Below are 57,671 nucleotides of genomic sequence, written 5' to 3'. Positions count from 1 at the left end.
ATGGTCTTGATCAGCGATAGCGCGATCTGGCGGGTGGCCTGGTCCTGGTTGGCGTAGCTGGTCGGGCCGGTCGGGGTCAGCGAGGCGAGCTGGTCGCCGCGCTTGATCGCTTCGTTCAGGTAGACCTGTTCCTTGCGGATGCGCCACAGCAGGGCCGCGGCTTCCATCTGGCGGGTCGCTTCGTTGATCTTGTTGCGCACGTCGGTCTGCTGGGCCGCCATCTGCGCGGTCAGCGGCGAGGTGATGGCGATCGGCCAGCGCGCATCGCTCAGGTTGGGCAGCGCGGTCATCTGCAGCTTGACTTCATTGGTCAGGCGGCTCAGGTAGGGCTCGAGTTCGGTCCGCTTGGCGGTATTCCAGGTCGAGAACGGCGTGGTGGTCGCCGGCAGCGAGCGCGGACGGGCCTTGGACAGGATGCGGGCGCGCAAAGCGGCATTGTCCGGCACTTCGAACACGGTCGACTTGCTGGTGATCGAGAAGGCGCGCGGGCTCGACCAGTCGGTCGAATTGGCCGGACGCACGCGCCAGGTGTAGTTGCCCAGCGCCAGGGCCCTGGTCGGCAGGTACCAGTTGCGGTCGACCGTCGCCTTCACCGGCGAGCCGCCCACTTTCGTGATTTCGATTTCATAGGCGGCCGGGCCGCTCGGGTAACGCGCCCAGGCGAAGCCGGGCGGATTCTGGGCCTGCACCTGGCCATTGGCCGGGGCCGGCTGGACGACGAGGGGATCGGTGGATTGCGCCCAGTCGGCACGCGCGCTGAACGAACACAGCAGCGACGCCAGTGCGACCGCGAGGACAAATCCCTTCCGATGAAATTTCATGTACGAGCTCCGAGAAAATTAACCAAGACTTACAAGAGATGACCCGTCGGCATGGCGCCGGGCGTATTCGGCAATGTGCGCTGTCGTGAACGACGGGCGCTTGTCTGTTCCGAATAATAGTACCCCACATCAATTGATGTGCGGCAAAATTTCCCTTAGAAATCAAAGATTTTTCACGCTCATCGCGAAAATCCAACGGGTGTACAGACGACTTTGTCAGGGTAATATTTTCAGGAATGCAAGTCTCGTTTTTTAACAGAGAAGACAGTTTGGAAACTGTGAAAGCAAAGCGTCAAACTTGTCTGTTATGCCACTGTTTAGAAACCAACAGTTAAGTTTTTCGCCATCGGTCAGTGCGCCGCTCCGTGTGCCGCTTCGGCCCGCAGGGCCCGCATGCGTTTCATGTACCGTAGACAATAAATACCGAACGCCAGCGGCGCCTGGTTCATGTAGCGCCGCCGCACCTCGAACTCTTCCTGGCGCGCCTTGATCTTGTTGGCCGAGGACACGCTGCCCGCATGGTCGCGGAAGATGGTCAGCGGGCGGTCGACGGTGGCCGGGCGCGCCACCTGGCCGAGCCGCAGCCACAGGTCGATGTCCATCGCGTACTTCAGCTTTTCGTCGAACATGCCGACCCGCCCGAAGGCGCTGCGGCGGATGAACACGGCCGGATGGGCCACCCATGCCCGCCCGGCGGCGAAGGAGCGGTAGGTAAACGGCACGACCGGGTTCGGCGGAATCAGTTCGCCGTCCTTCAGCACCTGCACGCTGCCGAACACCCAGTCCACCCGCTCGCTGGCGAAGCGCTCGGCCACGGTGGCCAGCACGTCGTCGCTGGCGTAGTAGTCGTCCGAGTGCAGGTGGGCCACGTATTCGCCGGTGGCCGCTTCGATGCCCTGGTTCATGGCCCGGCTGATGCCGCCGCCGACGTCGCGCAGCACGCGCTTGCGTCCCGGGTAGGCGGCGATCATGTCCAGCGTGCCGTCGGTGGAACCGCCGTCGACGAAGATGTGCTCGACGTCCTGGCAGGTCTGGCGCTGCACCGAGGCCAGGGTATCGGCCAGGGTGGCGGCGCTGTTCCAGGTGCAGGTGACGATCGAGAAGACAGGCTTGTTGGTCATATCATTCTGCATAGAAGTCCAGTATGCGAGGGATGGCGCGCGACACGTCCATCGGGAAGGAATCCGGGAGCGGCACCGTCACTGGCGCACGTCCCAGCAGCTCGACCAGCCGCTCCACCAGGCGCGGCATGGTTTCGGCCAGCTGCAGCTGGCCATCGTAGTATTGGTAGGCCGCCAGCTCGGGCGTGCCGCCGCGCGCCAGCGCCAGGCACTGCTTGCCCAGCGCCAGCGCTTCCAGCACCGTGGTGCCGCAGGGTTCTTCCCACACCGAGGGGATCACCAGCGCGTGGCTGCGCGCCGACATGCGGATCACCTCGTCGTAGCCCAGCCAGCCGAGGAAGCGCACCTGCGGCCCGGCGTGTTTCGCTTCGAGCGAAGCGCGCAGCGGACCGTCGCCGATGATGGTCACGCGCGCATGCGCCGGCAGCCAGCCCTGGACCTGGGCCAGGAATTCGCCGAAGCCCTTGCCGGCGTCGATGCGCCCCACCAGCAGCACCTCCCCTGCCTTCACCTCGTCGGGCGCGGCGGCGCGTTCGCGCAAGAATGGGTAGCGGATGAAGTTGTGGATCACGCGCGCGCGCGACAGGTCGGCGCCGGGCACGGCGCGCAGGAAGGCGCGGCGCAGGAAGTCGGACACGAAGATCGTCTTATGGCGCGCGAACGATTCCGCGGTCTCCGAACGGTAGCGCCGCACCGCCATCCCGGACACCGAGCGCCGCAGCGAATTCGGGGCCGGATGGATGCAGGCGGCGCAGTCGCGCGCGTCGAGCGTGGTGCAGACGTGCTCCTGCTTGAAACGCAGGTGAATCACGCATTCGCTGCCCTGGTCGTGGCGGGTCTGGACGAAGTTGATCCCTTGCGGGACGTAGCGCCCGGCCATCGGCAGGTGGCCGTGGTAATGCACGACGTCGTATTTGGCGGCTTCGCGCAGCAGCGCGCGCGCGATGGTGCGCGCGAACCAGGGCCGCTTGAGCGGGTTGAAAAAGCCCAGTTGCGATTCCTTCCAGCCCGGGCGGGAGAAATCGAAGCCCGGCAGCAGGCGGCCGTCGAAGCCGATCTCCTTCGCGCTGCCGGCATGGAAGCGGTCGCTGCGTCCCATGATGTCGACCGTATGCCCCTGCTCCAGCAAGGCGTTCGACAGGGTGACCACATGCTTGCCCAGGCCGCCGATCTGGGCGCCCGGCAAATCTTCGGAAACCATCAGGATCTTCAAACCGTTTTCCTCATCGACAACAGACCCTTCACACGCGTCCAGGCCAGGTCCTTGTCGTTCTTCTCGATCACGAACAGCATGCCCCAGGCGAACAGCAGCGCCATGGTCAGCAGCACCAGCAGGACCAGGTCGAGCGGCCCGCCGTCGAACAGGCGGTTGCCCAGGTCCGCGGCGACGGCGACCATGCCGACCCCGAACACGCTCGGCAGGTAGGCCTGGCGCGCCAGGTCGCCGAGCCGCGCCGGCACCGTGCGTCCATGCACGGCGACCAGGAAGGCGCAGGTCAGCAGGATCGACGCGATCAGGTGGCCCCAGGCGGCGCCGGCGATGCCCCAGCCGTCCACGCCCACGTACACCACGACCAGGCCGAACAGCGCGCGCGCCAGCGCGAACATGCCGGAAAAGCGCGGATGGCCCATGCCGTCGTTGACCAGGGACGGCAGGCTGGTGAGCGAATCGATGAACTGCGACAGCGCCATCACCGCCAGCACCACCTGGCCGGCGCGCGCGAATTGCGGGTTCATCCAGTAGTACAGGATCTGGTAGGAGAATACCGCCACCAATACCAGCACTGAAGCATTGATGAACACGACATAGCGGCTGGCCTTCAGGTAGAGCGTGCGCAGGCGTTCCAGCTCGCCGCGCGCGGCCAGCGCGCTGGCGGCCGGGAAGAACACCCCGGACAGGCGGTAGGTCAGGCTCAGGATGCGGTTCGCCAGCGTCGAGGCGACCGTGAAGTAGGCCAGGCCGGTCACGCCGACCAGGGCGCCGATGATCAGCTTGTCCGCGTAGGCATACGAGAGGGTGGCGAAGCGGGACAGGAAGGAATAGGCGGAAAAGCCCAGCAGTTCGCGGCGGATCGCGGCGCCCGGCTTGCGCCAGGCGAGCCGGGGCAGCAGGCGCCGGATGCAGCGCCACAGCACCACGCAGTTCACCAGGCTCGCCGCCACCCGCAGCAGGATCACTTCGAACAGGCCGTAGCCCAGCATCAGCACGGCCACCGTCAGCAGCGGAACGCCGGTCCCGAACAGCATCTCGATGCGGCTGGCGATGTCGTAGCGCATCAGCGCTTGCGGGATGCTGTTCAGGTAGCTCTGCAGCTGGCCGAGGAAGAAGCCGAGCGCCGCCAGCCTGAGCGTGGCGACCGCCTCCCCCACCAGGGCGGGCGGCACCGAGAACACGCGCGTCACCAGGAAGTGCGCGCCGAAGAACAGGCCGAGCCCGCCCAGCACGCCCAGCAGCGCGTACACGGACAGGCCGAAGAACACGGTCTCGTCGATGCGTTGCTGGTCCTTGTGCGCATTGAACTCGGCGATGAACTTGACCGAGCCGGCGGTGACGTTGATGTCGATGACGGCGAAATAGCCGACGATGGCCGTGACCAGCGAATACACGCCATAGCTGGCGTCGCCCAGGCCCTTGACCACCAGCGGCACGGTGCCCAGCGCCACCAGCGCCGGGATCACGGCGCCGAGCAGGTTCGAGAAGGCATTGCGAAGCAGGCTCAGATTCATCGTGGAACGGAGGCGTGCGCCGGCACCAGGTTGACGTGGCCGCGCTTGCGCTCGATTTCCGCCTGCACGGCAGAGCGCTCGCGGGATACCGCCATCGCCACGTAAGGCAGGGCCAGGCAGATCGCCAGCATCTGGGTCGTGCGCACCTGCGGGAACGGGGTGCCGACCAGCAGGTCGGGCAGCATGAAGGCCAGCCCGGCCGCGCCCGCGGTCGCCAGGCCCAGCAGTTCGGGCGGCGCGGTGCGCAGGGCCCGGCGCGTGAAGGCGCAGAAGGCCCAGATCGTCCCGCCCAGCAGGATCAGGCCCGGCAGGCCGGCCTTCAGGGCGATGTGCAGCACCCCGCTGTGCAGGAACAGGCCGCCGTCCTGGCCGGCCTGCCACGAGATGTGCTGGTAGCCCGTGTAGCGGCCCCAGGTGCCGATGCCGGTCAGCGGGTGCGAAATGAAATCGGCCAGCGCGAACTTCAGCTCCATCACGCGCTCGCTCTCGCTGCCGAAGCGCTTCGACTGCATGTCGAAGATCAGGCTGGACAGGCCATGGCCCGCGCCCTTGGTCTGGCCGAGGCGTTTGAAGGCCGCGTACAGCAGGCCCGCGCCGACCACCGGCGTGCCCAGCACCATCAGCTGGATGCGGCGCTGCATCGGGAAGCGCATCATGACGATCAGGCCGGCCAGCACGAAGCCGATCCAGGCGCTGCGGCGGTAGGACAGCACCACGCAGATCGCGGTCGCGCCCAGGGTCGCCCATTCGACCAGGCGCCAGAACGACGAGCGCTGGGTCTTCACGATCTGGAACAGGTTGACGGCGGCGATCGCGAAGGCGATGGTGCACAGCAGGCTGTCGTTGATGTCGAAGAAGGTCAGCTTGATCTTGATCGCGTTCATGTTGGCGTACACATTGTTCGGGTCGCCCTTGAACACGGCCCAGCGCACCAGGCCGAACATCGCCCGTCCCAGGCCGGCCAGCATGATGAAGCGCGACAGCTCCACCGCGTCCTCGCGGGTGCGGAAGGACAGCACCAGCAGCGAGACCAGCGGCGCCATCCAGATGATGTTCGAGAAGCCGGACACGGCCAGGATGTCGGCCAGCTTGACGTCCATGAACAGGCCGGCCGCCACATGGGCGCCCAGCAGCAGGAACCAGGCCAGGAACCAGGGCCGCAGGTTGCAGGGCGGGGTCGGATGGCGCTGGAAGTTGGCCGACACGCGGGCGCAGCACCAGAACGCGAACATCATCCAGAACAGCAGCGGGAACAGCAGCACGCCCGAGCCGCGGGTGTAGATGCCGGGCGTGCCCACGGTCGCCAGCGAGCCGTAGCTGGTCGAGTTCTTGAAGAAGAACACCAGCATGTAGGCGTAGGCCAGGTAGCGCGGCCGCACCATCCCGACGCCGGCGCCGACCACCGCCAGCACGCACAGCAGCGCGACGACGATGAAGGGCAGCGAGGTATAGACGTAAAGGATGAAGGTCTGCATCGAAGCGCGTTATCCGTGGTTGGGAGCCTCGCCCATCAGGCGGACGCGCGCCTGCGGATCGACGGCGCGGAGCATCTGGTTGACGAAGCGGTCCTGGACCTTCCAGGCGCCGGCCTCGTCGGTCCCGATGGTGGAGACGCGCACCAGCATGCCGTCCGGGATCCGGCCCGACAGGCCGTACATGAAGCGCTGCATCTTCTGGTCGAGGCCCGACTTGACGGCCTTGTCGCCGATCGTGATCCAGTAGGTGATCGGTTCGTTGCGCGCATTCTGGCGCGCCACCAGGCGCTTGACCGGGACCTTGCCGAAGCCGGTCGCCAGTTCGTCGCGCCGGTCCTTGACCATGTCGAAGCCCTGGGCCACGTAGCAGACCTCGGGCAGGTGCAGCTGCAGCTGCTTGCTCTGGTCGCCGCCGTAGGCGATCGACAGCATCACGCGCTGGCCCTGGCCGTTCACGTAGGTGCGCGACAGGGTCTGGTCGTAGAGCGCCGCGATCAGCTCCTTCTGGGTCGGATCGGGCGTCAGCGGCACCACGCTGGTGTCGACGGTCCAGCCGGCGAAGCTGGTCGGGATCATCGCTTCCAGGCTGAAATTGGTCCTGGCGTCGGCCACCTTCTGGGTCGGGGTCAGGGCGCCGGTCAGGGCCGTGGTGCCGGCCATCGCGATGCCGAGGATGACGCTTGCCATGAATTTGCGGTTCATGCCGGCTCCTTCGCGCGCAGCGGCGCGCCGACCGCCTCCCTGCGGCGGATGAACCACTGCAGGGCCGAGTCGATCGACAGGATCAGCACCAGCGCGGTGACGAACAGCACCATGCCGGCGAAGCCGTGCAGGAAGCCCTGCCCCGCCGCGTCGCCGTAGTAATAGGTGATCAGGGTCAGCACGATCACGCGGATCACGTTGGCCGAGAACGAGATCGGGATGATGAACAGGGCCAGGCCGATGTTGCGGAAGGCCGAGGGGTGGCGCATCAGGTTCAGGTAGAACAGGCCCAGCGCTTCCAGGGTCAGCAGGGTCTGCAGGCCGGCGCAGGCGTCCGCCACCAGCAGCTGGTACTGGCCGATCTGCAGGATCACGCCGGAACGGCTGATCGGGTAGCCGAAGGCGAACAGGATGTGCTCGGTGGCCCAGGACACGGCCATCTTCATCGGCATCGTCACCGCGGCCACGAATTCGCTCGGCAGCGGCACCATGAAGATCATGAAGAAGAAGGGAAACCACAGCACGCGCAGGGCGCGCCCGCCGCGCTTGACCAGCAGCACCGCCATCGTCACCAGGATGATCGACAGGACTTCCAGCATCAGGATCTTTTGCGAGCGGCCCAGCATGTGGGCCAGCAGGCCGGCAACGAGGATGGGCCAGCCGATCCAGCTGCTGCGCGGCGGCGTGGTGGCTTCCAGCACCTCGGGCCACTTGCGGTAGATCAGCCACAGCGCCAGGCCGAAGATGATCGGGCCGTGGCCCTGCTCTTCGCCGACCCAGGGGCCGGTGAACAGGTCGTAGAAGGTCGGCGCGAACAGCACTGCCAGGCCGAGCAGCACCGGCCACCATTCAGGCAGCGCTTCACGCAGGGAGCGCATCGAACGGATCGCCAGCGTGTTCACTTCAGAACTCCATCACCACCGAACCGAGGATCTCGCAGCCGGCGTCCACCAGTTGCTCGGCGGTGCGGCCGATGTGCGAGATGCGGGTGTAGTTCTTGCGCGTGACCAGCAGCGCGCCGCCGGCGCGGCTGGCGACCGCGATCGCGTCGACCCCGGCCTGGAACGGCGGCACGTCGTACAGCACCACGTCGTAGCGGCTCTCGAGCATGGTGTTCAGGTTGCGGAAGCCTTCGCGCGCCAGCAGCTCCTGCGGATTCGGGGGCAGCGTCCCGGCCGGCATCACCGACAGGTCGACGAAGGCCGGCACCCGTGCGATCACGTCGAGGTCGGCGCGCCCGGCCAGCAGGTCGGACAGGCCCTGGCGCGGCTTGAGCGCGAACGCGTCCTGCTGGCGCGGGGCGCGCAGGTTGGCGTCCACCAGCAGGGTCTGTTCGCCGAGCTGGGAAAACACGACCGCCAGGTTGGCGGCGAACAGCGCGGCGCCGTCATCCTGGTCGACGCCGACGATCGCCAGGGCCCGCCGTCCGCGCGCGAACCAGCGCAGCATCAGCTGGCTGCGGATCGCGCGCAGCGACTCGACCTGTGGAGAGAACGGCTCGTAGGCGGCGATCAGCTTGGGCGACAGGCCGGCCTGCCCTTTCTGCAGGTAGGGATAGGAGAACTGGCGCGCCAGCACTTGCTGGATGTCGTCCTCGCTGACCAGGCCGAGGCGGACGGCCGCTTCGCCGAAGCGGATCCCGGTTTCCTTCTGCATGCGCAGCACGCGTTCGGCATCTTCCGGATTGAGCTTGCCGGAATCGAGCAGGAGCGCGCCCATGCTCATTTCGGCGGCGTGGTCGGCATGGACGGCGGAGAGCATCGGTGAATTCATGGTCGGTCCTTGGGTCATATGCGCTTCGGTTCAGCCGCATCAATTCAGTCGCAACAAGCGGCGCGGCGCCAGGGAACGGATCCCGCCGAGACGGGCGCGCGGGGTTTTCCATTCGATGGTGCCGAGCACGGGGATGCCCAGCATGTCCTTGACGTCGCTCGGCGAACGCACCGGGCGGTTCAGCAGTTCCAGCAGCAGGGCCAGGCCGACGCCCAGCACGGTGCCGGCCAGGATGCCGATCAGGGTGTTCAGCAGCACGCGCGGGCCGGACGGCTCGGTCGGCGCGACGGCCGGGTTCAGCAGCGAAATGTCGGACTGCTCGGACTGGGCTTCGATGCGGGTCTGCGAGAAGCGCTGCGAAGCGGCGTCGAAGGCGCGCTGGGCGCTGTCGAGGTCCTTCAGCAGCACGCCGAGTTCGTCGCGGGCGCGGTTCAGCTGCAGCACCTTGGCTTTCTGGTCGGCCACCGCCTGGCGCAGCTCGGCTTCGCGCTGGCGGAACACCTGGGCGTTCGCGCCGACGCTGCGGGTGACGGTGCCGAGGGCGGCGTTCAGCTCGCCGCGCACCTTGCTCAGCTCGGCCTGGGCCGCCTGGTACTGCGGATGGTTCTTGCCATAGCGCGCCGCGGTGTCGGCGAACTTGCCCTCGGCTTGCGCCAGGTTGGCGCGCATCTGCTGGATCAGGGCGTTGTTGGCGACGTCCGGCGAGCTCATGCCCGAGCCGGCGGCCGCCTGGCGCGAATTGCCTTCCATCGCGGCGGTCTGGGCCTGGACCAGCTGGGCCGACAGTTCGTTCAGGCGCGACAGTTCGACGTCGACGCGGTTGTTGTCGAGGCTGACGATGCCCTTCTCCTGCTGGTATTTCGACAGGCGGGCCTGGGCCGCTTCGAGGTTGTCGCGCAGTTGCTTGGTCTGTTCATTGAAGTAGGACGAGGCCTTCTTGGCCGGCTGGGTCTTGAGCTGGACGGTGATCTTCTCGTACTCGTCGGCGAAGGCGTTGGCGACCGCCGCGGCGAAGGCCGGGTCGGCGCCCTTGAAGCTGATCTCGACCACCGAGGATTCGCGCGACGGCACGATCTCGAGCTTCTTCAGCAGCAGGTCGGCCAGCCAGTCGCGCACGGTGCCGCGGCCCTCGGTCGATTCATTGAACTGCTGGATCACGGCCGGGCTGCTGGCCAGGTGCAGCGCATCCACCACCCGCAACGCCACGTTCTTGCTGCTGATGATGTCGATCTGGGTCGCCATGTAGCCCGGCAGCAGCTGGCCCGGCATGGTCAGGCCGGTCAGCGGATCCACACCCTTGTAGTTCAACAAAACGGAAGCCGTCGCCTTGTAGGTCTTGCTCTGGATGAGGCTCCAACCCAGGGCCAGCGCGACCGTGACCAGCAGGGTCGACAGGATGATCTTCTTCCGTGCAAGCAAGATCAGCAGGAATTGATGGACGTTCATGGTGAACCTTTTTCAAAACGGGTGGAACAAAAACCCAAAAGCTGCAGTTACCCAAAAACTTCAAAAGCCAGACAACAACAAAAGAAATTCAGCAAACCACCTGCGTCTCGGGGCCTCGGGAAACCGTAGCGAGCAGGTCGCAGTTTGCGTCGAGAAGCGCAGCCGTACATCCGGTACGGCGAGCATCGCAGACGCAAAATGCGCCCGCGCAGCAGGTTTATCGAGCCCCCACCACAATCAGAACCAGGACTCTCGTACGGTGATGACGTCGTCGACCTGCACCAGGTCGTCGTTCTTCACATCCATCGTGTGCGCCACGCCGTTCGCATCCTTGCGGGTGACGCGCAGGCCGCGCTGGGTGCCGCGCGGGGTCAGGCCGCCGCCGGCCGACAGGGCCTGCTGCACGGTCATCGCGCGCTCGATGCGGAACGGACCCGGACGCTGCACTTCGCCGGTGATGTAGGCGCGCGGGGCGCGCTCGACGAAGATGATGTCGCCGCCGGCCACTTCGTAATCACGGTTCAGTTCGCCCTTGCGCACCATGTCGACGATGTCGATGGTTTCGCGGGTGGTGGCGCCGTTACGGGTGCGCACCAGGGTAACCAGGTCGCTGCCTTCGGCATTGGCGCCGCCGGCCATGGCCAGCAGGTCGAGCACCTTGCGCTTGCCTTCGACCGGATAGCGGCCCGGACGGTTGACCTGGCCCAGCACCGACACCTGCTGGCTGGCCAGCGTGGTGATCAGCAGGTTGACCTGGGCTTTCTTCAGGTAGCCGCCCTTCTCCAGCAGGCCGCCGATTTTCTTCTCGGCCTGCTGCGTGGTCAGGCCGCCGACCTGCACTTCGCCCAGCAGGGGGAAGGTCATGCTGCCGGATTCGGAGACGCGGGTCTCGGTAGCCAGGTCCGGGCTGCCGTAGACCGTCGCCTTGACCACGTCGCCCGGGCCGAGCACGACCTCGGCGGCGCTGGTAAAGCCGGCGGCGAGCGCCAGGGTTGCTGCGATCATCCACTTTACGAGTCGTTTCATTTTTGTTCCCTCTTGTCGATCAATGTTGAACGTGTCACTTCAGTCCGGCGACGCCACGGTCGAGCGCAGCCTTGTCGGTGTTGCCGTCGGCAGCCGGGGTCGCAGCGGCGCCTGCAGCGGGCGTGCCGCCATTCTGGTCGGCAACCGGCGCCGCATCGGTGCCGGCCACCGCACTGCTCGGGGCGCCGCCGGCCGGCAGCGTCGGCGCCGATTTCGGATCGGGCATCATCGATTTGTTCAGGTACTCGATCTTGGCAGTGGAACGCAGGCGCTGCAGCTCGGCCGACGCCATCTCCTTGTTTTTCTTGTTCGTCAGGAACTGCTCGATCTGCGGCGAGGCGACAGCCAGCGTCACCGGTGCATCCTTGACTTCGTTCACGGTGATGAACATCGCGCGCGGACCCTCCTTGACCACGAACAGCTGGCCTTTCGGCATGCCCAGCAGCTTGGCCGACAGCTGCGGCGGCACGTCGGCGGTGCTGCGGGTGATCTGGGTACGGCCGTACTTGACCTTGTGCGCATCCAGCCAGACGGCGATCTCTTCCAGCGACTTGGCGCTGTCGGCCGCGGTCCGTACTTCCGGCGTGAGGTCGTTGGCGCCGATCACGATTTCGCTCATGCTGAATTGCTTGCGGTTCGAAAAGAATTCCGGATGCTTGTTGAAGTAATCCTCCACCTCGGCCGAGGTCGGCTTGACCGGGTTGCCGATCTTTTTCTGCAGGTAGGCCTGGGCCACGATCAGCGACTTGGCGCGCTCGATCGCCTGCATGACCTTCGGATCGCGGTCCAGGTTTTCCTTGGCCGCTGCCTCCTGCAGCAGCTGGCGGTCGATCAGGACCTGCAGCAACTGCTTGCTGGCGGTGTCCTGCTGGGCTGCCGTGACGCCGGCGCGCTGCAGTTCTTCGTTGAGCTGCAGCACCGTGACTTCTTCGCCGTTGACGCTGGCGAGCGCCTGTCCCGGTTTCTTTTCCTTGGCCGCCTTGTCGCCGCACGCGCTCAAGGTTGCCGCAACCAGGATCAGCGCGGCGCACAGCACGCGCTTCGGAGTAGACGGGGTAGATGTCGTTTTCATGGCAGCCGGGTGGTATGTGTTCACGATAAGTTTCCTTGGGGTTGGGGGAACTCTTTTTTTGTGACGAAGGGTCGTACGCTTCAGTCTGCTACTGATGCATTCTGGGTGCCGCACGGTTGGGACTCTGTTCGTCGGCTAACACTCAGCCGTCCCCCTCGCATGCGGCGCCCGGATCAGGCCGCAGCCCGGTTTTCGCTTGCCGCCGTCAGTTCGACGAAGGCGGCGTAGGCCCGCTGCAAGCCTTCCGGCAGCGGGGTGCTGGCCTGCCAGCCGAGCTGCTTCAGCTTCGACACGTCGAGCAGCTTGCGCGGTGTGCCGTCCGGCTTGCTGGTGTCGAAGGCGATCCGGCCGCGGTAGCCGACGGTCTCGCCGACCAGGCGCGCCAGCTCGGCGATGGTGACGTCCTCGCCGGTGCCGACGTTGATGTGCGAATGCATCGGGTCGGTGTACCTGGCATAGGTGTCGTGGTCGAGGTTCATCACGTGGACGCACGCGGCTGCCATGTCGTCGACGTAGAGGAATTCGCGCATCGGCTTGCCGCTGCCCCAGATCACCACTTCCGGCGCGTTCGCCAGCTTGGCTTCGTGGAAGCGCCGCATCAGGGCCGGGATCACGTGGCTGTTTTCCGGGTGGTAGTTGTCGCCGGGACCGTAGAGATTGGTCGGCATCACGCTGCGGTAATCGGTGCCGTACTGGCGGTTGTAGCTTTCGCACAGCTTGATGCCGGCGATCTTGGCCATGGCATAGGGCTCGTTGGTCGGCTCCAGCATGCCGCTCATCAGATACTCTTCCTTGATCGGCTGCGGCGCCATGCGCGGGTAGATGCAGGACGAGCCCAGGAACAGCAGCTTCTGCACGCCGTTGACCCGCGCCTCGTGCACGACGTTGGCCTGCACCATCATGTTGTCGTAGATGAAGTCGGCGGGATAGGTATTGTTGGCGTGGATGCCGCCCACCTTGGCCGCGGCCAGGTAGACCTGGTCGATGCGCTCGGTACGGAAGAATTCGCGCACCTGGGCCTGGTCGGTCAGTTCCAGCTCCTTGTGGCTGCGGGTGACGATGTTGGTGTGGCCTTGCGCGCGCAGGATGCGCACGATGGCCGAGCCGACCAGGCCGTTATGGCCGGCGACGTAGATGCGGGGCTGAGTATTCAACGTTCACTCCATTGAAATTGCAACGTTGTAACCATGCGATGCCAGCAGCTTGTGGCGGCGCGCCGTCTCCAGGTCGCTCGCCACCATTTCCTGCACCATCGCTTCGAAGCTGGTGCGGGGCTCCCAGCCGAGGCGCTCGCGCGCCTTGCCCGGGTCCCCCAGCAGCGTGTCGACCTCGGTCGGGCGGAAATACTGGGGATCGATCGCGACGATCGGCTGCCCCGCCACGACCCCTGGCGCCTTGTCTCCGGTAACCGAGGCGATCACGCCGCGCTCGTACACGCCCTCCCCCTGCCAGGCGATCTCGATGCCCAGCTCGCGCGCGGCGAGTTCGACGAAATAGCGCACCGAGTACTGGCGCCCGGTGGCGATCACGTAGTCTTCCGGCGTGTCCTGCTGCAGCATCAGCCATTGCATCTCGACATAGTCGCGCGCATGGCCCCAGTCGCGCTGGGCGTCCAGGTTGCCGAGGAACAGCTGCTGCTCCAGGCCCTGGGCAATGTTGGACAGGCCGCGCGTGATCTTGCGCGTGACGAAGGTCTCGCCGCGGCGCGGGGATTCGTGGTTGAACAGGATGCCGTTGCAGGCATACATGCCATAGGCTTCGCGGTAGTTCACCGTGATCCAGTAGGCGTACAGCTTGGCCACCGCGTACGGGCTGCGCGGATAGAAGGGCGTGGTTTCGCGCTGCGGGGTTTCCTGCACCAGGCCGTACAGCTCGGAAGTCGAGGCCTGGTAGAAGCGGGTCTTCTTTTCCAGGCCCAGGAAGCGGATCGCTTCCAGCAGGCGCAGGGTGCCGATGCCGTCGACGTCGGCGGTGTACTCGGGCGACTCGAAGGACACCGCCACATGGCTCATCGCGCCCAGGTTGTAGACCTCGTCCGGCTGGACTTCGCACAGGATGCGGTTCAGGTTCGAGGTATCGGAAAGATCGCCGTAGTGCAGGAAGAAATGGCTGTTCTCGACGTGGGGATCCTGGTAGATGTGGTCGATGCGCCCTGTGTTGAACAGCGAGGCGCGCCGCTTGATCCCGTGAACCTCGTAGCCCTTCGAGAGCAGCAGTTCGGCGAGATACGAGCCGTCCTGTCCGGTCACTCCTGTGATCAGCGCTTTTTTCATGTTCTGGCTTGCCTTCCAGGTAGCAGGCCGCATCGGGTCTGCCCCTTAAAATATTGCAATCTCATCAATTATTCTACGCAGCCCAATCGGCCCCGCAAGCGACGATCCGATTGAAGCTGCCCCTTTAAGTCGTCCTTAAGAAGAAATCGCGACAAACCTGCTGCGCGGCCACAGCTTCGGCCTGCGATGCTCGCTGTACTCGCGTACAGCTGCGCTTCTCGGCCAAACCTGAGGCCGCTCGCTACGGTTTGTCACGATTTCTCATATTTAGAACGCGTTCTCCCTGGTCAGCACCACCTTGACCGTCTTCAGCACGATCCACAGGTCGAGCCACACCGACCAGTTGCGCAGGTAATCGAGGTCGTACTGGATGCGCGCTTCCATCTTGTCGAGCGTGGCGGTTTCGCCACGCAGGCCGTTCACCTGGGCCCAACCGGTAATGCCGGGCTTCACCTTGTGGCGCAGCATGTAGCCCTTGATCAGCTTGCGGTACTGCTCGTTGTGCGCGACCGCGTGCGGGCGCGGGCCGACGATGCTCATGCGTCCCTGCAACACGTTGATGAACTGCGGCAGCTCGTCCAGCGAGGTGCGGCGCAGGAAGCCGCCGATCTTCGTCACGCGGCCGTCGTTGCGCTGGGCCTGCACGACGGTGGCGCCGTTTTCCATCACCGACATCGAACGGAACTTGTAGACGATGATCTCCTCGCCATACAGGCCATAGCGGCGCTGGCGGAAGATCACCGGGCCGGGCGAACTCATCTTCACAGCGACGGCGACCACCAGCATCAGCGGCGCCAGCAGCAGCAGGATCAGCGACGCCAGCACCACGTCCGAGGCGCGCTTGATGGTGCTGTTCAGGCCCATGAACGGGGTCTCGCAGATCGCGATCACCGGCATGCCGCCGACGTTGTCGAAGCGCGCCTGCATCAGGTCGAAGATGTAGACGTCGGGCAGGAAATAGACCGAGGCCGTGGTGTCCTGCAGCTCGTCGATCAGCTTGCGGATCCGCGGCTGGGCCGAGATCGGCTGGCTGATGAAGATCATCTTGATGCCGTGCTCGCGCACGTACTGCACCAGTTCGCTGGTCTTGCCGAGCACCGGGTGGTGCATGGCGGCCGGATGGCGGTCCTCGGCGCGGTCGTCGAAGAAGCCGCGCACCGCCATGAACAGGTTCGGGTGCTTCTCGACCACGCCGGCGAACTTCAGCCCGACGTCGTTGGCGCCGACCACCACCACCGAGCGCACTTCCTTGCTCCTGCCGGGCGAATTCGCCAGGCGCGCCGCGATGTGGCTGGTCAGCAGGATCGTCGGGGTGGCGATCGCCCAGGCGGTCAGCACGCGCTCGTCGTAGAAGTAGCGCAGGCCGCTCGACGAGCCGAGGAACCACAGCACGGCGAGCGTCACGGCCCAGCCGAACACGGTGTCGCGCGCATACGCCCACATGCGCCCGCTGCGCCAGGTGCGGTAAGGATCGATGTGCTGGTACACGGCCGACGAGATGAAGAAGGCCAGCAGCATCAGCACCAGCATGTAGCCCGAGAACGGTTCGTGAAACAGCAGCGCCGACAGGTACAGGGTTCCCATGATGATCAGGGGATCGAGTACCCGCTGGAAAAACGATATCAGTGGTATGTCATTGACCGTCATAGGAACCCGATAAGACTGCGCCTCAGAACTGGGCGTTGGCCGTCAGCGTCACGCTGTTCGACTTGAAGCTGCCCGTGCCGAGGACCACGGAGCCGCTGCGCTCCTGGTGCGCCACCCCGGCCTGCACCTGGATCAGGGGGCGCGGTCTCCAGGTCGCGCGCAGGGCCGCCGTGCGGACCGAATCGCGCAGGTCGTCGGAACCCGCGAAGTCGCGCCGCGCGCTGTAGTTGCGGCGTTCGTAGATGGCGTCGGCGTTGACCGAGATCTTGGCCGTCGCGTCCCACTGGGCGCCGATGCTGGCGCCCTTGTTCAGGGTATAGCTGACCACCGTGCTCTCGAGCGGGGCGAAGTCGCGCCACACCGAGGCCTTGTAGGTCATCTTGCCGCGCGGCTGGTAGGTGGCGTTGATCTTGCCGGCCACGCCGCTGGTCCTGCCTTCGCCGAACGAGGCCTGGTCGCGGCGCGTGTAGCCGACCAGGGCGTCGAGCGTGGTCGAGCCGGTCGCCAGCCATTTCACGCGCGCCTTCAGCTCGTCCTGGGTGAAGCTGTCGTTGAAGGTGAACGGGCCGACCGGGCGCGGGAACGGATACTTGCCCTTCACGCGGCGCGCCACCAGGCCAACCGTGCTGCCGCTGCGCGGCAAGTAGTCGAGTTCGACCTCGGTGGCGTCCTCGGTGCGGTTGTTGAAGCGGTTGCTGAGCGCTTCGTAGGTGTACTTGTCGCGCTGGAAGGCGGTGCGCACCCGCCACGACGAATGGAAGCGCCAGGCGCCTTCCGCATACGTGCTGCGAGTGCGGCGCAGGTTGCGCTCGCTGCTGCTGAAATCGGTGTACGGCGCCAGCACCTGCTGCAAGGAATAGCCGACCTTGCCTTCCAGGTGATTGCCCAGCTGCCAGGCCCAGTTTGCCTGCAAGTCCTTGCCATCGTAGTCGAGCTGCTTGAAGTGGTCGAAGTTCGTCTTCGACAGCTTGGCCACGAGGGTGATGCGCTGGCGGCTGTACATCTTGTCGAAGATCAGGCCACCCTCGCGCGTCCACCACGAATCGCCGCGCGTGTTGTCAAAGGCGGGCGCGTTATCGGGAATGCGCAGCAGGTTGTCGTCGTGGCCGTAGGCGACGCCGCCGTACACATGCAGCGCATCGTTGGGACCGGCCCCGGCCGGGATGGTGGCAAATGCCGACAGGATCAGCAGAGCGAGGGGACGCACGCGGGAGTTCAACATGATTGTCTGTCTTCTTAAAGTTAAATGCGCTGGACGGATTTACCAGTACGACCAGTTGCCTGTCCGGACGACCCAGATTCCCAGCAAGCCATTGGTGACGGCATGCGCCAGGATCGGCGACCACAGCGTTCGGTGGCGCATGTACAGCAAGCTGTAGGCCGCGCCCGCGACGATGCCGGCCAGCCAGAGGTTATGCTCGAAGCCGAACAGCACGACGGTGACGATGAAACTTTTAAGACTGAGCCGGGATGGATCAGCCGACTCGAAATCGGAGGCGTCCACCCAGCGCATCAGGAAGGAACGCCAGAACAATTCTTCCATCACGGGCACGACCAAGGCCGCACCGGCAATGCGGATCGCCACCAGCAGCCAGTCGATCTGGCCCTGGCTGCGCGGGTCGAAGCCGGATGGGTTTCCGAAGATCATCCAGCCGGCGTCCAGGCTGATCCAGAGGACCAGCACCAGCACGCCGGTGGCGAGCGCGGTCAGCGCCGTGGCGGGGGACAGGCTGAACGGCCTGAGTTCGGCATAGTGGCGCCAGAACAGCGCCAGCAGCAGTGCGACGACTGCAATCTTGAGGGGGTACAGCCAGAGGAGCGAGGAGGCAGCGACGCCCATGCGTTCGAGGACGTCGCCGGCGACGATGAAGAACAGGTAGGCCGCGAACGGCAGGATGCGCAGCCAGGCCGCACGGCTGAACATTGGCGCATCTGCCTGGACCGTTGCCGCGGCGGGTGGAGCGATGCGGTCGTCATGTTCAGTCATGGTTCTCCATCAGCAGGCGCCTGGCCTGCACATCCTAGCGAGCCATGCTACTCCCCCCTGGCGCGCGCCTCCAGGCGCTCCCAGCGTTCCAGGGTTTCAAGCAGCAACTCCTCGATCTCCGCGAACCGTGCATTGATCCTGCGTGCATCGGCGGGATTGGTCTTGTAAAAATCTGGCGCGTTCAGCTGGGCCGTGATCGCCGATTGCTCGTCTTCAAGGCTGGCGATGAGTTGAGGAAGCTCCTCCAACTCTCGCTGTTCCTTGTAGCTCAACTTTACCTTCTTGACAGCTGCGTTCTGTGCGCTGGATGACATTTCGACCGCTTTGGCCGGACTGGACTTTGCAGCCTGGGCCGGCGCCGCTGCCGGCGCCCGGGCGGCGTCGTTTTTCACGCGTTCCCAGTCGCTGTAGCCACCGACGTATTCGCGCCACAGTCCCTGCCCTTCGGAAACGATCACCTCGGTCACGACGTTGTCGAGGAAGGTGCGGTCGTGGCTGACGAGGAAGACCGTGCCGCTGTATTCGGCCAGCAATTCTTCGAGGAGTTCCAGCGTGTCGATGTCGAGGTCGTTGGTCGGTTCGTCCAGCACCAGGCAGTTGGCCGGCTTGGCGAACAGGCGCGCCAGCAGCAGGCGGTTACGCTCGCCGCCGGACAGCGATTTCACGGGCGAACGCGCGCGCTCGGGCGCGAACAGGAAGTCGCCCAGGTAGCTCATCACGTGCTTGCGCTGGCCGTTCACCTCGACCCAGTCGCTGCCCGGCGAGATGGTGTCGGCCAGGCTCGCTTCCTCGTTCAGCTGGGCGCGCATCTGGTCGAAGTAGGCGACGTTCAGCTTGGTGCCGAGCTTCACGCGGCCGCTGTCGGCCGTTTCCTCGCCGAGGATAATCTTCAGCAAGGTGGTCTTGCCGGCGCCGTTCGGGCCGATCAGGCCGACCTTGTCGCCACGCAGCACGATGCCGGTGAAGTCTTCGATGATGACCTTGTCGCCGTAGTGCTTGGACACGTTTTCCAGTTCCGCCACGATCTTGCCCGAGCGCTCGCCGGCGCCGACGTCGAGCCTGACCTGGCCCTGCTGGTCGCGGCGCGCCGCGCGCTCCAGGCGCAGGGCTTCGAGGCGGCGCACGCGCCCTTCGTCGCGGGTGCGGCGCGCCTGCACGCCCTTGCGGATCCAGACTTCTTCCTGGGCCAGCACCTTGTCGAACTTGGCATTCTCGATCTCCTCGATCGCCAGCAGTTCCTTCTTGCGCTCCTGGTACTTGCTGAAGTTGCCCGGGAACGACAGCAGGCGGCCACGGTCGAGCTCGATGATGCGGGTGGCGACGTTGTCGAGGAAGCGCCGGTCGTGGGTGATGAACAGCACCGAGCCGCGGAATTCGCGCAGCAGGCCTTCGAGCCACTGGATCGAGGTGAAGTCGAGGTGGTTGGTCGGCTCGTCCAGCAGCAGCACGTCCGGAGCGGACACCAGCGCCACGGCCAGCGCGACGCGCTTCTGCATGCCGCCGGACAGCGTACCCATCTGCGCTTCGCCGTTCAGGCCGAGGCGGTTCAAGGTCGTCTCGACCTTGTTGCCGATATTCCAGGCGTCGGTGGCATCGAGCTTGACCTGCAACTCGTGCATGCGCTCCATCACCGCATCATCGTTGCCCTGCCCGAATTGCCCGGTCAGCGACTCGTACTCGGCCAGCATCGCCTTCTGCTCGCCCATGCCGCCGGCGACGGCGTCGAACACCGTCATGGCCGGATCGAAGGTCGGCTCCTGCTCGACGTAGGCGATCTTGAGGCCCTGCTGCATGACCAGCAGGCCATCGTCGAGTTTCGAGCGGCCGGAAATGATTTTCAGCAGCGAGGACTTGCCGGTGCCGTTGCGGCCGATGAGACCGACGCGCTCGCCGGCTTCGATGGAAAAGTCGGCATGGTCGAGCAGCGCCACGTGGCCGAAAGCCAGTTGCGCGGAGGTGAGGGAGATGACAGCCATGATCGTGTGCGGCAAAAAGGGAAAGGCGCATTGTACCGACTGGCGGGACAGCGCTGTGAAAACCTGGAAGAAAGGGAAGCGGCGGCGGGAGTGGTGTCGCCAGCAGGAATCGAACCTGCATCTAAGTCTTAGGAGGACCTTGTACTATCCATTGTACTATGGCGACACACTGCGCTGGGCAGACCGTTATTCTAACCTACAGATGACTCCTGAACAATCGTCTCAGGCGTGCGTCAGCGCTTTGAACTCCACCACCCACACCAGCGGATCCGCTTCCCAGCTCCCCGCCCCATTGATCCGCTCCCACACCGCGCGATAGGCCAGCACCGGATCATCCACCGTGCCGGGCACGATTCCCTCCGCCAGCGCATCCCCGGCACGGATCTCCTGCAGCCGCTCGATCCGCACCGCGGCGATCTGGAGCACGATCCGGCTCGCCGCGCGCGGCATGAACAGCGCGTTGCGCTTGTGCCAGGCCGGCGCCGCGCCGGCCTCCCGTCGCGCGTGCGGATCCGCACCGGGGCCGCCGTCGGCCTCGTAGCGCCAGCGCTGGCCCGAGGCAAGCGTCATGTCGGTGAAATACCATTCGTCGCGGCCCTTGCCGGCATTGAAACGGGTGTCCCAGCGCCCGAAGGCGAAGAAAGCCTCGCGCACCCACAGGCGCTCGCCGGGCTGGCCGAAGCGGTTGCGGGCCGCTTCCACAGGTCCGTGAATCGCGCGCCGGGTCTGGGTCTTGGCGCCGGCCAGCAGCGCGCGCACCATAGTCCCCGAGAACAGGATGCTGCGCCCGGCGGGCGCTGCGCTGGCGTTCAGGCCGGCACCTCGTCGGCCGCGCCGGTATTCTTTCCCGTGCTGGCCGCGGCGGCCGGCGCCAGCATGTTGCCGACCTTCTCGACCAGGGCGTTCATGGCGAAGGGCTTGGTCAGCAGTTCCATCTGCGCCGGCAGGGTTTCGTTGCGCATCACCGTGCTCTCGGCGTAGCCGGTCACCAGCAGCACCGGGATCTGCGGCCACAGCATCCGCACCTGGTCGGCCAGCTGGCGGCCGTTCATGCCGTTCGGCAGGCCGACATCGGTCACCAGCATGTCCGGGCGGCCGCCGCGGCCGCGCTCCTGCAGCTGGCGCAGGGCCTGCGGCGCGTCGGCCGCTTCCAGCACCGTGTAGCCCTGCAGGCGCAGGACTTCGGCCATCACGGTACGGATGTCGGCTTCGTCGTCGACCACCAGCACCATGCCCTTGCGGCTGGCGGCCGGCAGCGGGGCGTCGCCGGCCGGGGCCTGCGCGGACGGCGCTTCCGCGACCAGGCGCGGCAGCAGCAGGCGCACTTCTGTGCCCTGCCCCGGCGCCGAATCGATGCGGATCTGGCCGCCCGACTGGCGTGCGAAGCCGTACACCATCGACAGCCCGAGGCCCGTGCCCTGCCCCATCGGCTTGGTCGTGAAGAAGGGGTCGAAGGCGCGCGCCAGCACGTCCGGCGGCATGCCGGCGCCGCTGTCGCGCACCGTCACCATCACGTATTCGCCGGGCTTGAGGTCGCCGTAGCGGCCCGCCTGCAGCGGCGCGATGACCGCGTTCTCGGTCTCGATGACGATCACGCCGCCCTCCGGCATCGCGTCGCGCGCATTGTTGGCCAGGTTCAGCAGCGCGCTCTCGAGCTGGTTCGGGTCGCACAGCGTGGTCCACAGCGCCGCCTGCAGGCGCGTGCGCAGGGTGATCGACGGGCCCGCCGAACGCTTGACCAGGTCGTTCATCGACATCACCAGGGCGTTCACGCTGGTCGGCTTCGGGTCGAGCGCCTGGCGGCGCGAGAAGGCCAGCAGGCGGTGCGTCAGCGCGGCCGCGCGCTGGGTCACGCCGAGCGCGGCGTCGATACGCGCCGGCAAGTCCCCGGCCTGGCCCATGCGCAGGCGCAGCTTCATCAGTTCCAGGTGGCCGGCGACCCCGGCCAGCATGTTGTTGAAGTCGTGCGCCAGGCCGCCGGTCAGCTGGCCCACCGCTTCCATCTTCTGCGACTGGCGCAGCGCGTCCTCGGCCTGGCGCAGGGCGTCGGCCTGCTGTTTCTCGGCCGTGATGTCGCGCGCCACGCCGTACAGCAGCTGCCCTTCCGGCGAGATGGTCCACTGCACCCAGCGGTGCGAACCGTCCTTGTGCAGCACCCGGGTCTGGTAGCCGACCAGCGGCGTGCCTTCGGCCAGGATGCCCATGTGGAGCGCCACGTCGTCCCGGTCGTCCGGATGGACCATTTCCATGAACGGCCGGGTGGTCGCCTCTTCCGCGCTCCAGCCGAAGTGCTCGGTGAAGGCCGGATTGACGGTCAGGAAGCGCCCGGTCGCCAGCGAAGCCGCCGCCATCACGTCCGGCGAGATGCGCCACAGGCGGTCGCGGTCGACGGCGTGGGCGGCCACCTGGTGGCTCAGGCTTTCGTTTGCATGGCGCAGTCCGGTGATCGCCTGGACCTTGTCGGTGGTCTCGAACACCGTGCACAGGATCCCGGCCACGCTGCCGCTCTCGTCGCGCACCGGGCTGTACGAAAAGGTGTAATGATGCTGCGCCGGGTAGCCCAGGCGTTCGCTGGTCACCGGCAGGTCTTCGAAATAGCTGGCTTCACCCGCCCAGGCGCGCTCGGCGATCGGGCCGACCGTGTCCCAAGCCTCGGCCCAGACCTCGCGGAAGGGACGCCCGAGCGCGGTCTTCTTGCCCAGGATCGGCAGGTAGGCGTCGTTGTGGAAGCTGATGAACTCCGGACCCCAGCACAGATAGGTCGGGAACCTGGAATTCAGGGCAGTGCCCAGCGTCGTGCGCAGGGCCGCTGGCCAGTCCTGGATCGGTCCGAGCGGCGTGGCCGCCCAGTCGTGGGCGGCGACACGCTCTCCCATCAGGCCAGCGCCCATGAGGAAGCCGAAAGAGGAACTCACCGTACTGTCCGTATAAAAAATGCACTCATCCGGCTTATTTTAATGAGAAACAATTTCCGGGCGGCGCGCAATTGGCACAGTCCACCAATTGCATCCGTGCGGTAACTCTCTTTAACGCAATGCCAGGCGCCGCGCCGCCTCGGTCTGGCGCAGCACCGCGGCGCAGGCGGCGTCCAGCTCGCGGGCGGCGCCGGTGGCCGGCAGCGGGATGGTGGCCCGGGTTTCCAGCGCGGCGGCGGCGTCCAGCAGGCCGAGCGTGCGGCAGCCTTCGGCCAGGCGCCCGAGCTGGGCGCGCGCGGCATCCGCCTGGCCGGCACCGAGCAGGCGCTCGATGTCGGCGCCGGCGCCCGCCAGCTGGCGCTGCAGGCCACCCAGGTAGACCAGCAGGCGGGCGGCGTCGATGCCGAGCCGGCGCAGGGTGGCGTCGACGCTTTCATCCGGGCCCTCGCCGGTGCTGGACAGGCTCGCCAGGCAGGCGCGCACCTTGTCGCCGTCGAAAGGCTTGACGATGTAGCCGTCGGCGCCCAGGCCGATCGCCTGCTCCATGGTGGCGCCGTCGGCGGCGGCCGAGACCAGCACGAACGGCAGGCGGGCAAAGCGCTCGTCGGCCTTGACCCGCGCCAGCAGCTCCATGCCGGACAGGCGCGGCATGCGCAGGTCGCAGAACAGCATGGCCGGGCGGGTGCCGGCGTCGAGCTGGCGCCAGGCTTCCTCGCCGTCCTCGGCTTCCAGCACGTCATAGCTGCCGGCGCTGTCGATCATGTGCATCAGCATCATGCGCGACACCACATCATCGTCGACCACCAGGACTTTCAATCGCGCCTCCGCCATGTAACATTGTTATGAAGCAAATTATACATAGCGCCCGGGCGCGCACGATTCAGGCTGTGGTTTCGTCGAAACGGGCCAACAGGCCCAGCAGATACGGCAGGCGGGCCCGCACCTGCTCCAGGCGGCCATCGTCGGCTTCGCGCTCGAGTTCGGCGCACAGCTGGTGCAGTTCGTCTTCGCCCAGGTAGCCGGCGCTGCCGCGCATGCCGTGCAGCAGGCGGCCGCAGGCTTCCCGGTCGCCGCTTTCCAGGGCCGCGTCGAGTTCGCTGCGCCGGCGCGGCAGGTCGGCGGCGAAGGCGGCGCGCATGCGGCCCTGCAAATCGCTGGCGCGGCGGCCGAAATGGGCGGCCGCGCCCGTCGGCGGTGCCGGCGACGGGCCCGCCAGCGGCGGCTCCGTCGACACGCCGAACATGGCGTCCAGGTCGGCGGTGCTGGGCTGGGCCGGCGCCATCGGCTGCAGCTCGACGCCGCGCTGCAGCTGGCGCTCGATCGCGCGGCTCAGGTGGAAGTGCAGCTGGACGTCGTCGATGGGCTTGGCCAGGAAGGCGTCCATGCCGCAGGCCAGGTAGCGCGTGCGGTCTTCCTCGCTGGCGTTGGCGGTCAGGGCGACGATCATCAGCTGCTGGTCCAGCACCGGCGCGTCGAGCGGGCCGCCGGCACGGATCAGGCGGGTGGCGGTGGCGCCGTCCATCTCCGGCATGCGGCCATCCATCAGGATCAGGTCGTAGCGGGTGCGCGCGCAGGCCGCCACCGCCAGCTTGCCGTTCTCGACCACGTCGACCTGGTGGCCCAGCTCTTCCAGCATCATGCGCACGATGATCTGGTTGGTCGGGTAATCCTCGGCGCACAGCACGCGCAGGCGGTGGGTGTGCGGCTCGCGCGGCGCCTGCACCACCACCGGCGGCTGCACGCCGTCGGCCAGCGGCAGCACGAAGCTGAAGGTGGAGCCCAGGCCCGGCGTGCTGGCCGCGCCGATGGTGCCGCCCATCAGCTCGACCAGCTGGCGGCAGATCGCCAGTCCCAGCCCGGTGCCGCCGTAGCGCCGGGTGGTGGTGGCGTCGGCCTGCTCGAATTTCTGGAACAGGCGCGGCAGCGCTTCCGGGTCGATGCCGATGCCGGTGTCCTCGACCGAGAAACGGATCATGTTGCGCCCGGCGGCGTCGACCTGGTCGGCAGGGCGGCGCTCGACCCGCACCGTCACGGTGCCGGTCTCGGTGAACTTGAAGGCGTTGCCGACCAGGTTCACCAGCACCTGGCGCAGCCGGGTCGGATCGCCGAGCGCGAAGCGCGGCAAGTCCTTGTCCAGGTGGACCGCGAAGCCCACGCTGTGGGCCCCGGCCTGCTCTTCGAACAGGGTCACCACCTGGCCGATGGTCTCGTCGAGGGCGAAGTCGATGTTCTCGATGGTCAGCTTGCCGGCCTCGATCTTCGAGAAGTCCAGCAGGTCGTTGATGATCGCCAGCAGCGACTGGGCGTTGGCCTGGCCGCGCAGGATCTGCTCGCGGGTCGAGTCGCGCAGCTGGCCGTCGCGCAGGGCGAAGCCGAGCATGCCGATCACGCCGGCCAGCGGGGTGCGCATCTCGTGGCTCATGTTCGCCAAAAACTCGGATTTCTGGCGCGTCGCATCCTCCGCGCGCTGCTTGGCCAGGTACAGCCGCTCTTCGTTTTCCTGCAGGGCGTCGTTGGCGCGCGCCAGCTCGTCGGTACGGCGGCGCACCTGGCGCTGCTGCTCGCGCAGCTCGGCGGTCTGGCGCTCGAGCAGGCGGTTCTGCTGCTCGATGCGCTCGGTACGGGCGCTGACCTGGTGCTCGAGCAGGTCCTTCTGGCGCCGCAAGCCGTCCACCCGGATGCGGAAGATGCCGTAGCCGATGCCGACCACCAGCAGCGCCACCAGGCCGCGGAACCACCAGGTCTTCCAGTACGGCGGCTGCACCGTGATCGCGAAAGTGGCCGGGGCGTCGCTCCAGACCCCGTCCTTGTTGGCCGCGCGCACCTGGAACACGTAGGTGCCCGGATCGAGGTTGGTGTAGGTGGCGAAGCGCTTGCCGGCGTCGGCGGCGATCCAGTCCTGGTCGAAGCCGGCCAGGCGGTAGGCGAAGCGGTTGCGCTGCGGCGCCGCGAAGTGCAGCGCCGAGAATTCCAGCGAGAACACCGAATCCGAGGCCGGCAGCGTGATCCCGGCGGCGCGCTCGATCGGCCAGGACGCCAGGCCCGGATGGCGCTTCTGCACCGGCTCGCCGAAGATCTGCAGGCCGGTGATCACGGCGCGCGGCGCGATCAGGTTGTCGTGCAGGGCGCGCGGGTGGAAGGCGGTGATGCCGTTGTTGCCGCCAAAGTAAAGGGTGCCGTCGGGCGCGCGCAGCGCCGAGGCGTCGAAATACGCGCCCTCGATGGTGCCGTCGGCGGCATCGTAGTTGCGCCAGCTGCCGCTGACCGGATCCAGGCGCGCGATATTGCTCGAGGTGCTGACCCAGATCCGGCCGTCCTGGTCTTCCAGCATCGCCGCCACCGCGTCGTCGTTCATGCCGTCGTTGCTGGTGTAGCGCTGGAAGCGCGGGGTGCCGTCCCGGCCCACCACCATCTTGTTCAGGCCGACCGCGGTGCCGACCCACAGGGTGCCGTGGCTGTCTTCCATCAGGTAATGGACTTCGTCGTGGCTGAGGCTGGTCGGATCGTCCGGATCGTGGCGGAAATGGCGGAAATGGCCGGTCGTACGGTCGAGCAGGTCGAGGCCGTCGAAGGTGCCGACCCACAGCCGGCCCTCGCGGTCTTCGAGCATCGGCCGCACCACGTTGTCGGCCAGGCTGGCCCCGACCGCCGGATTGTGCTGGTAGGTGGTCACCGTGCCGGTTTTCGGATCGCGCTTGTGCAGGCCGCCGCGGCTGGCGATCCACAGCATGCCGTCGCGCGCCACCATCAGGTTGCGCACGAAGTTGGCGTCGACGTCGCCGCCCGCCAGCAGCTGGCGCGTCAGGCGGCCGCTCTTCGGGTCGAGGTGGGTCAGGCCATTGCGGGCGCCGATCCACAGGGTGCCGTCGTGGGCGATGGCGACCGCGGTGGCCATCGCATCGCCCGCGGTCCCGCCATCGCCGCCGGCCAGGCGCCAGGTCTTTTCCTGCCGGGTGGCCGGATCGAACAGGTGCAGGCCGCCGTTACTGGCCAGCCACAGCTTGCCGGCGCCGTCCGCCGCGATGCCGCGCACCTTGTTGTCGTTGAGGCTGACCGGCAGGTCGGGGCCGCGCACGATGCGCGCGAAACCGCCGCCGCCCAGGTCGGCGCGCGACACCCCGCCATACCAGGTGCCGACCCAGAAGGTGCCGACCCGGTCGCCGTACAGCGCCGAGACCTGGTTGTCGCCGAGGCTGTAGTTGTCGGTGATGCGGTGCGGATGGTGCTCGAAGCGGCCGGCGGCCGGCAGCCAGCGCAGCAGGCCGCGATCGTGGGTGCCGACCCAGACCTGGCGGTCGGCATCCTGGTACAGGGTGCTGATCTCGCCCGCGGGCAGGCCGTCCTCCGGGCCGAAGCGTACCGGCGCGTCCGCCCCGCCCGGCCCCTTGTCCTTGACGCCGAGGGTGCGGCGCTCCAGCCCGCCGACGCTGCCGATCCACAGCCGGTGGCTGGCGTCGAGCAGCAGGGCCTGGATCACGTCGAACTTGCCGCCCCGCGGCGAAGGATGATGGGTGAAGCGCATCAGGTCCGGCTCCAGGCTGTCCAGGCCGTTCGAGGTGCCGACCCACAGCCGGCCGTCGGCGTCCAGGGCCAGCGAGGACAGCTTGTCGGACGCCAGGCTCTCGGTCACGCCCGGCACGTGGTGCCAGGTGGCGAACCGTCCGGAGGCGATGTCGAAGTGCTGCAGGCCGTCGCCGGTGGCCAGCCACAGGCCTTCCCTGCCGTCGTCGACGATGGCGCTGATGTGGCGGTTGCCGTTGCCGCGCTTGGCCGGCTCGTCGGGCTGGTAGTTGGAGAAGCTGCCGCTTTCCGGGTGGTACAGGGCCAGGCCGCCGTCGGTGCCGATCCACAGCCGGCCCTTGCGGTCGACGTGCAGCACGCGCACCCAGTTGTTGACCAGCGACTTCGGATCGCCGACCACGTTGCGGAAATTGGTGAAGCGGTAGCCGTCGTAGCGCGACAGGCCCGACTGCGTGCCGAACCACATGAAGCCGTCGTGGTCCTGGACGATCGCCAGCACCGACTCCTGGGCCAGGCCCTCCTCCACCGACAGGTGTTCGAAGCGCAGGGTCGGGGTCGGCGCGGCGAACGCCGTCCCGCCCGCCAGGCAGGCCAGCGCCAGCAGCAAGGGCAGGATCAGCAGCGCGAACAGGCGCCGCATCGGGCGCCCCGCCAGGTCATGTTTAGTATCCACCGGGCAAGAGTAGCAAAGTCTGCCCCTTCATGGTGGAATAAATACAGATTTGCTATCGTTTTTAGTCGCCTTTTGCCACACCTTCGCGGCGCGGGTCGGCGCCGCCGAACCACAGCGGCACGCCATGGATCTCCATGCGCTCGATGCCCTGCAGGCCGGAAGTCTGCTCGCCGATGCGGACCTTGTGGCCGCGCGCCTTCAGCTGCTCGATCGTGGCAAGCGGGAAGCGCCCCGCTTCCAGCTCGGTCGGACCGTTGCGGCTGCCGAAATTCGGCAGCGCGATCGCCTGCTGCATGTTCAGGCCCCAGTCCAGCGTACCGACCAGGACCTTCGCCACGTAGTTGATGATCAGCGGGCCGCCCGGCGAGCCGATCGCCTCGACGAAGCGCCCGGATTTGCGGTCGAAGACGATGGTCGGGCTCATCGCGCTGCGCGGACGCTTGCCCGCTTCGACGCGGTTCGCGATCGGCCCGCTGGCGTCGCGCGAATCGAAGGAAAAGTCGGTCAGCTGGTTGTTGAGGATGAAGCCGTCGACCATCTGGCGCGAGCCGAAGGCATCCTCGACGCTGGTGGTCATCGACAGGCCGGCGCCGTAGCCATCGACGGCGACGATGTGCGAGGTCGAATGCGCCTCGATCGAATTGTCGAGGCCCCAGTTCCAGGCCGTCTCCACGCCCGGCGGGTTGCCGGCCTCGGCCTTGCCCATCGAGCGCGGCCCGACCAGGCTGGCGCGCCTGGCGAGGTAGTTCTTGTCCAGCAGGGCCGGGATGCCGCGGCCCGGCAGCGGCACGAAGTCGGTGTCGGCGGCGTAGCGGTCGCGGTCGGCGTAGGCCAGGCGGCCGACTTCCGAGAACAAGTGCACGGCGTCGGCGCCCGGAATGCCGTTCGTCGGCGCGAGCGCCTTCATGTCGCGGGTCTCGAACATGCCCAGCATCTGCGCCACGGCAATGCCGCCCGAGGACGGCGGCGGCATCCCGCACACGGTGTAGGCGCGGTAGTCGTTGCAGACCGGCTCGCGCAGCTTGGGCCGGTAGGCGGCGATGTCGGCGGCGGTGAGCAGGCCCGGATTGGTCGGGTGGCCCTTGACCTTGGCTTCGATGTCGCGCGCGATGCGGCCCGTGTAGAAGACGTCGGCGCCGCCCTCGGCGATCTCGCGCAGGGTGCGCGCCAGCTCCGGGTTCTTCAGGATATGGCCGACCGGCCGCGGCTTGCCGTCCGGGCCATAGAAGTAGGCGCGCGCGACCGGGTCCTTGCGAATGTACGGATCCCAGGCCAGCAGGCCGTTCAGGCGCGGGCTGACCTTGAAGCCGTTCTCGGACAGGCGGATCGCCGGCCCGAACAGGGTCTTCCAGGGCAGCTTGCCGTGCTGGCGATGGGCCAGTTCCATCATGCGCAGCACGCCGGGGGCGCCGGTCGAGCGGCCGCCGACGATGCCTTCGGTACGCGACAGCGGCGTGCCGTCCGGATGCTGGAACAGGTGCTCGTCGGCCTTCGAAGGCGCGGTCTCGCGGCCGTCGAAGGCCTGCACCTTCTTGCCGTCGTAATACATCAGGAAGGCGCCGCCGCCGATGCCCGAGGATTGCGGCTCGACCAGGGTCAGCACCAGCTGGGTCGCGATGGCGGCATCGATCGCCGTACCGCCCTGCTTCAGCATCTCGTAGCCGGCCTCGGTCGCCAGCGGATTGGCGGCGGCGACCATGTACTTGCGTGCGGCCCAGCCGGCCTTTTCGGCGTAGCCGGTGGCGGCTTCGGGGGATTTCTGCAGCGAGTCCTGGGCCAGGACCGGGAGGTGGGCGCTGGCCAGGATGGCCGCGAGGACGATCAGCTTCGACTTCAACTTCATTCGGTTCTCCGGAAAAAAACAGGGTGTGCGGCCGAGGCTGCACGCCCGATATCACGGAGCATCCTACCTCAAATGAGCAAGTTGCTCACGAGAAGCGGATTTGTAGAAATTATTTTGGCTGCATCCGGATCGCGCCGTCCAGGCGGATCGTTTCGCCGTTGAGCATCGTGTTTTCGATGATGGTCCTGGCCAGGTGGGCGTATTCGCCCGGCATGCCGAGACGCTGCGGGAACGGCACCATCTTGCCCAGCGCGTCGCGCACTTCCTGCGGCATGCCCATCAGCATCGGGGTTTCGAAGATGCCCGGGGCGATGGTCATCACGCGGATGCCGCTGCGCGACAGGTCGCGCGCCATCGGCAGGGTCATGCCGGCCACGCCGGCTTTCGAGGCGCCGTAGGCAGCCTGGCCGATCTGGCCGTCGAAGGCCGCGACCGAGGCGGTATTGATGATCACGCCGCGCTCGCCGTGTTCGAGAGCCTCCGTCTTGCCCATCGCATCGGCCGCCAGGCGGCACATATTGAAGGTGCCGACCAGGTTGATGTTGATGGCGCGCTGGAAGGCGTCGAGCGGGTGCGGGCCGTCCTTGCCGACGGTCTTGATGGCCGGCGCCACGCCGGCGCAGTTGACCAGGCCGCGGACCGTGCCCATCGCGGTGGCGGCTGCAACCACGGCCAGGCCGTCGGCTTCCGAAGTGACGTCGCACTTCACGAAACGGGCGTTCCCGGCGCCCAGTTCGGCGGCCAGCTTCTCGCCGGCGTCAAGCTGCACGTCGGCCAGCACGACCTTGCCGCCGGCTTCTACGATCATGCGCGCGGTGGCCGCGCCCAGGCCCGACGCGCCGCCGGTCACGATGAATACATTGTTCTGAATCTGCATGCTGCTGTCTCCTCCGGGGTATCTTGGATGGTTCTAACGTTTACGTAAACGTCAACTCCCGGATTGTAGCGAGCTTCTGGCATCAACGCCACGTTTACAAGCACGAGACGGTCGTGCCGTTGCGGCTGCACAGGCGCCCGCTGCTGCTGACGCCGGTGCCGGTGGGGCCGAGGTTGTAGGTGCCGCCGGCGGCGTCGCGGCAGGCGCCGCCGATGCAGGAATTCAGCGGCGCCGTCGTCGGCACGACCGGTTCCGGCGCCTGGGCCGGCGGCGGAACCGGGACCGCGCCGTAGCCGATGGCCGCCGCCTCCCGTCCGTCGAGCGGACGCGGCGCCAGCGGACCGATTGGCTGCCAGGCTTCGCGCCGGCGCTGGGCCTGCTTTGCCTGTTTCTGCTTCTGTCTTGGCTGCTGGGATTGCTGGGATTGCTGGGGCGGCGCTTCTCGGGTCAGGGTGTCGGTTTCGTCGCGCACCTCGGCCGGATCCTTGCGCGCGGGATCGGTAATTCGTGGCTGGCGCGGGCGGAGCACCGGGCCGTAGCTGGGCGGCGGCTGCGTGCTGCCGGCGGGACGCGCTCCCGGGCTCGTCCTTGTTCCCGCGTTCGGGTAGGTGCTGCGCGCGGGCCGGGCGGCATCGCTGTGGCCCGTCGCTTCGTCGGCCACGGCGGCGTCCTGGTTGGCCCGGTCCGTGCTCTGGTTCTGGCGGCCGGTGGCGGCGGATTCTTCCTTGCGCAGGTAGGATTCGGCCTGTTCGCGGGCCTGCTGTGCCTGCTGGGTCTGCTGCGGGGTCTGGACCTGGGGCTGGGTTTGCGTCTGGCGTGCCTGGGCTGCCGGCAGCGCGCCTGCCAGCAGTGCGGACAGCGCCAGGGCGCCGGCTATTCCGATCGGTTTCATGGCTCACCTCGATAGGCTGGATGAGTCCATTATCGGCCGCGCCGGACTGCCCCGGCGCGCGCCTGCCCGTCCCGGATTCACTGCCCCGGCGGCGGCTCCCACAGCTCGACCTTGTTACCTTCGGGATCGATGACCCAGCCGAACTTGCCGTACTCGCCATCTTCAAGTTTGTCGAGCACCTCGCAGCCTTCCTCGCGCAGGGCTTGCAGCAGCGCCGCCAGGTCGGCGACCCGGTAATTCACCATGAAAGGCGCGGTGCTCGGCGCATACAGGGTCGTGTGCGACGGGTTGATCGACCAGACCGTCATGCCGCCGGTCGGCTTGCCCTTCTCGTCGGTCCAGGGGAAGGCCGTGCCGCCCCATTCCATGACGTCGATGCCCAGGTGCCGCTTGTACCAGGCGAGCAGCATCGCCGGGTCTTTTGCGTTAAAGAAGATGCCGCCGATACCAGTAACCCGTTTCATACGATGCCCCAGTCAGAAAAGTTGTCGATTTAAAACAGTTTCACTCTAGCATATGGCGTCAACTTCCAGTCAGCTTTCCGGCGTAGGCTGCTATGCTGGACAGGAATACCGCAGCACACAATAACGACAGGAGACGGACATGCAGAACCTGCAGCAGATGTACCAGTCGAAACGCGGCAGCGCCCTCGACGCCCTCGATCACTTGCTCGAAGGTGACATGATCATCGTGCCGACCGGCGTCGGCGAGCCCCCTTCCCTGCTGCACGCGCTGTCCGAGCAGCACAAGCGCTTTTCCGACATCAAGGTCGCGCAGATCCTGGCGATGCGCAAGTACGGCTACTTCGAGCGCGACTGCCGGGACCACGTGCGCCACGCCTCGCTGTTCTTCGGCGGCGCCTCGCGCGCCGGCGGCCAGGGCGGCTGGTGCGACTTCATCCCCAACTATTTTTCCGAGATCCCGGCGCTGATCGAGCGCGGCCTGATGCCGGCCGACGTCGTGTTCGCGATGGCCTCCCCCATGAGCCAGCACGGCTGGTTCGCCCTCAGCCTGGGCACCGACTACACGATGGCGGCGGTGGCCAAGGCACGCGTGGTGGTGCTCGAAGTGAACCCGAACGTGCCCTTCACGCATGGCCAGTGCCACGTCCACCTGTCGCAGGTGACGGCCCTGGTCGAGAGCGACGATCCGATCCTGGAAGTCGGCCTGCCGAAGATCGGTCCGGTGCAGGAAGCGATCGGCGCCCTGGTCGCCGAACACATCGAGGACGGCTCGACCCTGCAGATCGGCTATGGCGGCATCCCGGACGCGGTGGTGATGCAGCTGACAAACAAGCGCGACCTCGGCATCCACACCGAGATGATCGGCGACGGCATCCTGAAGCTGGTCGAATCCGGCGCCGTGAACAACAGCAGGAAGACGCTCCTGCCGGGCAAGATGGTCGCCACCTTCGCACTCGGCTCGCGCAAGCTGTACGACTTCATGCACCAGAACCCGATGCTGGAGATGCATCCGTCGAACTTCACCAACGATCCCTATGTGGCCGGCCAGAACGACAAACTGGTGTCGATCAACGCCAGCCTGCAGGTCGACCTGCTCGGCCAGTGCGGCAGCGAGAGCATCGGCCACCTGCCCTATTCCGGCACCGGTGGCCAGGTCGACTTCGTGCGCGCGGCCAACCGCTCGCGCGGCGGCAAGTCCTTCATCGTGCTGCCCTCGACCGCCAAGGATGGCACGGTCTCGCGCATCGTCCCGACCTTGTCGCCCGGCACCCATGCGACCACCAGCAAGAACGACGTCAACTACGTCGTCACGGAATGGGGCGTGGCCCAGCTGCGCGGCAAGTCGGCCAAGCAGCGCGCCCAGGCGCTGATCGCGATCGCGCATCCGGACTTCCGGCCCTGGCTGCGTGAGGAGGCCGACAGGATGTGCGTGTTTTAGAGCACCTAACAACACCCGTATGGCGGCGTTGCATCGTCTCGCCGTACTAGCGTACTGTCTTCGACGATGCGCCTTGCCCTCCGGGTGTTGTTAGGCGCTCTTGAGGCGGCGGGTTCTGATTCCTGCGCGAAACTTGCGGCGGCGATCCTTCTCGCATGCCATGATCTGGCCATCGCGAACACAGGAGGATCAATGAACCGAGTAGACGAGATCGGCCGGGACGAGCACGTGCGCGGCCCGCAGGACGCGGCGCTGACGCTGATCGAATATGGCGACTTCCAGTGCCCCTACTGTGCGCGGGCGCATGCCGCACTGGGCGGCCTGATGGACGAACTGGGCGCGCAGTCGGGCGGGATACGCCTGGTGTTCCGCCATCTGCCGCTGTCGGACCTGCACCCGCTGGCCGAACTGGCGGCGGAAGCGGCCGAGGCCGCGGCTGGCCAGGGCAAATTCTGGGACATGCACGACATGCTGTTCGAGCAGCAGCGCCAGGTCACGGACAAGCAGGACCTGGCCGTGCTGGCGGAAAGCCTGGGCCTCGACATCGAACGTTTCCGCACCGACGTGCTGGAGCGGCGCCACCGCCCGCGCGTGCAAAGCGATCTCGAGCGGGCTCACCACGACGGCGCCACCAGCACGCCGACCTTCTTCATCAATGGCGTACGCTACGAAGGCGATTCCGACCGCGAGTCGATGCGGCAGGCGCTAGCCGAGGCGCTCGGACGCTGAACGCGGCCGCGGGCCGCGCCGGCGTCCCGCGTGGGCAAGCTTGCTGCCATCATCGTGCGGGCGGCAGGGTGGCGCTGCCCACCCTGCTGGCGACCGCCGGCGCCGGCGCCGTCACCGGTACCGGTGCAGACATCAGGTTTGGCGAGGTCACCGCCAGCCAGCCGCCGCCCGCGGGCAGCAGCGGCACCAGCAGCAGCGCGACGATGTTGATGATCTTGATCAGCGGATTCACCGCCGGCCCGGCCGTGTCCTTGTACGGGTCGCCCACCGTGTCGCCGGTGACGGCCGCCTTGTGCGCGTCCGAACCCTTGCCGCCGTAGTGGTTGTCCTCGATGTATTTCTTGGCGTTGTCCCAGGCGCCGCCGCCGGTGGTCATCGAGATCGCCACGAACAGGCCGGTCACGATGGTCCCCATCAGCATGCCGCCCAGCGCCACCGGACCGAGCAGCATGCCGACCGCCACCGGCACCACCACCGGCAGCAGCGACGGCAGCACCATCTCGCGGATCGCCGAGGCGGTCAGCATGTCGACGGCCTTGTCGTATTCGGGCTTGCCGGTGCCGTCCATGATGCCGACGATGTCGCGGAACTGGCGCCGCACCTCGACCACGACGGCGCCGGCGGCCCGTCCCACCGCTTCCATCGCCAGCGCCCCGAACAGGTAGGGCACCAGGCCGCCGATGAACAGGCCGACGATCACCATCGGGTTCGAGAGGTCGAAGCTGATGTGGGTGCCGCCCGCTTCCAGCGCGTGCGTATAGTCGGCGAACAGCACCAGCGCGGCCAGGCCGGCCGAGCCGATCGCATAGCCCTTGGTGACGGCCTTGGTGGTGTTGCCGACCGCGTCGAGCGGATCGGTGACGGCGCGCACGCTGTCCGGCAGGCCGCTCATCTCGGCGATGCCGCCGGCGTTGTCGGTGATCGGGCCGTAGGCGTCCAGCGCGACGATGATGCCGGCCATCGACAGCATGGCGGTGGCGGCGATCGCAATGCCGTACAGCCCGCCCATCGCATAGGCCAGGAGGATCGCGGCGCACACCATCAGCACCGGATAGGAGGTCGACTTCATCGACACACCCAGCCCGGCGATGATGTTGGTGCCGTGGCCGGTGGTGGAGGCTTCGGCGATGTGCTGCACCGGCTTGAATTCGGTGCCGGTGTAGTACTCGGTGATGTAGACCATCGAACCGGTCAGCACGATGCCGACCACGGCGCAGCCCAGCATGCGCCAGCGCATGGCGTCGTCCGGCCAGGCCAGCCAGGTGACCAGCACGAAGCCGACCAGCGACAGCCCGGCCGACCACCACAGCCCCGTGTACAGGGCCGACATGATCTTGTGCCCGGGGCGGTTCTTGACCAGCGAGCAGCCGATGATGGAGGCGATGATCGACACCGCGCCCAGCAGCATCGGATAGATCACCGCGGTGCCGCCGATGCTCGGGGCCATGAGGGCGCCCAGCAGCATGGTCGCGACCAGGGTCACGACATAGGTCTCGAACAGGTCGGCCGCCATGCCGGCGCAGTCGCCGACGTTGTCGCCCACGTTGTCGGCGATCACGGCGGGGTTGCGCGGATCGTCCTCGGGGATGCCGGCCTCGACCTTGCCAACCAGGTCGGCGCCGACGTCGGCCCCCTTGGTGAAAATGCCGCCGCCGAGCCGTGCGAAGATCGAGATCAGCGAGGCGCCGAAGGCCAGCCCGACCAGCGGCTGGATGGTGTCGTGCAGCGACAGCGCGGGGTCGGCGCGGGCCACCAGGAAGCCATAGAACAGCGACACCCCGAGCAGCCCCAGCCCGACCACCAGCATGCCGGTGATGGCGCCGCCGCGGAAGGCGACGTGCAGGGCCTGGTCCAGCCCGAGCGATGCGGCCTGGGCGGTGCGGACGTTGGCGCGCACCGAGACGTTCATGCCGATGAAGCCGCAGGCGCCGGACAGCACCGCTCCGGACAGGAAGCCGGCCGCGGTCAGTCCGCCGAGGAGGAAGAAGATGGCGACCAGCAGGACCACGCCGACGATGGCGATGGTCCGGTACTGGCGCGCAAGGTAGGCCGACGCGCCCTGCTGGATGGCCAGCGAGATTTCCTGCATCCGGCCATTACCCGGATTCTGCTGCAGGATCCAGCTGCGTGACCACAGCCCGTAAAGTACTGCGATGACGCCGCATGCGACGGCGAAGCCCAGCTGTGTGGATGCCATATCGTCTCCCCTTCGTCCTTCGATCAAGTAACAAGCTGCACCAGGTGCTGCGTACTGCGAAACATTGATCCTGACAACTGGACGGATGGCGACATGTCATCCGGAGCCAACGGGCGGCGCGCACGCTGCGCGACGCGCCCGGAAAACTCTGGCGGCCCGGGGCCGCCGATGATTTATTCAGCCAGCGCGGCGAACGCGGCGTCGCGTACCTGCTCGACCGGGCCCACGCCCGAGATCTTGCGGTACTTCGGCGCGCCCGGCAGGCCCGATTGCGCCCACTTGTTGTAATAGCCGAGCAGCACTTCGGTCTGGTTATGGTACACGGCCAGGCGCTTGCTGACCGTTTCTTCCTTGTCGTCGTCGCGCTGCACCAGCGGCTCGCCGGTAACGTCGTCGAGGCCCTCGACCTTCGGCGGGTTGAACTTGACGTGGTACACGCGGCCCGAAGGCTGGTGGGTGCGGCGGCCGGTCATGCGCTCGACGATCATCTCGTCCGGCACGTCGATTTCCAGCACATAGTCGATGTTGACGCCGCTTTCCTTCATGGCGTCGGCCTGCGCGATCGTGCGCGGGAAGCCGTCGAACAGGTAACCGTTGGCGCAATCCGCCTCTTTCAGGCGCTCCTTCACCAGGCCGATGATGATGTCGTCCGACACCAGCTGGCCTGCGTCCATCACCTTCTTCGCCGCGAGGCCCAGCTCGGTGCCGGCCTTGATGGCCGCACGCAGCATGTCGCCGGTGGAAATCTGGGGGATGTTGTATTTTTCTTTAATGAAATTCGCCTGAGTGCCTTTACCGGCGCCGGGGGCTCCTAACAGAATGAGACGCATGAAGGGTTTCCTAAAAGGTGTTGATGCATATTTGACTAGCTCGACCCGCAAGTTACCACAAAAGCAGCATCAAACGCCACTGCGGGGGAGCGATCGCAGGGGCTGCTTGAGGTAACGCAGACCGTATCCGAGGCTATTTCCAACCGGCTCAAGACGCGAAGTAAGCGCGGACCCGCTCCAGGTCTTCCGGCGTGTCGACCCCGGCCGCCGGGGCGCTGTCGGTGACGTACACGGCGATCGGCACGCCATGCCACAGCACGCGCAGCTGTTCCAGCGCTTCGATCGTTTCCAGCGGCGACGGTTCCAGCTCCGGGTATTGCTGCAGGAAAGCGTTGCTGTAGGCATACAGGCCGATATGGCGCAGCGGCACATAGCCAGCCGGCAATTGGTCACGGTTTTGCGCGAAGGCGTCGCGGTGCCAGGGGATGGTGGCGCGCGAGAAGTACAGGGCGCGCCCCTGCTTGTCCAGCACCACCTTAACCACGTTCGGGTTGAAGGCCTCGAGCGCGTCGTGCAGCGGGTGGGCGCAGGTGGCCATCGGCACGTCCCGCGAGATACGGGCCGCGCAGGCGGACAGCAGGGCCGGGTCGATCAGCGGCTCGTCGCCCTGCAGGTTGACCACCACGGCGTCGGCCGGCAGGCCGAGGGTGCGCGCGACTTCGGCGATGCGGTCGGTGCCGGACGGATGGGAGGCAAGCGTCATGCAGGCTTCGATGCCGTGCGCGGCGCAGGCGGCAAGGATGTCGGCGTGGTCGGTGGCGACGACGATGCGGGCCGCGCCCGACGCCTGCGCGCGCTCGGCCACGCGCACCACCATGGGCTTGCCGCCCAGGTCGGCCAGCGGCTTGTTCGGCAGCCGGGTCGAGGCCAGGCGCGCCGGGATGATGACGATGAAGCTCATGACAGGATTCAAGCGGCCGGCTCGACCTTGCGGGCCTGGTCGGCCCACATGATCGGGATGCCGTCGCGGATCGGATAGGCCAGCCGGTCCGGGCGGCAGATCAGTTCCTGCGCTTTCTTGTCATATTCGAGCGGTCCCTTGCACAGGGGGCAGACCAGGATATCAAGCAGTCGGGCGTCCACGACATTTCTCCACGATTTGAGCGGCCAGCGCAGGGTCGATCTGCGCAGTGACCGGGACGACCCACAGGCGCGGGTCGTTGTTCAGATGTTCAAGTTGCCGACATTTTACTGCATCCTTCTCGGTAACCAGGATGAGGTCGGCATCCAGGCCCCGGAACGGGTCGTCCAGGAAGTCGTGGTGGTCGGGCAGCGGCAGCTCGCGGATCTGCAGACCGGCCGCCTTCAGCATCGCGAAAAAGCGGCCCGGATTGCCGATGCCCGCAGCGGCCACGATGCGCTTGCCGGCCATGGTCGCGGCGAGTTCGGCCAGCGGCAGGCGCCGGCCTGGGTCGCGCAGCGGCTCGGCCCAGGTGCCCGCCAGCCGCATCTGGAATGGCCGCCCGCCGACCGCCGCGGCGAGCAGCGGCGTCAGCTCGGGCGTATTCACGACCGTGAAATCGCGCCGGCGCGAAGGCGGCTCGCGCAGCGGCCCGGCCGGCAGGGTCCAGCCGTTGCCGACCCCACGACCGTCGAACAGCACCAGTTCGACGTCGCGCTGCAGCGCGTAGTGCTGGAGGCCGTCGTCGGTGACCAGCACGTCGACCTCGGGATGGCGTTCGAGCAGATGACGGCCCGCCGCGGCGCGGCGGCGGCCGACCACCACCGGGCAGCCGGTCCGGCCTGCGATCAACAAAGGTTCGTCGCCGACTTCGCGCGCGCTCGATCCGGCCAGGACTTCACGCGGGCCCGCGTCCCCTTCTCCGCCATGGCCGCGCGAGATCACGCCCGGCTTCAGGCCGGCGGCGCGCAGCTGCTCGACCAGCCAGATGGTGAGCGGGGTCTTGCCGGTGCCGCCGATGAAGATATTGCCGACCACGATGACGGGCACCGGCATGCGTTCGGAGGCCAGCAGGCCGGCGCGGAACAGCAGCCGGCGCAGGGCCGCCAGGGCGCGGAACGGCAGGGACAGCGGCCACAGGGCCAGGGCCAATGGGCCGCGGCGCAGCCAGGCGCGGGTGAGGGTCGATTCGAAAGAGGATGCCATTAGCTCATAAACGTCGTCCCCGCGGAGGCGGGGACCCAAGTTTGCATGCGTTTCGTTAGCGCTAGCAGAACTTGGGTCCCCGCCTGCGCGGGGACGACGTATCCCTTTTATGCAGGTTTATTTCTGCCCGCCAGACTGCGCCGCAAACGTCAGCTTGTCATACCCGGCCAGACGGGCCGCTTCCAGCACATTGATCACCATCTGGTGCATGGCGAACTGGTCGGCATTCACGATGATGACCGGATCTTTCGCCGGCGCCGCCAGCCGTTGCCCGTCCGGGCCGGTGCTGGCGGCCTGCTTGAGGTCTTCGGCCAGGCCGGCCACGCCGTGGAAGGACACCGGCACGTTATTCACCGTGTAATTGCCCTTGGCGTCGACGGTGACGTTGATCTCGAAAGGCTTGTCGATCGCTTTTTCGGCGTCGGCGGTCGGCAGGGTGATCTGCAGCTCGGTGAACTTGCTGTAGGTGGTGGTGACCATCAGGAAGATCAGCACCACCAGCAGCACGTCGATGAACGGGATCAGGTTGATTTCCGGATCCTCGCGCTTGCGGCCGCGGCGGAAGTCCATCATTTGCGGGCACCGTGCACGACGTCGACGAATTTCACGGCCTGCAGTTCCATGTCCATGATGAAGCTGTCGACCAGGGCGCGGAAGTGGCGGTAGAACACCAGGGCCGGCATTGCGATCGCCAGGCCGAAACCAGTGTTATACAGGGCCACCGAGATGCCGTGCGCCAGCTGGGCCGGGTTGGTGCCGGTGGCATTCTGGGCGCCGAAGATCTCGATCATGCCGACCACGGTGCCGAACAGGCCCATCAGCGGCGCCAGCGAAGCGATCGTGCCCAGGGTGGTCAGGAAACGTTCCAGCACATGGGCCACGCCCCTGCCCGCTTCCTCGATCGACTCCTTCATCACGTCGCGCGGGGCGTCGACGTTGCGCAGGGCCGCGGCCAGCACGGCGCCCAGCGGCGAGTTGGTCTGCAGCTTGTCGATGATGTCCGGCGTGACCTTGCCGCCGCGGTAGACCTGGATGACTTCGTCGAGCAACTGGCGCGGAAGGATTTTTTCGCGGCGCAGGTAGATCAGGCGTTCGATGATCAGCGCCAGAGCGATGATCGAGGCAATCAGCAATAGCCAGATGGGCCAGCCGGCGGCTTGAAGAATGGCGAGCAAAAGGAACTCCTGGATGGGGTAAACAACAAGACGGAAACGAATTCCGCAATGTAACTTGTTGCCGTCTTTGCGGCAAGTAGAGTTCTGCACACTTTCTGTGGATAAAAGTGTGTGCAAGGGCCTTTACGACAGGAAAGGCCATTGATTCTTAAAGGATATTTTTCCATGCGTAAAAACCTAGCACCCTCCTCAGGGCATTTCCACATTGCAACAAAAGCATGTCTGCAGACCGGGACTTGCCCACAATTTCTGTGGATAAATTTGTGTGGAATAGCCTTTCCTTATGGTAAGTCTTTGATTTTTATCAGGGAAATTCTGCCGCTGAAAATTGCAGCAGCAATGATTAGGCGCCCCGCATGTTCCGGCTCAGCCCGCTTCTTCACATTTTTTGTGGACAAAATTGTGCGCAAGCGCACATGGCTGGGCTAAACCCCTTGATTCATAAGGGAAAAGTCACCGAGCCCAATTTTTGGGCAGGACGCGTGATGCGCACGCAAACCCGGCTTTGCACATAAACTGTGGAAAACAATGTGAGCAAGCGCAGTGGGTAAGTCCCAAGTAGTTGAATCCAAAGGGAAAAGATATGCACGCTCAAAATTTAGGCAAGCACAGGCGCGAAGGCGCCGCCTTGCGCAAGAGGTAATGAACGCCCCAGGGCTGGTATAGTCCCATCCCGTGGCTGGCAGACGACGGGCTGCAAGCGCTCCGGCTGCCCTGGCTGCGGCCAGGACGCGCCAGCGCTTCTCCACAATTCTTCACAAATTTTGTGGAAAAGATTGTTAGCAAGGCCCTTGATCTGCATCAAAGTGTTTGAATCCAAAGGATAAATTCATCGTGCAGCATTTTTAGGCAGGGCGCGACTTATGCACTGGAGTCCGCTTTGGCCGCCAGGACAGCCCGCTTGTCGCCAGCTTTGCACACAAATTGTGGAAAACGATGTGAGCAAGAGCCGGAACGGCGAGCTAAGTACTTGATTGCCTTAAGAAAACATATGCATGCCTCATTTTTACGCGGCCGGGATAGCCGGTCCATTTATCCACTTCCTCACAGATTCTGTGGATAAGATTGTGGCCAAGTGCCTCCGGGGTGCAGCAAGCCATTGATCCGTAAGGAAATTTTGTTTCTGCATCGAAATCAGGCAGCAAGAATAACCATTAAAAATCAAACGTTTACAAAAACTATTTGTTGTACTACCGCAGATTTTGAGGCGCCCAGGCGCTGTCACGTTTTTGTGGACAGATCATCTTGACCCATCCATATGCTTACCCCGCTTGATGCCGATCCGGCCTACGCCGCCCCGCCCGTCCTCACCGTCACCGCGCTCAACCAGCAGGTCGCACGGCTGCTGGAACGCTCGTTTCCGCTGGTGTGGATCGGCGGCGAGATCTCGAACTTCACCCGCGCCGCTTCCGGCCACTGGTACTTCACGCTGAAGGACGATGCCGCCCAGGTGCGCGCCGTGATGTTCCGCGGCCGCGCCCAGTACGCCGGCTTCACGCCGCGCGAAGGGGACAAGGTCGAGGTGCGCGCCCTGGTCACGCTGTACGGCGCGCGCGGGGATTACCAGATCAACGTCGAGGCGATCCGCCGGGCCGGCGTCGGCGCCCTGTACGAAGCCTTCATGCGCCTGAAGGAAAGGCTCGGCAACGAGGGCCTGTTCGACCAGGAGCGCAAGCGCCCGCTGCCGCTGTTCACGCGCGCGATCGGCATCGTCACCAGCCCGCAGGCGGCGGCCCTGCGCGACGTGCTCACCGCGCTCCGGCGCCGCGCCCCGCACGTGCGCGTGGTGCTCTATCCCGCCCCGGTGCAGGGCCAGGGGGCGGCCGACAGGATCGCGGAAGCCATCGCCACCGCCTCGCGCCGGCGCGAGGTCGACGTGCTGCTGGTCTGCCGCGGCGGCGGCTCGATCGAGGACTTGTGGAGTTTCAACGAAGAGGTGGTGGCGCGCGCGATCAATGCGGCGTCCATGCCCGTGATCTCGGGCGTCGGCCACGAAACCGACTTTACCATCGCCGACTTCGCCGCCGACCTGCGCGCCGCCACCCCGACCGCCGCCGCCGAGCTGGCCGCCACCGCCCGCGACGAATGGATGAGCTCGCTGGAAGCGGATGCCGACGACCTGCAGCGCGCCATGGAACGCATCCTGTCCGAGGCCAACCAGAACCTCGACAACCTCAGCCGCCGGATGATCAGCCCCGCCGACCGGATCGCGCACCAGCGCCTGAAACTCCTGGGCATGGCCAGCAGTCTGACGCATGCGGTGCGGGCGCCGGTCAACCGCAACGGCGTGCTGCTGGCCCAGCTGCAGCAGCGCTGGGCGCGCCATCTGCCGGACGTGCGCTCGCTGCGCACCCTGCTGGCGTCCGAGCGGCGCCAGCTGGCCGCCAGCATGACGGGCCGGCTGCGCCAGCAGCGCGAGGCGCTCGGCGCGCTGTCCGCCCAGCTGGAACTGCTGAACCCGCAGCGCACGCTCGAGCGCGGCTATGCGATCGTCAGCAATGCAAAAGGCAAGGTGCTGCATGCGCCCGGCCAGATCAAGCCGCGCGACACCATCGTGGTGCGGCTGGCCGAGGGCAGCGCCGAGGTCGGCGTGGCGAGCGTACAGGACCTTCTCGAGTGAAGCAAAGAGCGCAATAGAAGCAAACATGCAACGTTCGCGCATCCGGTTTAGAATATGCGACCGTTTCGGAAGAACGACCCGTTTCCAACCAATCAAGGAATAAGACATGGAACATACTCTGCCGCCGCTGCCGTACGCCAAGGATGCCCTCCAGCCGACCATGTCGGCTGAAACGCTGGAATACCACTACGGCAAGCACCACCAGGCCTACGTGACCAACCTGAACAACCTGATCAAGGGCACCGAGTTTGAAAACATGCCCCTGGAAGACATCATCAAGAAATCGCAGGGCGGCGTGTTCAACAATTCCGCCCAGGTGTGGAACCACACCTTCTTCTGGAACTGCATGAAGCCGAACGGCGGCGGCGCTCCGACCGGTCCGGTCGCCGACGCGATCAACGCCAAGTGGGGTTCGTTCGACAAGTTCAAGGAAGAGTTCCAGAAGTCGGCAGTCGGCAACTTCGGCTCGGGCTGGACCTGGCTGGTGAAGAAGACCGACGGCACCGTCGACATCGTCAACACCTCGAACGCCGGCACCCCGCTGACCACCGAGAACAAGGCCCTGCTGACCTGCGACGTCTGGGAGCACGCCTACTACATCGACTACCGCAATGCGCGTCCGAAGTTCGTCGAGAGCTGGTGGAACATCGTCAACTGGGACTTCGTGAACCAGAACTTCGCGTAATCGCTGGAGTCGATGTTTCGTCATAATTAAGTTCGGAACAACTTAATAAAGATCGGAACAACTGCTTCTGCGCTTGGGACCCGGACGTAAAAAAGTTCGGAACAAAACAGATTCGAGCCCGCTTCCAAGCGGGCCGTTTCTTTTTGCGGCATGCAGCCGTAAATCATTCGCACACTTAATTGCTATAATTTGCGGCAAGATTTCTAGGCGCGCTAATGATGAGCATTGATCCTAACGCACGAGGTTCCCTTAGCGAACCTTGCATTGCACTCCGGGCCGAGGTAACGGACGCTATCGAAGCGTATGAGCGTGTTCCTCGAAAGGACAAATTGCTAACCACATGGTATGCGATGTGCATATCCGGACAACCGGCAGCCGCCTTTTTCAGAGGACCACGGCATAGCACATTTCATCGAGTGACGGCATGCGACCTTGCAGCTAGTGCTTATCTCGATCTAAGCGCGCAAAAAGAAGTAGAAATCATCAGCCCGTCCTTCGTTCTTAAAGTACGAGAGCACGCTTCATCGATGCACCGCTTGTTACCCGAACCGCAGCATCTGCCTGCTCCGGCTGACACTCAAGAGTTCCGCACTGGGCTTGAGTCACTGACCCGATGGAGGGTGCCCGTCACAGCCCCAACAAGCCGTTCAGGCGACCCTTCGATACGTGCCGTAACCTTGGGCCTTGCTCGACGGTTTGCTGATGCGTTTGTCGACATTCCAGTGGAATTCATTCATTCCCTTGTGTTGATCGGTTGGCCGGCACGTAGCCACAGTGCCACGCGACGGGTACTTACATCAGGAGTGACGAGTCGCATTAAGTTCGAGTCTCAGGAAGCCCTAAAACGGGAACAGCTGGCACACGGGGCCACGGCTGTTGCTCTTCACGTGGCATCGTCTAAGGCTACGAGAGGTGCGGCATTAAGTGAAGCTGATCAGCGGATCATTGAAGGTTTAGAGAGCGAAGTTGCAAGAATCAGGCAGGATAGGCGGCGCTTCCCTAATGACGCAGCTCGACTTCGTGCCGTGTTGGATATCGCTCACACCTTCGATGATCCGAACCTTGCTGACGATCTCAGCCGACTTGTAGCCCAGGCACTTCAGGAGTTCAAACCTTGAGTGCTCTAGCGCAAATCCCCTCAGCAGACACGAATTTGCGCTAGGGCGCAAATTCGCTGACTGATCAAATACCGCGCCACTGAGCTGTCCGCCCACGCCAGCCTGTTCTACGCTCTCACTTATCAGGTTTCGAGGGGAAGCAAGAATGGCAGACGACATTGTAGCTCTGGTCGCAGGTCAAAGAACGTCTACTAAAGATATACGCCCGGCGTGCATACGTGGCAAATGGAAGGTCTTGCGCCGACTGACGAAAATCTTAACGATCTGGGCATACAACAATGGGCATCTCTCATTCGGTATAACCGAACGAATATTTGCTCAATTTGACCTACGCGATGTATGACTTAAGAGACGTTAAGCGCACCCTTTTTTCTCAAAGGCTGTGTACGCTTTTCCCCGAAAAGCGTTCCTCCTCTCTGCAAAGACTTACTTCTTTTTGCTAGAGATAATCTCATAAATTGACATGAGTTCAGAGGGGACCTGTCCTCCCTGCGCAATGCGCGCTGACTCTTCAAGAACGCTGCTCATGCGCTCCAGATCGTAGTAGTTGCAGTAATTCGATTGGCTCACATTTGGCATTTCTTCCAACAGCCATTCAAACGACTTTGCGCCAGGATCGTCCGTGTTTTTTCGCAAACACCACGCCCAAAGATCTGCAGCCTGAATCGGCAATCGATCGTCGTCCTTTCCAAACATCGGATTGAGCGGTAGTATCGTAAATTCCTCTGGATATGTAGACCGCATAAGTTCACGTATAAGCGGATACCATCTGCGCGCTCGCTCGCCGAAGATAAGTTGTTCGTCAAAGATGATCTCGAAGGGCTCTCTCCAATTGCACTCTTCCCAGAGGTCAAAGCAGGTACCAAGAATCAAGGTGTGGAAGGGCCAAAAGTAAACTTCTGATCTCGGTTTTGTAAGCTTTGCCCATGTGCGCGCGTGAGCTTCAAGATCAATCATTGTCCAAATCGCGAACTCGACATAACGATTGATGATTTGAGCCAACTTTCGTAGACGACTATCGCGTTGTTCTTCCGTGAAGCGATGAAAGGCTCCTGTGAGGGAGGCGGCTTCTCGCATCTTAAAGATTTCGATACGTGGGTATTGGTCTAAGCAGCGGCGCCACTCTAGAGAAAATTCTACCCATCGCTCCGAGTTTGAGACGAGGCCAGCAAGCACGAAATTCTTGCTTTGTCCTTTCCCACCACTGTCATCAACGTAAGCTTGAACTGGCATGTGTTCCCTTTATAGCAGGGCGCTGCGCTTCGACCACCTATATACTACCTTGCGGCGGGCGTCACATCGCAAGTTAAGGTCATACGCCGCGTTAATACTGGCGGCACACAGCCGCCGGTTCGATCAACTTTCAGCGAAATCGCCATTTTAATTTATGGCAGAGGGGTTTACGTTTCCGATATGGGAACGATCAGACGATCGCGAGCTACGCAAACTCCATTTTTAATCACGTAGCACTCGACATAATGACGGCCAGGGAAGGATGTAGTTTCCGTTCGCCGCTCTGATCCGTCATCACTAAGCAGTTGTCCTCGAATGCCTCTTGCCTCCGCAAACTGGCCGCGGTTTCGGACTTTCCAAATTACCTCGTAAGGACGGGGGACGTTACAGTCCACCACACGGAAAGTTAATTTACGGTCGAGTTGAAGCCACGGGAATGTGGCTTCGATGAACCGGTAGACGCGCTCCCGTGCACCACGGTATAACACGTCACATTCAAGATTAACTTCGTACTGAATATCAACAGGATACTTATCCTCAACAAACTCCTCAGTCGAGCGAATAGCTGCAGCCTTCGTAACAGAAGCGGACGCAGCAGCAGTTGCTATCGCAGGGAAGTGGCGTCCGAAAATCTTCTTCCAAACCTTTTGCTTGTCCTTTTCTTCCTCGGCATCAAGGGCTTCCTGTGCTCTTTTAGCTGCCTTTTTCGCCTTTGCTTGAAACCGCCCAGTGGAATGGACGCGATCGTCACTTCCGGGAGCCTTCCAATACGTCTGACTCGGTTGTTCACTCAAATACGTGAATATGTCCTTGATCAAAGCCGGGTAGCTAGCATAGCTCTTGTTATCGTAATTTTTGTTGTCGTAGAAAAAATTATAGCAAAGCGTATCGATGAGCATCCCGCTCATTGCCGCCCCGTGCTTGTTTTTCCAAGCCCGGATCATTTTGCACACTCGTTTTAGATTCCGGTTCGAGCGATCGTGTATTTCTTGGACCGCTTCGATTTCGTCGCGAGGATGGCACCATTTCCAGCTTCCGCCATCGTTAGCGTCCGGGTACTTGTACCGTCCGTCATCCTCTACAAAAGCAGGCAACACCTCAACACGATAGTTCTTGAAGTCAACGGTCACAACCTGCCCATCTGCCCGGATCGGCGTATTTGGATAAAGTACTTTGAGCTTGTCGCGGACCTCTTCTAACAATGCCTTTTGTCGATTCCCTTGAAGTTTACAAATCCGGTCATGAACGCTCCAAGGCAGCTCGAACGCCATGTCCAGGTCGCTTACACCATGGATAGCTGTCCGTCGGCCATACGATCCGACCTGCAAACAATGTTGATAGTCCGAATCTGTGTCCCAATAGTCTTTGTTGAGACGTTTTGTTATGGATAAATATCGACCTGAAATTTCCTCGGCATTCTTTACAGCCAAGTTTTTTCTGAATTGTTCAAAAAGCGAGGCACTCACTAAAATTCCAATCAACAGTAGCTACTAGTAATGAGAAAGTATGCGCCGATAGATAACGCAAACACAATCAATACTCCGCACGTCACAAGTGTGGTAAGCGGTATCTTGTCGCGCCAAAAGCGAAACGTTATTTGTTCCTCAATCCACCCGATCTGCTGCTGCCAGAAGAACTTGTAGTGGGCTGCGGTATCACTTAAGAATATTTGACGAGAAATGCCAGCACCATTGGCGGCCGACCTGATACGTCCATATTCTGCTTCGCATGCGGAAAAGTCCGAGGTGGGCGGCATTGATTTGACAGTTGAATACAATGAACGCAGCGACTGGAACGACTGCGTCAATTCCTCCCCGGCTTTCATGTACACGTTTTTGTCATAAAAACCCATGTACAAACTTGCCACTGAGAAAATGATAAGCATAGCGGAAGGAACTTTTTCGCTCAGCATCGGAAACACCAAAGCCAGAACACCGACTGCCAGCGAGAAGAAGCCAATCCAGCCTGGCAACTTATCAACAAATTCTGCCGTTGCGAAATGCTTCTTCGCGCCGTACCCCACGTTGTAGCCAGACTCTGCAATCTGCTTCAACAGTTCTTGTTGACTTACCATCACCGTCCTATGCGTAGCTATCGAAGTTAACTTCTATCGTCACATCGCGACTTCCGGTTCTCATGATACGCGTGAACAATGGCAGAAGGGTAATTATTCGAGGGCTTAGAGCAAGAATGCGTGCTGTACAGCCATCAGCATCCGTGCGCCCTCAACACGCGGGCCTTGATACCGAATCACCATTCGCAGGGTTTCGTCTATGTCGCCTTCATCATCGACGTCTTCGCCCGGCGCATCGTCGGCTGGCGGGTCAGCAGCTCGATGCGAACCGACTTCGTGCTCGATGCGCTGGAGCAGGCTCTGTACGCACGTCAGCTCGAACGAAACGAGCTGGTCCATCATAGCGACCGCGGATCTCAATACGTGTCGATGAAATACAGTGAGCGCTTGGCAGAAGCTGGCATCGAGCCTTCTGTGGGAAGCAAGGGAGACAGTTACGATAACGCTTTGGCCGAAACCATCAATGGGCTCTACAAGGCTGAGCTGATCCACCGTCGCGCCCCCTGGAAAACACGTGAAGCCGTGGAACTAGCTACACTTGAATGGGTCTCCTGGTTTAACCACCACCGCTTGCTGGAACCGCTCGGCTATATACCGCCGGCCGAAGCTGAGGCAAACTATTATAAGCAACTGAGCAGTCAAGCCATCCCGGCCTGACTCACACTAATCGGCCTCCACGGAAACCGGGGGGTTCAAACCCAGCCGCGTACCGTATTTGCCTACCTTGCTGGTATTGGCATTTTCCGCAGTACAAACGCTGGCGTTACATGGCAGTTTTTCAACCACGGCCCCGCGGATCCCTTGGTACAGTTCGCCCACTCCAATATGCCAAGTAAAACTGGAACGGGATGGCTATTCGCTGCAACGTCCAAGGGAGTGCGCCGCGCGATGAGTTGTCATTGTGGATGGCAAAGTGCTGGCCAGCTCAGCTTCAGCTTCCGCGCTGTGGAAAACGATGCTGCCTTGCCGGCCCGTGTCTACGCTGCTGCGCGCGATGGATTCTTTATTAGTCCAGATGGTGGCGACCACTGGATCAGGATGCGATCGCCAGTGGCTCCGATCACCGCACTGGAAAGCACGTCGTCGGGGAGTCTGTACGGTGCGATCAACGGCAAGCTAATCCGCAGCACAAATCGAGGCGTTACATGGGAATACATTTCCGAATAAGCTGTGCACGTGCTGTTGCACAAAAGCGACCGGTGAAGCGTCAAGCGGCGGCAAGAATCGTACGGTGGTGCTCCAGCTCTTAAATCGGCCCCTGCCTGCCGATACGATCAATCAACGCAGCGTTACGACATTCGTACGGCCATTAGGCCCCTCCTCGCTCGACATCTCCAGCGTTGGTTTCACCACCATGTTCGACATCGACGCGGTAGGTGGATTGGTCCCGCCCTTCGACGCTACCAATTTCAGGAGACGCATCGCTGTCGACACGCTCCACGTCAGTATCGACGTTCATGTTGCGTGTTGTCTCGACATTCGCTTCGCTTTCAGGGCGTTGGGAATCATCAGGCGATGGTGCGGGCACTTTCGTGCGCTTTTTTGTTGCCATGGCTTCCTCCAAAACTTGCAATCCGAGGATGCAAATCGACCTTGGATCGGATCATAGTTTCGATCAACTGCTTATTTGAACTAAAGATCGCCTTTGCCAGAAACGTAATTTTCTGGAAACAGATCGCGTTCCACCAACTCGAGCAAAATATGGATGATCTTGATATGCATTTCCTGCACGCGGTCGGCATACGCGCCGCCAGGGCTGCAAATGCAGACATCGCACAGGGCCTGCAGCGGCGCCCCCGGCGTTCCGGTCAAACCGATCACACGCATGTCCAGCTGGCGCGCTGCCTCCGCGGCAACAAGGATCGATGGGCTTTTTCCGCTGGTGCTAATCGCGAGTAATACGTCACCACGACGCCCATGCGCTTGGATATATCTCGAGAACACTTGGTCATAGCCATAATCATTGGCGACACAGGTAATGTGGGTTGGATCGCTGATGGCAATCGCCGCGAGTCCCGGGCGATTGTTGCGGAACCTGCCCGTGAACTCTTCGGCAAAATGCATCGCATCGCACATCGATCCGCCATTCCCGCACGAGAAAGCCTTGCCCGAGCTGCGAAAGGCGGATGTAAGCAGGTCGGCAGCATCCACGATGCTTTGAAGACTGCGCTCGTCATGCAGGAATCGGTTAAGAGCCGACTGCGCGTCGGCCAGGCTATTCTTGACGTGTTCGATCATATTTTTGCACCGATGAAATCACTCTGGGTTGCTTAACTGGCGAAACCGAAGGACTAACTTATCTCAATCGGTTGAAGCGACTTGACAAGGTCATCCAACACCTTCAGTTGCGAAAGAAACGGGGCAAGTACGCTGGTTGGCAGCGCGCTCGGGCCGTCGCATTTCGCCGAACTGGGATCCGGGTGGACTTCAAGGAAGATTCCGCCCAGGCCTACGGCGACACCCGCGCGAGCCAGCTCAAGTATCTGCGCTCGGCGTCCGCCTGAGGTCGCACTCGTCGGATCTCGCTGTTGCAATGAATGGGTAACGTCAAATATGACAGGTACACCGGGGCACGCTTTTTTCATCACGCCAAAGCCGAGCATGTCCACGACCAGATTATCGTAGCCGAAACAGGTACCGCGATCGCACAAGATGAGCTGCTCGTTGCCCGCCTCCTTGAATTTTTCAACGACAAACGAAACCTGCGTTGGACTCAAGAATTGCGGTTTCTTGATATTGATGACGCGTCCGGTCTTGGCCAACGCGACCACCATGTCGGTTTGCCTGGCCAAAAATGCTGGCAACTGCAGTACGTCTACCGTTTCCGCGACGATATCGGCCTGCCACGGCTCGTGGACGTCGGTTAAGACCGGCACCCCAAACGTCGACTTCACCCTCTCGAGCATGCGCATGCCTTCCTCAAGGCCGGGGCCGCGAAACGAATGAATCGATGAACGGTTCGCTTTGTCGAAACTGGCCTTGAATACATAGGGCATGGCGAGCTTCTGTGTGACGCGAACAAATTCTTCGCAGGTACGAAGCGCCAGATCAAGCGATTCGAGCACATTGATGCCGCCAAAAATCACCAGCGGAGATCCATTCTCGACATTGATTTGTTCAGTAATTTTGGTCATCGTATGTGTGCGTGTGCGAAACGCTTGGTGGCCTTACGGTTCATGATAGCGCTGGCAGTCAAACAGCTTCGCGCAGTAGAAAACACTTATTCCATCAGGGCCTGGGCCGCGGCAACCTGGCCGCGGTAGGCGTCGAAGATGCCGCGTATGGCGTCGGCCATGGACGTGGTCGGGGCCCAGCCCAGGTCGCCCTTGGTGTTGTCGATCTTCGGCACGCGGTTCTGCACGTCCTGGTAGCCGGCGCCGTAGTAGGCCCCCGAGCTGGTTTCGACGATCTGCACCTTCTGCGCGCCGGCAGCGTATTCCGGGTACTCGGCGGCCAGCTTCAGCATCATGTCCGCCAGGTCGCGGATCGAATAATTGTTGGCCGGGTTGCCGATGTTGTAGATCTGGCCGCTCGCATTGCCGTCCTTGTTCTCGATGATCTTCATGAGGGCGGCTATGCCGTCATCGATATAGGTGAAGGCGCGTTTCTGGTAGCCGCCGTCGACCAGGGAGATGGTTTCGCCGCGCACGATGTGGCCGAAGAACTGGGTCAGCACGCGCGAAGAACCTTCCTTCGGCGTGTGGATCGAGTCCAGGCCGGCGCCGACCCAGTTGAAGGGACGGAACAGGGTAAAGTTCAGGCCTTCCATGCCATAGCCCCAGATCACGCGGTCCAACAGCTGCTTGGAGCAGGCGTAGATCCAGCGCGGCTTGTTGATCGGGCCGTAGACCAGTTCCGAGTTCTCCGGATCGAACTCGCCGTCATGGCACATGCCATACACTTCCGAGGTCGACGGGAACACCAGGTGCTTCTTGTACTTGGCGGCCGAGCGGACGATCGGCAGGTTCGCCTCGAAGTCCAGTTCGAACACGCGCAGCGGCTGCTGCACATAGGTCGACGGCGTGGCGATGGCCACCAGCGGCAGGATCACGTCGCACTTCTTGACGTGGTATTCGACCCATTCCTTGTTGATCGTGATGTCGCCTTCGAAGAAGTGCATGCGTGGCTTATATGCGTCATTAGCGAGCAGATCGCTGATGCGGTCCGAAGCCATGTCCATGCCATAGACTTCCCAGTCGGTGGTCTCGAGGATACGCTTGGACAGGTGGTGGCCGATGAAGCCGTTGACGCCGAGAATAAGGACTTTTTTCATAAATATTGTTACTTAACTAAATGCTAAATAGGACTGTTACAGATGCTGTTTTAATTTCCTGCGAAAACTAACGCTTGATTTTTTGTCGCCGCTTGTCCGGCCTTTTCTCTCTTCGCCCGTTGGGCTGCTTTAATCGCTTCAAATTGGGACTCTTCCGCCGCTTCCAGATTTCCACCAGCTTGAAAATTACCAGCAACAAAACAATGCAGATGACAGAGCCGAAAAAGGAAATCAGAAAATCCTCTGTCGGCAACACGGGTTCTTTACGCATGTCGATTTTCAAAAATTTTGAGATAGACACATGAACCAGTGCGTCATACCAGCATGTCAATCATGAACAGCAGGATAAAACCTGCAAAAAACATCGCTGTCTGGATCGGCGTTTCGGTCTCCTCATGCGCCTCTACCAGTAACTCTTCGGTAACCAGGTAAAGTAGCGCCGCAACACCCAATGCCAGTAGTGCGTCGATAAAGACCGGCGTCACGGCATTCAATATCCCTGCCCCTGCGCCGGCTCCAGCAAGCAATGCGATACCGAGCATTGCCGCTGTGCCGCCGATTCTCAGCGCAGTCTGTCCGACGCTGCGCAACGAGGTTGCACATGAGACGCCAAGGAAGAACAATTCAAGCACCAGGCCAACCGTCAGCAGGAGCCCCTGTTTTTCCCCGGCGGCGAACGACAGGCCGATGAGTGCGCCATCGAGGACCACGTCGACACCCATTGCCGTGATCAATCCGCGCGTATCGCGGCCCCCTGCTGCATCTTCACGTCGATCGCCAAACCATTTCAGTGCGAGCATGAAGGCGACGCCACAGGAGAAGCCGATGAACGTCGGCCACGGCATTCGCCGGTGCACGAGGTCAGGCAGCAACTCGACGGCGAGCACGCTGAACACGGTGCCGGCAGCGAAATGCTGGACCGCGCTGCGTAGTCCGGCGCCGGGTTGACGAACGAGCGCGATCAAAGCCCCTGCCAGCACAGCGATCGCGGGCAAGGCGGCATAGCCCAGCACTTTGGACAGTGCTGCGCTCATGACGACACCTTCTCTGCATCCACAGCCTGTTTCTTCGTTGGCGGCGCTGGACGCTGGTCTGGACCTGTCGCCGTCCCCGGATAGGCGAGTAGGCGGAGCGCATTGATGACGACAAGCAGGGTCGAGCCTTCGTGGAACAGGACCGCGGTCCCGATGTTCAGGCCGAAAATGGTTGCCGGAATAAGCACCGCGACGACGCCCAGGCTGACCCAGAGGTTTTGCTTGATGACCCGGCGCGTGCGGCGCGACAGCCCAACCGCGAACGGAAGCTGGCTGAGGTCGTCGCTCATCAACGCGACATCCGCCGCTTCAAGGGCGACGTCCGAGCCTGCTGCTCCCATGGCGATGCCGACAGTGGCATTCGCCATGGCCGGTGCGTCGTTGACGCCGTCGCCAACCATGGCGACTTTGCCGTGACGTTCACGTAAGGCCTTTACCGTTTCGACCTTTTGCTCGGGCATCAGGTCACCCTTCGCTTCGGTCAGGCCGACGGTGCGCGCAACGGCATCGGCAACCTGTTGATTGTCGCCCGACAGCATGACCAGACGCTCGATGCCGAGTTCACGCAATTGCTTCATGACAGACGGCGCCGCTGGGCGGGGCGTGTCCATCACACCAATCACGCCGAGGAAGCGCGCTCCCTTGCGTACGACCATCGTGGTACGCCCCGATTGCACCAGTTTGTCGTTTGCTTGGGACAGTTCAACCGGCAACCGCATACCGTCCAGCTCATCAAACAGGATGGGTTTGGCGATATAGGTCGTTTCGCCATCGACCGAAGCCTGCACGCCACGGCCGGTCAAGCCGCGCACATCGTCCGCACGCACTGAAGCAGCATTCGCAGGCAACCGTTCGAGTCCGCCTTCAACCAGTGCCGATGCCAGCGGATGGTCGCTGTGCGATTCGACCGCGACCACTACTGCCAGCAATTCCGACTCGCTGACGCCGTCAGCAGGCAGCAAATCGGTCAATTTCGGTCGGCCTTCGGTCAGGGTTCCTGTCTTGTCGAAGGCGATCGAATTGAGACTTCCAAGATTCTCCAGAGGACCGCCGCCTTTCACCAAAACGCCGCTGCGGCCGGCGCGGGCGACGCCTGACAGCACGGCGCTCGGCACCGAAATCGCCAGGGCGCATGGGCTGGCCGCGACCAGCACCGCCATGGCGCGGTAGAAGCTGTCCGAGAAGCTCTCGTCGATGACAAGGAAGGCCAGCATCAATAGGACAACCAGCCCCAGGATCACGGGAACGAAAATGCGTTCGAACTTGTCGGTGAATTGCTGTGTAGGCGAACGCTGGGCTTCGGCTTCCGCCACCATCTGCACGACACGCGCCATGGTCGACTGCGACGCAAGGCGCGCCACCATGACGTCCATCGCACCTGCGCCGTTGATGGTGCCGGCGAAGACCCGGTTATTGGCCTTCACGCGATCGAACGCCGCAATCGCAGCCTTCCCGTCTTCGACAGGTGACTTGTCGACCGGAACGCTTTCCCCCGTGACCGGCGCCTGGTTCACACTCGAGCTGCCCTTGACCACGACGCCATCGGCCGGGAGGCGCTCGTTCGGCTTTACCAGTACAACGTCGCCTGGCTGCAGTTTCTCGACCGGAATCTCTTCCGTCGTGTCACCATTCTTCAGCAGTGCAGTTTCGGGAGCAAGCTTGGCGAGGGCTTCGATCGCGCGTCGTGCGCGTCCCATTGCGAAGTGCTCCAGCGAGTGGCCGAGACTGAACAGGAACAGCAGCAGACCGCCTTCCGCCCATTTGCCCAGCGCCGCCGCACCGACCGCTGCCACCAGCATCAGCGTGTCGATCTCGAAGCGGCGTGCGAGGATGTTCTCGATGGCTTCCTTCGCCGTAAAGAAGCCCCCGCACAGGTAGGCGCCGATGTACAGTGCGAGCGGTAGCCAGCCAGGCGTGGCGCCGCTGCGCTCGAAAAGCCAGCCGGCGAGCACGAACGCACCGGCCGCCACGGCGAAAATCAGTTCGGTATGCTCCCCGAAGATGCCGCCGTGCCCGTGTTCGTGACCCGCATGGGCGTCTTCCTTCCCATGCTTGTGTTCGTGTTCGCCATGCTCGGCATGAACGTGATTCGCGGTGTGTCCTTCATCCGGCCTGGCTGTAGCGGCCGCCCTCTCCACATGTGCTGGCTCTGTCCCGACGCCGCGCACCAGATTTTCCAGCTGCGTCTGCGTCACGCTTGAGCGTTCGTACTCCACCCGGATCCTGCCCGATGGCGAAACCTCTGCTTCCATCACGCCAGGAACATGGCGCAAGCGCTCGGCGAACAATCGCGCTTCGCGGGCATGCAGCGGTGCCGGCGTGCAGCCAAGGTAGTGTGCGAACTTCTCCGTGAGTTGCGCACCGACGGCGCTCACCAGTTCACGCAGCCTTCCGACCGAGATGACCGCGGGATCATAGTGCAGGCAGAGCATGGGAGGCGCCCCCTCGGGGGTCTTCATATGAACCCGCTCGACGCCAGGCCGCCCCTGCAAAAGGCCAATGAGCCGGCTGATACATGGATCCCTTGGATCGTCGACTTCCGGCAGTACTAACGGCAATTCCAGCCGTACTCGGTTCAACTCTTCCATTTGCTTACCTTTCTCTCGAAACGGCCAGTATGAAAATCCGATCGCACATAGTCGGTGCTGGATCGCACTAACGAGCTATTCAGTTCTGCTTCGCGATAATTCCAGGTTTATGATTGCCGATGCAGTAAGGCGAAGCTACCAAGACCCGGTCGCTCAACTTCAGCTCAATTTCATTGCTAACAAAAATGTTGACGTACCTTTTACTACGAAGGTGCTTGAACTGAACTTCGATATACCGCCCTGAGGAGCGTTGGTCATCTGTGAGCGACACCAGGCATTCAGGGTGATCGGTGGGAGTCTCATTTGATGGGTATATTTTCTGTACATACCCGGTCTACGTTCCCAAATCGTCGGGCCGATACGTGACGCAAGCGGCCAGACCATGCAGGACAATCATCCCTGGAATAATCACCTTGGCTCTCAAAATTCTCAGCCTATTAAATTCTTGAGCATTGAATCCATTTCCCGATATTCGTCAGCCACCTTCTGCAGCAAGAACTGATGCTTGACAGCCTGTTCGGCAAACGCACCTCGTTCCGTGTCCATGTCGACCGTGTTCCCGTCCACCGAACGTTGTACAGGGATGCGATAGCTGGAAAATATTTCGAGCTCGCTTTGACTATTGCTGACGCCGGCACGACAGCGTGTCTTGTCGGCGGCATCGGTTGCAGGTGCGGCTTCGAGCAGCGCTTGTTGCATGGCCGCTCGAAAGTCGATGTCACGCGCTTTATAGTTCGGGGTATCGGCATTGGCGATATTCGACGCGAGAACGTTCAATCGCCGCTCCGACACCTGAAGCGCTCTTTTCCAAAAATCGTCCTTATCCGATGCGGCGCTCGCCGATGTGGCGCACACACCATTTTTGATGCCGTCCATCTCTCCTCCTTTCAGGTATCGTCAAACAGAGTTTTCTGTTTCGACGACGAAGCTGCCGGAATCGAATTCCGCCTTTTCCAGAACCACGGATACAGCCACCACAGAACCAGGATCATTGAGGCAAACACCGCGCCCACACCGAGGCCTGCCGGGTGACCAACGACTTCCGCAATCACCAAACTCGCACATAGAACCAGGGACAGAGAGAGAAAAAATGCCCCCGTCAACATCTGTATGCTTGCGACATCCTTGAAATGCACGCGATCCTCAAGCGGGCGCAGCACGCGATGCTGTACGGCTGGAGCAGTAAACAGGATCAGACTCGATAGCGAGCACAGGAAAGTCGCCATGAATATCCATTTCTCCAGCTGGACGATTTGGCGGAAGCCCGAGGTGAAAGGCAATGCAATGAGAAAGCCATTCAAGAGTTGCGCACCGGGAAGCAGGATGCGCAGCTCATTGA

The 57,671-nt window shown here is 63.7% G+C and carries 49 protein-coding genes, 1 tRNA gene and 1 pseudogene (2 of these 51 running past the window's edge); 6 read left to right on the top strand and 45 right to left on the bottom strand.

Going from position 1 to position 57,671, the window contains the following annotated elements; all coding sequences use genetic code 11:
* From AC3A6M_RS17300 to AC3A6M_RS17175, 26 genes are all read right to left on the bottom strand, one after another.
* Positions 1–821, bottom strand: partial view of a heparinase II/III domain-containing protein gene (locus AC3A6M_RS17300; protein ID WP_487853958.1) — the start only. 1,411 nt of this gene lie to the left of the window's left edge; 821 of the gene's 2,232 nt are visible here — the first part of the coding sequence; it begins with the start codon at positions 819–821; the stop codon falls past the left edge of the window.
* 350 nt (positions 822–1,171) lie between these two features.
* Positions 1,172–1,942 (bottom strand): glycosyltransferase family 2 protein, encoded by a 771-nt coding sequence (locus AC3A6M_RS17295; RefSeq protein WP_487853957.1) that lies wholly within the window; start codon positions 1,940–1,942, stop codon positions 1,172–1,174.
* A gap of 1 nt (position 1,943) precedes the next feature.
* Positions 1,944–3,143: a glycosyltransferase family 4 protein gene (locus AC3A6M_RS17290; protein ID WP_487853956.1), complete on the bottom strand. Its 1,200-nt coding sequence runs from the start codon at positions 3,141–3,143 to the stop codon at positions 1,944–1,946.
* A gap of 8 nt (positions 3,144–3,151) precedes the next feature.
* A complete protein-coding gene (locus tag AC3A6M_RS17285) occupies positions 3,152–4,669 on the bottom strand; it encodes an oligosaccharide flippase family protein (protein WP_487853955.1) in 1,518 nt (505 codons plus the stop codon).
* Positions 4,666–6,144: an O-antigen ligase family protein gene (locus AC3A6M_RS17280; protein WP_487853954.1), complete on the bottom strand. Its 1,479-nt coding sequence runs from the start codon at positions 6,142–6,144 to the stop codon at positions 4,666–4,668. Before AC3A6M_RS17280 ends, AC3A6M_RS17285 begins: the two co-directional genes overlap by 4 nt.
* Positions 6,145–6,153: 9 nt before the next feature.
* A complete protein-coding gene (gene epsI / locus AC3A6M_RS17275; protein WP_487853953.1) occupies positions 6,154–6,846 on the bottom strand; it encodes an exosortase-associated protein EpsI, B-type in 693 nt (230 codons plus the stop codon).
* Positions 6,843–7,724, bottom strand: coding sequence for an exosortase B (gene xrtB / locus AC3A6M_RS17270; RefSeq protein ID WP_487854013.1), 882 nt, complete (start codon positions 7,722–7,724; stop codon positions 6,843–6,845). The genes epsI and xrtB overlap by 4 nt, the downstream gene beginning before the upstream one ends.
* A 25-nt stretch (positions 7,725–7,749) precedes the next feature.
* The gene (gene epsG, locus AC3A6M_RS17265; RefSeq protein WP_487853952.1) at positions 7,750–8,619 is read right to left on the bottom strand and encodes a chain length determinant protein tyrosine kinase EpsG; all 870 of its coding nucleotides are present in this window, start codon (positions 8,617–8,619) and stop codon (positions 7,750–7,752) included.
* 39 nt (positions 8,620–8,658) lie between these two features.
* The gene (epsF, locus tag AC3A6M_RS17260) at positions 8,659–10,065 is read right to left on the bottom strand and encodes a chain length determinant protein EpsF (protein ID WP_487853951.1); all 1,407 of its coding nucleotides are present in this window, start codon (positions 10,063–10,065) and stop codon (positions 8,659–8,661) included.
* Between the two features lie 237 nt (positions 10,066–10,302).
* Positions 10,303–11,091 carry a polysaccharide export protein EpsE gene (epsE, locus tag AC3A6M_RS17255; protein WP_487853950.1) on the bottom strand — a complete coding sequence of 263 codons (789 nt, stop codon included), beginning with the start codon at positions 11,089–11,091 and terminating at the stop codon, positions 10,303–10,305.
* Between the two features lie 34 nt (positions 11,092–11,125).
* Positions 11,126–12,163 (bottom strand): EpsD family peptidyl-prolyl cis-trans isomerase, encoded by a 1,038-nt coding sequence (locus AC3A6M_RS17250; RefSeq protein ID WP_487853949.1) that lies wholly within the window; start codon positions 12,161–12,163, stop codon positions 11,126–11,128.
* 173 nt (positions 12,164–12,336) lie between these two features.
* Positions 12,337–13,317, bottom strand: coding sequence for a GDP-L-fucose synthase (gene fcl, locus AC3A6M_RS17245; protein ID WP_487853948.1), 981 nt, complete (start codon positions 13,315–13,317; stop codon positions 12,337–12,339).
* A gap of 3 nt (positions 13,318–13,320) precedes the next feature.
* Complete coding sequence (gene gmd, locus AC3A6M_RS17240) at positions 13,321–14,436, bottom strand: GDP-mannose 4,6-dehydratase (protein WP_487853947.1); 1,116 nt, start codon at positions 14,434–14,436, stop codon at positions 13,321–13,323.
* A gap of 267 nt (positions 14,437–14,703) precedes the next feature.
* Positions 14,704–16,083 (bottom strand): undecaprenyl-phosphate glucose phosphotransferase, encoded by a 1,380-nt coding sequence (locus AC3A6M_RS17235; protein WP_487853946.1) that lies wholly within the window; start codon positions 16,081–16,083, stop codon positions 14,704–14,706.
* Between the two features lie 22 nt (positions 16,084–16,105).
* Entirely contained in the window at positions 16,106–17,305 is a 1,200-nt protein-coding gene (gene epsL / locus AC3A6M_RS17230) for an XrtB/PEP-CTERM-associated polysaccharide biosynthesis outer membrane protein EpsL (RefSeq protein ID WP_487853945.1), read from the bottom strand.
* Between the two features lie 39 nt (positions 17,306–17,344).
* Complete coding sequence (locus AC3A6M_RS17225) at positions 17,345–18,070, bottom strand: CAAX prenyl protease-related protein (RefSeq protein WP_487853944.1); 726 nt, start codon at positions 18,068–18,070, stop codon at positions 17,345–17,347.
* A 47-nt stretch (positions 18,071–18,117) separates the two neighbouring features.
* Positions 18,118–20,046, bottom strand: coding sequence for an ATP-binding cassette domain-containing protein (locus AC3A6M_RS17220; RefSeq protein WP_487853943.1), 1,929 nt, complete (start codon positions 20,044–20,046; stop codon positions 18,118–18,120).
* Between the two features lie 91 nt (positions 20,047–20,137).
* Positions 20,138–20,212: transfer RNA gene (locus AC3A6M_RS17215), tRNA-Arg, on the bottom strand.
* 56 nt (positions 20,213–20,268) lie between these two features.
* Entirely contained in the window at positions 20,269–20,808 is a 540-nt protein-coding gene (locus AC3A6M_RS17210; RefSeq protein ID WP_487853942.1) for a hypothetical protein, read from the bottom strand.
* A 47-nt stretch (positions 20,809–20,855) separates the two neighbouring features.
* Positions 20,856–22,961 carry a hybrid sensor histidine kinase/response regulator gene (locus tag AC3A6M_RS17205; RefSeq protein WP_487853941.1) on the bottom strand — a complete coding sequence of 702 codons (2,106 nt, stop codon included), beginning with the start codon at positions 22,959–22,961 and terminating at the stop codon, positions 20,856–20,858.
* Positions 22,962–23,072: 111 nt separating this feature from the next.
* Positions 23,073–23,777: a response regulator gene (locus AC3A6M_RS17200; protein ID WP_487853940.1), complete on the bottom strand. Its 705-nt coding sequence runs from the start codon at positions 23,775–23,777 to the stop codon at positions 23,073–23,075.
* A 64-nt stretch (positions 23,778–23,841) separates the two neighbouring features.
* Entirely contained in the window at positions 23,842–28,155 is a 4,314-nt protein-coding gene (locus AC3A6M_RS17195) for a hybrid sensor histidine kinase/response regulator (RefSeq protein ID WP_487853939.1), read from the bottom strand.
* A gap of 61 nt (positions 28,156–28,216) precedes the next feature.
* The gene (gene ggt, locus AC3A6M_RS17190) at positions 28,217–29,998 is read right to left on the bottom strand and encodes a gamma-glutamyltransferase (RefSeq protein ID WP_487853938.1); all 1,782 of its coding nucleotides are present in this window, start codon (positions 29,996–29,998) and stop codon (positions 28,217–28,219) included.
* Positions 29,999–30,107: 109 nt separating this feature from the next.
* Entirely contained in the window at positions 30,108–30,875 is a 768-nt protein-coding gene (locus tag AC3A6M_RS17185; protein WP_487853937.1) for a 3-hydroxyacyl-CoA dehydrogenase, read from the bottom strand.
* Between the two features lie 94 nt (positions 30,876–30,969).
* The gene (locus AC3A6M_RS17180) at positions 30,970–31,767 is read right to left on the bottom strand and encodes a hypothetical protein (protein ID WP_487853936.1); all 798 of its coding nucleotides are present in this window, start codon (positions 31,765–31,767) and stop codon (positions 30,970–30,972) included.
* Between the two features lie 77 nt (positions 31,768–31,844).
* Positions 31,845–32,231 carry a VOC family protein gene (locus AC3A6M_RS17175; protein ID WP_487853935.1) on the bottom strand — a complete coding sequence of 129 codons (387 nt, stop codon included), beginning with the start codon at positions 32,229–32,231 and terminating at the stop codon, positions 31,845–31,847.
* Between the two features lie 139 nt (positions 32,232–32,370).
* Here AC3A6M_RS17175 and AC3A6M_RS17170 point away from each other — a divergent pair, with 139 nt between their 5' ends.
* Entirely contained in the window at positions 32,371–33,669 is a 1,299-nt protein-coding gene (locus AC3A6M_RS17170; protein ID WP_487853934.1) for an acetyl-CoA hydrolase/transferase family protein, read from the top strand.
* 192 nt (positions 33,670–33,861) lie between these two features.
* Positions 33,862–34,398 carry a DsbA family protein gene (locus tag AC3A6M_RS17165; RefSeq protein WP_487853933.1) on the top strand — a complete coding sequence of 179 codons (537 nt, stop codon included), beginning with the start codon at positions 33,862–33,864 and terminating at the stop codon, positions 34,396–34,398.
* Between the two features lie 49 nt (positions 34,399–34,447).
* Here AC3A6M_RS17165 and AC3A6M_RS17160 read toward each other — a convergent pair whose 3' ends face one another.
* The 7 genes from AC3A6M_RS17160 to AC3A6M_RS17130 all read right to left on the bottom strand — a co-directional run bounded on the left by AC3A6M_RS17160 (position 34,448) and on the right by AC3A6M_RS17130 (position 40,707).
* Entirely contained in the window at positions 34,448–36,595 is a 2,148-nt protein-coding gene (locus AC3A6M_RS17160; RefSeq protein ID WP_487853932.1) for a sodium-translocating pyrophosphatase, read from the bottom strand.
* Positions 36,596–36,768: 173 nt separating this feature from the next.
* Positions 36,769–37,425 (bottom strand): adenylate kinase, encoded by a 657-nt coding sequence (gene adk / locus AC3A6M_RS17155; RefSeq protein ID WP_487853931.1) that lies wholly within the window; start codon positions 37,423–37,425, stop codon positions 36,769–36,771.
* A gap of 148 nt (positions 37,426–37,573) precedes the next feature.
* Complete coding sequence (kdsB, locus tag AC3A6M_RS17150; RefSeq protein WP_487853930.1) at positions 37,574–38,326, bottom strand: 3-deoxy-manno-octulosonate cytidylyltransferase; 753 nt, start codon at positions 38,324–38,326, stop codon at positions 37,574–37,576.
* Positions 38,327–38,334: 8 nt separating this feature from the next.
* A complete protein-coding gene (locus AC3A6M_RS17145) occupies positions 38,335–38,508 on the bottom strand; it encodes a Trm112 family protein (protein ID WP_487853929.1) in 174 nt (57 codons plus the stop codon).
* Positions 38,489–39,532 carry a tetraacyldisaccharide 4'-kinase gene (lpxK, locus tag AC3A6M_RS17140; protein WP_487853928.1) on the bottom strand — a complete coding sequence of 348 codons (1,044 nt, stop codon included), beginning with the start codon at positions 39,530–39,532 and terminating at the stop codon, positions 38,489–38,491. The genes AC3A6M_RS17145 and lpxK overlap by 20 nt, the downstream gene beginning before the upstream one ends.
* A gap of 117 nt (positions 39,533–39,649) precedes the next feature.
* On the bottom strand, positions 39,650–40,102 hold the full coding sequence (locus tag AC3A6M_RS17135) for an ExbD/TolR family protein (RefSeq protein WP_487854012.1): 453 nt from the start codon (positions 40,100–40,102) through the stop codon (positions 39,650–39,652).
* A complete protein-coding gene (locus tag AC3A6M_RS17130) occupies positions 40,102–40,707 on the bottom strand; it encodes a MotA/TolQ/ExbB proton channel family protein (RefSeq protein WP_487853927.1) in 606 nt (201 codons plus the stop codon). The genes AC3A6M_RS17135 and AC3A6M_RS17130 overlap by 1 nt, the downstream gene beginning before the upstream one ends.
* 165 nt (positions 40,708–40,872) lie before the next feature.
* Between AC3A6M_RS17130 and AC3A6M_RS17125 the strand changes: the two genes are divergently transcribed.
* The 3 genes from AC3A6M_RS17125 to AC3A6M_RS17115 all read left to right on the top strand — a co-directional run bounded on the left by AC3A6M_RS17125 (position 40,873) and on the right by AC3A6M_RS17115 (position 44,012).
* Entirely contained in the window at positions 40,873–41,136 is a 264-nt protein-coding gene (locus tag AC3A6M_RS17125; RefSeq protein ID WP_487853926.1) for a hypothetical protein, read from the top strand.
* A gap of 829 nt (positions 41,137–41,965) precedes the next feature.
* Positions 41,966–43,327 (top strand): exodeoxyribonuclease VII large subunit, encoded by a 1,362-nt coding sequence (gene xseA / locus AC3A6M_RS17120; RefSeq protein WP_487853925.1) that lies wholly within the window; start codon positions 41,966–41,968, stop codon positions 43,325–43,327.
* A 106-nt stretch (positions 43,328–43,433) separates the two neighbouring features.
* Positions 43,434–44,012, top strand: a complete 579-nt coding sequence (locus AC3A6M_RS17115) for a superoxide dismutase (protein WP_487853924.1) — start codon at positions 43,434–43,436, stop codon at positions 44,010–44,012.
* Positions 44,013–45,556: 1,544 nt separating this feature from the next.
* Here AC3A6M_RS17115 and AC3A6M_RS17110 read toward each other — a convergent pair.
* The 3 genes from AC3A6M_RS17110 to AC3A6M_RS17100 all read right to left on the bottom strand — a co-directional run bounded on the left by AC3A6M_RS17110 (position 45,557) and on the right by AC3A6M_RS17100 (position 48,437).
* Complete coding sequence (locus tag AC3A6M_RS17110) at positions 45,557–46,363, bottom strand: DUF3800 domain-containing protein (RefSeq protein ID WP_258850348.1); 807 nt, start codon at positions 46,361–46,363, stop codon at positions 45,557–45,559.
* Between the two features lie 167 nt (positions 46,364–46,530).
* A complete protein-coding gene (locus AC3A6M_RS17105; RefSeq protein ID WP_487853923.1) occupies positions 46,531–47,829 on the bottom strand; it encodes a nucleotide-binding domain-containing protein in 1,299 nt (432 codons plus the stop codon).
* A gap of 11 nt (positions 47,830–47,840) precedes the next feature.
* On the bottom strand, positions 47,841–48,437 hold the full coding sequence (locus tag AC3A6M_RS17100; RefSeq protein WP_258850350.1) for an SLATT domain-containing protein: 597 nt from the start codon (positions 48,435–48,437) through the stop codon (positions 47,841–47,843).
* 186 nt (positions 48,438–48,623) lie between these two features.
* Between AC3A6M_RS17100 and AC3A6M_RS17095 the strand changes: the two are divergent.
* Positions 48,624–49,094 (top strand): annotated as a pseudogene (locus AC3A6M_RS17095) (IS3 family transposase); the annotation flags it as partial.
* Between the two features lie 652 nt (positions 49,095–49,746).
* Here the strand turns inward: AC3A6M_RS17095 and AC3A6M_RS17090 are convergent.
* The 9 genes from AC3A6M_RS17090 to AC3A6M_RS17050 form a co-directional block, all read right to left on the bottom strand.
* Positions 49,747–49,989: a hypothetical protein gene (locus AC3A6M_RS17090; protein WP_487853922.1), complete on the bottom strand. Its 243-nt coding sequence runs from the start codon at positions 49,987–49,989 to the stop codon at positions 49,747–49,749.
* 80 nt (positions 49,990–50,069) lie between these two features.
* The gene (locus tag AC3A6M_RS17085; protein WP_487853921.1) at positions 50,070–50,675 is read right to left on the bottom strand and encodes an SIS domain-containing protein; all 606 of its coding nucleotides are present in this window, start codon (positions 50,673–50,675) and stop codon (positions 50,070–50,072) included.
* A 53-nt stretch (positions 50,676–50,728) separates the two neighbouring features.
* Positions 50,729–51,571: a 3-deoxy-8-phosphooctulonate synthase gene (kdsA, locus tag AC3A6M_RS17080; protein WP_487853920.1), complete on the bottom strand. Its 843-nt coding sequence runs from the start codon at positions 51,569–51,571 to the stop codon at positions 50,729–50,731.
* An 86-nt stretch (positions 51,572–51,657) separates the two neighbouring features.
* Positions 51,658–52,710, bottom strand: coding sequence for a bifunctional UDP-4-keto-pentose/UDP-xylose synthase (locus AC3A6M_RS17075; RefSeq protein ID WP_487853919.1), 1,053 nt, complete (start codon positions 52,708–52,710; stop codon positions 51,658–51,660).
* A 67-nt stretch (positions 52,711–52,777) separates the two neighbouring features.
* Positions 52,778–52,981 (bottom strand): hypothetical protein, encoded by a 204-nt coding sequence (locus AC3A6M_RS17070; RefSeq protein WP_487853918.1) that lies wholly within the window; start codon positions 52,979–52,981, stop codon positions 52,778–52,780.
* 43 nt (positions 52,982–53,024) lie between these two features.
* The gene (locus AC3A6M_RS17065) at positions 53,025–53,744 is read right to left on the bottom strand and encodes a ZIP family metal transporter (RefSeq protein WP_258850356.1); all 720 of its coding nucleotides are present in this window, start codon (positions 53,742–53,744) and stop codon (positions 53,025–53,027) included.
* Entirely contained in the window at positions 53,741–56,332 is a 2,592-nt protein-coding gene (locus AC3A6M_RS17060) for a heavy metal translocating P-type ATPase (RefSeq protein WP_487853917.1), read from the bottom strand. Before AC3A6M_RS17060 ends, AC3A6M_RS17065 begins: the two co-directional genes overlap by 4 nt.
* 429 nt (positions 56,333–56,761) lie before the next feature.
* Positions 56,762–57,208: a flagellar basal body rod protein FlgB gene (gene flgB, locus AC3A6M_RS17055; protein ID WP_487853916.1), complete on the bottom strand. Its 447-nt coding sequence runs from the start codon at positions 57,206–57,208 to the stop codon at positions 56,762–56,764.
* An 11-nt stretch (positions 57,209–57,219) separates the two neighbouring features.
* A protein-coding gene (locus AC3A6M_RS17050) for a DUF6328 family protein (RefSeq protein WP_487853915.1) crosses the window boundary here: on the bottom strand, positions 57,220–57,671 show its 3' portion. It continues 13 nt past the right edge of the window; only the last 452 of its 465 coding nucleotides appear in the window; its start codon lies off the right edge, out of view; the stop codon is at positions 57,220–57,222.

It is taken from the genome of Telluria sp. Soil_C_11 (assembly GCF_057657395.1).
Note: the sequence above shows the minus strand (reverse complement) of the source record. Positions and strands in the feature narration are given on the sequence as shown.

Excerpts from the sequence above, each read along its gene's own strand:
- AC3A6M_RS17125 (WP_487853926.1), top strand. The coding sequence starts at position 40,873 with ATGCGTAAAAACCTAGCACCCTCCTCAGGGCATTTCCACATTGCAACA.
- AC3A6M_RS17100 (WP_258850350.1), bottom strand. The coding sequence starts at position 48,437 with ATGGTAAGTCAACAAGAACTGTTGAAGCAGATTGCAGAGTCTGGCTAC.
- AC3A6M_RS17165 (WP_487853933.1), top strand. The coding sequence starts at position 33,862 with ATGAACCGAGTAGACGAGATCGGCCGGGACGAGCACGTGCGCGGCCCG.
- lpxK (WP_487853928.1), bottom strand. The coding sequence starts at position 39,532 with ATGGCATCCTCTTTCGAATCGACCCTCACCCGCGCCTGGCTGCGCCGC.
- kdsB (WP_487853930.1), bottom strand. The coding sequence starts at position 38,326 with ATGAGCTTCATCGTCATCATCCCGGCGCGCCTGGCCTCGACCCGGCTG.
- AC3A6M_RS17065 (WP_258850356.1), bottom strand. The coding sequence starts at position 53,744 with ATGAGCGCAGCACTGTCCAAAGTGCTGGGCTATGCCGCCTTGCCCGCG.
- AC3A6M_RS17225 (WP_487853944.1), bottom strand. The coding sequence starts at position 18,070 with ATGACTGAACATGACGACCGCATCGCTCCACCCGCCGCGGCAACGGTC.
- AC3A6M_RS17075 (WP_487853919.1), bottom strand. The coding sequence starts at position 52,710 with ATGAAAAAAGTCCTTATTCTCGGCGTCAACGGCTTCATCGGCCACCAC.
- epsL (WP_487853945.1), bottom strand. The coding sequence starts at position 17,305 with ATGTTGAACTCCCGCGTGCGTCCCCTCGCTCTGCTGATCCTGTCGGCA.
- AC3A6M_RS17090 (WP_487853922.1), bottom strand. The coding sequence starts at position 49,989 with ATGGCAACAAAAAAGCGCACGAAAGTGCCCGCACCATCGCCTGATGAT.
- adk (WP_487853931.1), bottom strand. The coding sequence starts at position 37,425 with ATGCGTCTCATTCTGTTAGGAGCCCCCGGCGCCGGTAAAGGCACTCAG.
- AC3A6M_RS17175 (WP_487853935.1), bottom strand. The coding sequence starts at position 32,231 with ATGAAACGGGTTACTGGTATCGGCGGCATCTTCTTTAACGCAAAAGAC.
- AC3A6M_RS17170 (WP_487853934.1), top strand. The coding sequence starts at position 32,371 with ATGCAGAACCTGCAGCAGATGTACCAGTCGAAACGCGGCAGCGCCCTC.
- AC3A6M_RS17210 (WP_487853942.1), bottom strand. The coding sequence starts at position 20,808 with ATGGTGCGCGCGCTGCTGGCCGGCGCCAAGACCCAGACCCGGCGCGCG.
- epsF (WP_487853951.1), bottom strand. The coding sequence starts at position 10,065 with ATGAACGTCCATCAATTCCTGCTGATCTTGCTTGCACGGAAGAAGATC.
- AC3A6M_RS17220 (WP_487853943.1), bottom strand. The coding sequence starts at position 20,046 with ATGGCTGTCATCTCCCTCACCTCCGCGCAACTGGCTTTCGGCCACGTG.
- flgB (WP_487853916.1), bottom strand. The coding sequence starts at position 57,208 with ATGGACGGCATCAAAAATGGTGTGTGCGCCACATCGGCGAGCGCCGCA.
- AC3A6M_RS17060 (WP_487853917.1), bottom strand. The coding sequence starts at position 56,332 with ATGGAAGAGTTGAACCGAGTACGGCTGGAATTGCCGTTAGTACTGCCG.
- epsI (WP_487853953.1), bottom strand. The coding sequence starts at position 6,846 with ATGAACCGCAAATTCATGGCAAGCGTCATCCTCGGCATCGCGATGGCC.
- AC3A6M_RS17160 (WP_487853932.1), bottom strand. The coding sequence starts at position 36,595 with ATGGCATCCACACAGCTGGGCTTCGCCGTCGCATGCGGCGTCATCGCA.
- AC3A6M_RS17185 (WP_487853937.1), bottom strand. The coding sequence starts at position 30,875 with ATGCAGATTCAGAACAATGTATTCATCGTGACCGGCGGCGCGTCGGGC.
- AC3A6M_RS17295 (WP_487853957.1), bottom strand. The coding sequence starts at position 1,942 with ATGACCAACAAGCCTGTCTTCTCGATCGTCACCTGCACCTGGAACAGC.
- xrtB (WP_487854013.1), bottom strand. The coding sequence starts at position 7,724 with ATGCGCTCCCTGCGTGAAGCGCTGCCTGAATGGTGGCCGGTGCTGCTC.
- gmd (WP_487853947.1), bottom strand. The coding sequence starts at position 14,436 with ATGAAAAAAGCGCTGATCACAGGAGTGACCGGACAGGACGGCTCGTAT.
- AC3A6M_RS17085 (WP_487853921.1), bottom strand. The coding sequence starts at position 50,675 with ATGATCGAACACGTCAAGAATAGCCTGGCCGACGCGCAGTCGGCTCTT.
- AC3A6M_RS17070 (WP_487853918.1), bottom strand. The coding sequence starts at position 52,981 with ATGCGTAAAGAACCCGTGTTGCCGACAGAGGATTTTCTGATTTCCTTT.
- ggt (WP_487853938.1), bottom strand. The coding sequence starts at position 29,998 with ATGAAGTTGAAGTCGAAGCTGATCGTCCTCGCGGCCATCCTGGCCAGC.
- epsG (WP_487853952.1), bottom strand. The coding sequence starts at position 8,619 with ATGAATTCACCGATGCTCTCCGCCGTCCATGCCGACCACGCCGCCGAA.
- AC3A6M_RS17285 (WP_487853955.1), bottom strand. The coding sequence starts at position 4,669 with ATGAATCTGAGCCTGCTTCGCAATGCCTTCTCGAACCTGCTCGGCGCC.
- AC3A6M_RS17135 (WP_487854012.1), bottom strand. The coding sequence starts at position 40,102 with ATGGACTTCCGCCGCGGCCGCAAGCGCGAGGATCCGGAAATCAACCTG.
- xseA (WP_487853925.1), top strand. The coding sequence starts at position 41,966 with ATGCTTACCCCGCTTGATGCCGATCCGGCCTACGCCGCCCCGCCCGTC.
- AC3A6M_RS17280 (WP_487853954.1), bottom strand. The coding sequence starts at position 6,144 with ATGCAGACCTTCATCCTTTACGTCTATACCTCGCTGCCCTTCATCGTC.
- AC3A6M_RS17110 (WP_258850348.1), bottom strand. The coding sequence starts at position 46,363 with ATGCCAGTTCAAGCTTACGTTGATGACAGTGGTGGGAAAGGACAAAGC.
- epsE (WP_487853950.1), bottom strand. The coding sequence starts at position 11,091 with ATGAAACGACTCGTAAAGTGGATGATCGCAGCAACCCTGGCGCTCGCC.
- kdsA (WP_487853920.1), bottom strand. The coding sequence starts at position 51,571 with ATGACCAAAATTACTGAACAAATCAATGTCGAGAATGGATCTCCGCTG.
- AC3A6M_RS17115 (WP_487853924.1), top strand. The coding sequence starts at position 43,434 with ATGGAACATACTCTGCCGCCGCTGCCGTACGCCAAGGATGCCCTCCAG.
- AC3A6M_RS17180 (WP_487853936.1), bottom strand. The coding sequence starts at position 31,767 with ATGAAACCGATCGGAATAGCCGGCGCCCTGGCGCTGTCCGCACTGCTG.
- AC3A6M_RS17235 (WP_487853946.1), bottom strand. The coding sequence starts at position 16,083 with ATGACGGTCAATGACATACCACTGATATCGTTTTTCCAGCGGGTACTC.
- AC3A6M_RS17250 (WP_487853949.1), bottom strand. The coding sequence starts at position 12,163 with ATGAAAACGACATCTACCCCGTCTACTCCGAAGCGCGTGCTGTGCGCC.
- AC3A6M_RS17290 (WP_487853956.1), bottom strand. The coding sequence starts at position 3,143 with ATGGTTTCCGAAGATTTGCCGGGCGCCCAGATCGGCGGCCTGGGCAAG.